This window comes from Nostoc sp. FACHB-133, assembly GCF_014698055.1.
Lineage (GTDB): Bacteria > Cyanobacteriota > Cyanobacteriia > Cyanobacteriales > Nostocaceae > Nostoc.
Genome location: NZ_JACJSH010000021.1, coordinates 57,672 through 112,978 on the forward strand (window position 1 = coordinate 57,672; position 55,307 = coordinate 112,978).

68 protein-coding genes, 2 tRNA genes and 1 pseudogene (2 of these 71 cut by a window edge) are annotated in these 55,307 nt (G+C 42.7%); 57 read left to right on the top strand and 14 right to left on the bottom strand.

The window, feature by feature from the left end; all coding sequences use genetic code 11:
* The 9 genes from hisF to H6G86_RS18340 form a co-directional block, all read left to right on the top strand.
* A protein-coding gene (gene hisF, locus H6G86_RS18300; RefSeq protein ID WP_114081963.1) for an imidazole glycerol phosphate synthase subunit HisF crosses the window boundary here: on the top strand, positions 1–58 show its 3' end. It extends 716 nt beyond the left edge of the window; only the last 58 of its 774 coding nucleotides appear in the window; the start codon falls outside the window, past its left edge; its stop codon occupies positions 56–58.
* 99 nt (positions 59–157) lie between these two features.
* A complete protein-coding gene (locus H6G86_RS18305) occupies positions 158–352 on the top strand; it encodes a hypothetical protein (protein WP_012410736.1) in 195 nt (64 codons plus the stop codon).
* Positions 353–445: 93 nt separating this feature from the next.
* Positions 446–518, top strand: a tRNA-Ala gene (locus H6G86_RS18310).
* Positions 519–895: 377 nt separating this feature from the next.
* Complete coding sequence (locus H6G86_RS18315) at positions 896–1,642, top strand: GDSL-type esterase/lipase family protein (RefSeq protein WP_190935509.1); 747 nt, start codon at positions 896–898, stop codon at positions 1,640–1,642.
* A 179-nt stretch (positions 1,643–1,821) separates the two neighbouring features.
* Complete coding sequence (locus tag H6G86_RS18320; RefSeq protein WP_190935510.1) at positions 1,822–2,256, top strand: hypothetical protein; 435 nt, start codon at positions 1,822–1,824, stop codon at positions 2,254–2,256.
* A gap of 410 nt (positions 2,257–2,666) precedes the next feature.
* Positions 2,667–3,956, top strand: a complete 1,290-nt coding sequence (locus tag H6G86_RS18325) for a cation:proton antiporter (protein WP_190935511.1) — start codon at positions 2,667–2,669, stop codon at positions 3,954–3,956.
* A 357-nt stretch (positions 3,957–4,313) separates the two neighbouring features.
* A complete protein-coding gene (locus H6G86_RS18330) occupies positions 4,314–6,524 on the top strand; it encodes a cation:proton antiporter (RefSeq protein ID WP_190935512.1) in 2,211 nt (736 codons plus the stop codon).
* A 4-nt stretch (positions 6,525–6,528) separates the two neighbouring features.
* Positions 6,529–7,011: a hypothetical protein gene (locus H6G86_RS18335; RefSeq protein WP_190935513.1), complete on the top strand. Its 483-nt coding sequence runs from the start codon at positions 6,529–6,531 to the stop codon at positions 7,009–7,011.
* 106 nt (positions 7,012–7,117) lie between these two features.
* A complete protein-coding gene (locus H6G86_RS18340) occupies positions 7,118–7,954 on the top strand; it encodes an AMIN domain-containing protein (protein ID WP_190935514.1) in 837 nt (278 codons plus the stop codon).
* Positions 7,955–8,050: 96 nt separating this feature from the next.
* On the opposite strand, the gene H6G86_RS18345 is transcribed toward H6G86_RS18340, so the two are convergent.
* Positions 8,051–9,970, bottom strand: coding sequence for a thiamine pyrophosphate-binding protein (locus H6G86_RS18345; RefSeq protein WP_190935515.1), 1,920 nt, complete (start codon positions 9,968–9,970; stop codon positions 8,051–8,053).
* A 294-nt stretch (positions 9,971–10,264) separates the two neighbouring features.
* On the opposite strand from H6G86_RS18345, the gene H6G86_RS18350 reads away from it, so the two are divergent.
* Positions 10,265–11,029, top strand: a complete 765-nt coding sequence (locus H6G86_RS18350; RefSeq protein WP_104906232.1) for a DeoR/GlpR family DNA-binding transcription regulator — start codon at positions 10,265–10,267, stop codon at positions 11,027–11,029.
* A 120-nt stretch (positions 11,030–11,149) separates the two neighbouring features.
* Here H6G86_RS18350 and H6G86_RS18355 read toward each other — a convergent pair whose 3' ends face one another.
* The 5 genes from H6G86_RS18355 to H6G86_RS18375 form a co-directional block, all read right to left on the bottom strand.
* A complete protein-coding gene (locus tag H6G86_RS18355) occupies positions 11,150–11,689 on the bottom strand; it encodes a DUF3172 domain-containing protein (protein ID WP_190935516.1) in 540 nt (179 codons plus the stop codon).
* A 518-nt stretch (positions 11,690–12,207) separates the two neighbouring features.
* Positions 12,208–12,717 carry a hypothetical protein gene (locus H6G86_RS18360; RefSeq protein WP_190935517.1) on the bottom strand — a complete coding sequence of 170 codons (510 nt, stop codon included), beginning with the start codon at positions 12,715–12,717 and terminating at the stop codon, positions 12,208–12,210.
* Between the two features lie 252 nt (positions 12,718–12,969).
* Positions 12,970–13,446 carry an NAD(P)H-quinone oxidoreductase subunit N gene (locus H6G86_RS18365; RefSeq protein ID WP_012410726.1) on the bottom strand — a complete coding sequence of 159 codons (477 nt, stop codon included), beginning with the start codon at positions 13,444–13,446 and terminating at the stop codon, positions 12,970–12,972.
* 538 nt (positions 13,447–13,984) lie between these two features.
* Positions 13,985–14,140, bottom strand: a complete 156-nt coding sequence (locus H6G86_RS18370; RefSeq protein ID WP_190935518.1) for a hypothetical protein — start codon at positions 14,138–14,140, stop codon at positions 13,985–13,987.
* 114 nt (positions 14,141–14,254) lie between these two features.
* Positions 14,255–14,455 (bottom strand): hypothetical protein, encoded by a 201-nt coding sequence (locus H6G86_RS18375; RefSeq protein WP_190935566.1) that lies wholly within the window; start codon positions 14,453–14,455, stop codon positions 14,255–14,257.
* Here H6G86_RS18375 and rplC point away from each other — a divergent pair.
* The 31 genes from rplC (at position 14,421) to prfA (ending at position 32,627) form a co-directional block, all read left to right on the top strand.
* A complete protein-coding gene (gene rplC / locus H6G86_RS18380; RefSeq protein ID WP_094342450.1) occupies positions 14,421–15,053 on the top strand; it encodes a 50S ribosomal protein L3 in 633 nt (210 codons plus the stop codon). The two genes, H6G86_RS18375 and rplC, sit on opposite strands and share 35 nt — an antisense overlap.
* A 103-nt stretch (positions 15,054–15,156) precedes the next feature.
* The gene (gene rplD / locus H6G86_RS18385; RefSeq protein ID WP_114081983.1) at positions 15,157–15,795 is read left to right on the top strand and encodes a 50S ribosomal protein L4; all 639 of its coding nucleotides are present in this window, start codon (positions 15,157–15,159) and stop codon (positions 15,793–15,795) included.
* A complete protein-coding gene (locus H6G86_RS18390; RefSeq protein ID WP_069070779.1) occupies positions 15,788–16,102 on the top strand; it encodes a 50S ribosomal protein L23 in 315 nt (104 codons plus the stop codon). Before rplD ends, H6G86_RS18390 begins: the two co-directional genes overlap by 8 nt.
* A gap of 140 nt (positions 16,103–16,242) precedes the next feature.
* Positions 16,243–17,106 carry a 50S ribosomal protein L2 gene (gene rplB / locus H6G86_RS18395; protein WP_012410722.1) on the top strand — a complete coding sequence of 288 codons (864 nt, stop codon included), beginning with the start codon at positions 16,243–16,245 and terminating at the stop codon, positions 17,104–17,106.
* Positions 17,107–17,248: 142 nt separating this feature from the next.
* Positions 17,249–17,527, top strand: a complete 279-nt coding sequence (gene rpsS / locus H6G86_RS18400; RefSeq protein WP_012410721.1) for a 30S ribosomal protein S19 — start codon at positions 17,249–17,251, stop codon at positions 17,525–17,527.
* Positions 17,528–17,607: 80 nt separating this feature from the next.
* The gene (rplV, locus tag H6G86_RS18405) at positions 17,608–17,964 is read left to right on the top strand and encodes a 50S ribosomal protein L22 (RefSeq protein ID WP_012410720.1); all 357 of its coding nucleotides are present in this window, start codon (positions 17,608–17,610) and stop codon (positions 17,962–17,964) included.
* A 53-nt stretch (positions 17,965–18,017) separates the two neighbouring features.
* Entirely contained in the window at positions 18,018–18,800 is a 783-nt protein-coding gene (rpsC, locus tag H6G86_RS18410) for a 30S ribosomal protein S3 (protein WP_012410719.1), read from the top strand.
* A gap of 87 nt (positions 18,801–18,887) precedes the next feature.
* Positions 18,888–19,313 carry a 50S ribosomal protein L16 gene (gene rplP, locus H6G86_RS18415; protein ID WP_012410718.1) on the top strand — a complete coding sequence of 142 codons (426 nt, stop codon included), beginning with the start codon at positions 18,888–18,890 and terminating at the stop codon, positions 19,311–19,313.
* A 3-nt stretch (positions 19,314–19,316) separates the two neighbouring features.
* A complete protein-coding gene (rpmC, locus tag H6G86_RS18420) occupies positions 19,317–19,544 on the top strand; it encodes a 50S ribosomal protein L29 (RefSeq protein WP_012410717.1) in 228 nt (75 codons plus the stop codon).
* A gap of 6 nt (positions 19,545–19,550) precedes the next feature.
* Entirely contained in the window at positions 19,551–19,799 is a 249-nt protein-coding gene (gene rpsQ, locus H6G86_RS18425; protein ID WP_190935519.1) for a 30S ribosomal protein S17, read from the top strand.
* A 46-nt stretch (positions 19,800–19,845) separates the two neighbouring features.
* A complete protein-coding gene (rplN, locus tag H6G86_RS18430; RefSeq protein ID WP_069070772.1) occupies positions 19,846–20,214 on the top strand; it encodes a 50S ribosomal protein L14 in 369 nt (122 codons plus the stop codon).
* Positions 20,214–20,567 carry a 50S ribosomal protein L24 gene (gene rplX / locus H6G86_RS18435; RefSeq protein WP_114081986.1) on the top strand — a complete coding sequence of 118 codons (354 nt, stop codon included), beginning with the start codon at positions 20,214–20,216 and terminating at the stop codon, positions 20,565–20,567. Before rplN ends, rplX begins: the two co-directional genes overlap by 1 nt.
* Positions 20,568–20,686: 119 nt before the next feature.
* A complete protein-coding gene (gene rplE, locus H6G86_RS18440) occupies positions 20,687–21,235 on the top strand; it encodes a 50S ribosomal protein L5 (RefSeq protein WP_012410713.1) in 549 nt (182 codons plus the stop codon).
* A 20-nt stretch (positions 21,236–21,255) separates the two neighbouring features.
* A complete protein-coding gene (rpsH, locus tag H6G86_RS18445; protein WP_012410712.1) occupies positions 21,256–21,657 on the top strand; it encodes a 30S ribosomal protein S8 in 402 nt (133 codons plus the stop codon).
* A 142-nt stretch (positions 21,658–21,799) separates the two neighbouring features.
* Positions 21,800–22,348, top strand: coding sequence for a 50S ribosomal protein L6 (gene rplF / locus H6G86_RS18450; RefSeq protein WP_163927942.1), 549 nt, complete (start codon positions 21,800–21,802; stop codon positions 22,346–22,348).
* 2 nt (positions 22,349–22,350) lie between these two features.
* The gene (gene rplR / locus H6G86_RS18455) at positions 22,351–22,713 is read left to right on the top strand and encodes a 50S ribosomal protein L18 (protein WP_012410710.1); all 363 of its coding nucleotides are present in this window, start codon (positions 22,351–22,353) and stop codon (positions 22,711–22,713) included.
* A gap of 93 nt (positions 22,714–22,806) precedes the next feature.
* Positions 22,807–23,334, top strand: coding sequence for a 30S ribosomal protein S5 (rpsE, locus tag H6G86_RS18460; protein ID WP_012410709.1), 528 nt, complete (start codon positions 22,807–22,809; stop codon positions 23,332–23,334).
* 103 nt (positions 23,335–23,437) lie between these two features.
* Positions 23,438–23,881 (top strand): 50S ribosomal protein L15, encoded by a 444-nt coding sequence (gene rplO, locus H6G86_RS18465; protein WP_012410708.1) that lies wholly within the window; start codon positions 23,438–23,440, stop codon positions 23,879–23,881.
* Positions 23,882–23,955: 74 nt separating this feature from the next.
* Entirely contained in the window at positions 23,956–25,269 is a 1,314-nt protein-coding gene (gene secY / locus H6G86_RS18470) for a preprotein translocase subunit SecY (protein WP_114081988.1), read from the top strand.
* Complete coding sequence (locus tag H6G86_RS18475) at positions 25,269–25,820, top strand: adenylate kinase (protein WP_190935520.1); 552 nt, start codon at positions 25,269–25,271, stop codon at positions 25,818–25,820. Before secY ends, H6G86_RS18475 begins: the two co-directional genes overlap by 1 nt.
* A 190-nt stretch (positions 25,821–26,010) precedes the next feature.
* The gene (gene infA, locus H6G86_RS18480; RefSeq protein ID WP_006276978.1) at positions 26,011–26,235 is read left to right on the top strand and encodes a translation initiation factor IF-1; all 225 of its coding nucleotides are present in this window, start codon (positions 26,011–26,013) and stop codon (positions 26,233–26,235) included.
* A gap of 123 nt (positions 26,236–26,358) precedes the next feature.
* Positions 26,359–26,472, top strand: a complete 114-nt coding sequence (gene rpmJ, locus H6G86_RS18485) for a 50S ribosomal protein L36 (protein WP_012410705.1) — start codon at positions 26,359–26,361, stop codon at positions 26,470–26,472.
* A gap of 116 nt (positions 26,473–26,588) precedes the next feature.
* The gene (gene rpsM, locus H6G86_RS18490) at positions 26,589–26,969 is read left to right on the top strand and encodes a 30S ribosomal protein S13 (protein ID WP_012410704.1); all 381 of its coding nucleotides are present in this window, start codon (positions 26,589–26,591) and stop codon (positions 26,967–26,969) included.
* A 54-nt stretch (positions 26,970–27,023) separates the two neighbouring features.
* Positions 27,024–27,419 (top strand): 30S ribosomal protein S11, encoded by a 396-nt coding sequence (gene rpsK / locus H6G86_RS18495; protein ID WP_012410703.1) that lies wholly within the window; start codon positions 27,024–27,026, stop codon positions 27,417–27,419.
* 327 nt (positions 27,420–27,746) lie between these two features.
* On the top strand, positions 27,747–28,694 hold the full coding sequence (locus H6G86_RS18500; protein ID WP_190935521.1) for a DNA-directed RNA polymerase subunit alpha: 948 nt from the start codon (positions 27,747–27,749) through the stop codon (positions 28,692–28,694).
* Positions 28,695–28,726: 32 nt separating this feature from the next.
* Positions 28,727–29,077 carry a 50S ribosomal protein L17 gene (rplQ, locus tag H6G86_RS18505; protein ID WP_118167591.1) on the top strand — a complete coding sequence of 117 codons (351 nt, stop codon included), beginning with the start codon at positions 28,727–28,729 and terminating at the stop codon, positions 29,075–29,077.
* 116 nt (positions 29,078–29,193) lie between these two features.
* The gene (gene truA, locus H6G86_RS18510; RefSeq protein ID WP_190935561.1) at positions 29,194–30,042 is read left to right on the top strand and encodes a tRNA pseudouridine(38-40) synthase TruA; all 849 of its coding nucleotides are present in this window, start codon (positions 29,194–29,196) and stop codon (positions 30,040–30,042) included.
* Between the two features lie 116 nt (positions 30,043–30,158).
* Positions 30,159–30,620, top strand: coding sequence for a 50S ribosomal protein L13 (gene rplM / locus H6G86_RS18515; RefSeq protein ID WP_114081992.1), 462 nt, complete (start codon positions 30,159–30,161; stop codon positions 30,618–30,620).
* The gene (gene rpsI, locus H6G86_RS18520; RefSeq protein WP_190935522.1) at positions 30,620–31,036 is read left to right on the top strand and encodes a 30S ribosomal protein S9; all 417 of its coding nucleotides are present in this window, start codon (positions 30,620–30,622) and stop codon (positions 31,034–31,036) included. Before rplM ends, rpsI begins: the two co-directional genes overlap by 1 nt.
* A 146-nt stretch (positions 31,037–31,182) precedes the next feature.
* The gene (rpmE, locus tag H6G86_RS18525) at positions 31,183–31,425 is read left to right on the top strand and encodes a 50S ribosomal protein L31 (RefSeq protein ID WP_190935523.1); all 243 of its coding nucleotides are present in this window, start codon (positions 31,183–31,185) and stop codon (positions 31,423–31,425) included.
* Between the two features lie 104 nt (positions 31,426–31,529).
* Positions 31,530–32,627: a peptide chain release factor 1 gene (prfA, locus tag H6G86_RS18530; RefSeq protein ID WP_163927947.1), complete on the top strand. Its 1,098-nt coding sequence runs from the start codon at positions 31,530–31,532 to the stop codon at positions 32,625–32,627.
* Between the two features lie 9 nt (positions 32,628–32,636).
* Here the strand turns inward: prfA and H6G86_RS18535 are convergent, their stop codons facing one another.
* Positions 32,637–33,083, bottom strand: coding sequence for a hypothetical protein (locus H6G86_RS18535; RefSeq protein WP_190935524.1), 447 nt, complete (start codon positions 33,081–33,083; stop codon positions 32,637–32,639).
* Positions 33,084–33,323: 240 nt separating this feature from the next.
* Between H6G86_RS18535 and H6G86_RS18540 the strand changes: the two genes are divergently transcribed.
* The 9 genes from H6G86_RS18540 to H6G86_RS18580 all read left to right on the top strand — a co-directional run bounded on the left by H6G86_RS18540 (position 33,324) and on the right by H6G86_RS18580 (position 41,242).
* Entirely contained in the window at positions 33,324–33,686 is a 363-nt protein-coding gene (locus tag H6G86_RS18540) for a helix-turn-helix domain-containing protein (protein WP_094328443.1), read from the top strand.
* Positions 33,687–33,769: 83 nt separating this feature from the next.
* Positions 33,770–34,228: a DUF29 domain-containing protein gene (locus H6G86_RS18545; protein WP_190935525.1), complete on the top strand. Its 459-nt coding sequence runs from the start codon at positions 33,770–33,772 to the stop codon at positions 34,226–34,228.
* Positions 34,229–34,344: 116 nt separating this feature from the next.
* The gene (locus tag H6G86_RS18550) at positions 34,345–34,809 is read left to right on the top strand and encodes a hypothetical protein (RefSeq protein WP_190935526.1); all 465 of its coding nucleotides are present in this window, start codon (positions 34,345–34,347) and stop codon (positions 34,807–34,809) included.
* 254 nt (positions 34,810–35,063) lie between these two features.
* On the top strand, positions 35,064–35,561 hold the full coding sequence (locus tag H6G86_RS18555; protein ID WP_190935527.1) for a hypothetical protein: 498 nt from the start codon (positions 35,064–35,066) through the stop codon (positions 35,559–35,561).
* A 34-nt stretch (positions 35,562–35,595) separates the two neighbouring features.
* On the top strand, positions 35,596–36,414 hold the full coding sequence (locus H6G86_RS18560) for an Rpn family recombination-promoting nuclease/putative transposase (RefSeq protein ID WP_190935528.1): 819 nt from the start codon (positions 35,596–35,598) through the stop codon (positions 36,412–36,414).
* 155 nt (positions 36,415–36,569) lie between these two features.
* Positions 36,570–38,255, top strand: a complete 1,686-nt coding sequence (locus H6G86_RS18565; RefSeq protein WP_190935529.1) for an ABC-F family ATP-binding cassette domain-containing protein — start codon at positions 36,570–36,572, stop codon at positions 38,253–38,255.
* 222 nt (positions 38,256–38,477) lie between these two features.
* Positions 38,478–40,076: a 2,3-bisphosphoglycerate-independent phosphoglycerate mutase gene (gene gpmI / locus H6G86_RS18570; protein WP_190935530.1), complete on the top strand. Its 1,599-nt coding sequence runs from the start codon at positions 38,478–38,480 to the stop codon at positions 40,074–40,076.
* A gap of 106 nt (positions 40,077–40,182) precedes the next feature.
* A complete protein-coding gene (secG, locus tag H6G86_RS18575; RefSeq protein ID WP_012410686.1) occupies positions 40,183–40,416 on the top strand; it encodes a preprotein translocase subunit SecG in 234 nt (77 codons plus the stop codon).
* A gap of 10 nt (positions 40,417–40,426) precedes the next feature.
* Positions 40,427–41,242: a peptidase gene (locus tag H6G86_RS18580; RefSeq protein ID WP_190935531.1), complete on the top strand. Its 816-nt coding sequence runs from the start codon at positions 40,427–40,429 to the stop codon at positions 41,240–41,242.
* Positions 41,243–41,518: 276 nt separating this feature from the next.
* On the opposite strand, the gene H6G86_RS18585 is transcribed toward H6G86_RS18580, so the two are convergent.
* From H6G86_RS18585 to dcm, 5 genes are all read right to left on the bottom strand, one after another.
* Positions 41,519–42,667: a glycosyltransferase family 4 protein gene (locus tag H6G86_RS18585; protein ID WP_190935532.1), complete on the bottom strand. Its 1,149-nt coding sequence runs from the start codon at positions 42,665–42,667 to the stop codon at positions 41,519–41,521.
* A 353-nt stretch (positions 42,668–43,020) separates the two neighbouring features.
* Positions 43,021–44,652 (bottom strand): MFS transporter, encoded by a 1,632-nt coding sequence (locus H6G86_RS18590; RefSeq protein ID WP_190935562.1) that lies wholly within the window; start codon positions 44,650–44,652, stop codon positions 43,021–43,023.
* The gene (gene recO, locus H6G86_RS18595) at positions 44,639–45,586 is read right to left on the bottom strand and encodes a DNA repair protein RecO (protein WP_190935533.1); all 948 of its coding nucleotides are present in this window, start codon (positions 45,584–45,586) and stop codon (positions 44,639–44,641) included. The genes H6G86_RS18590 and recO overlap by 14 nt, the downstream gene beginning before the upstream one ends.
* Before the next feature lie 252 nt (positions 45,587–45,838).
* A complete protein-coding gene (deoC, locus tag H6G86_RS18600; RefSeq protein WP_114085010.1) occupies positions 45,839–46,519 on the bottom strand; it encodes a deoxyribose-phosphate aldolase in 681 nt (226 codons plus the stop codon).
* 106 nt (positions 46,520–46,625) lie between these two features.
* Positions 46,626–47,867: a DNA cytosine methyltransferase gene (dcm, locus tag H6G86_RS18605; protein ID WP_190935534.1), complete on the bottom strand. Its 1,242-nt coding sequence runs from the start codon at positions 47,865–47,867 to the stop codon at positions 46,626–46,628.
* 286 nt (positions 47,868–48,153) lie between these two features.
* Here dcm and H6G86_RS18610 point away from each other — a divergent pair, with 286 nt between their 5' ends.
* Positions 48,154–49,425, top strand: coding sequence for a glycosyltransferase family 4 protein (locus H6G86_RS18610; protein ID WP_190935535.1), 1,272 nt, complete (start codon positions 48,154–48,156; stop codon positions 49,423–49,425).
* Positions 49,426–49,529: 104 nt separating this feature from the next.
* Here the strand turns inward: H6G86_RS18610 and H6G86_RS18615 are convergent.
* Positions 49,530–49,691 (bottom strand): annotated as a pseudogene (locus tag H6G86_RS18615) (carbohydrate porin); the annotation flags it as partial.
* Positions 49,692–49,759: 68 nt separating this feature from the next.
* Between H6G86_RS18615 and H6G86_RS18620 the strand changes: the two are divergent.
* The 6 genes from H6G86_RS18620 to H6G86_RS18645 all read left to right on the top strand — a co-directional run bounded on the left by H6G86_RS18620 (position 49,760) and on the right by H6G86_RS18645 (position 54,431).
* Complete coding sequence (locus H6G86_RS18620) at positions 49,760–50,413, top strand: HAMP domain-containing protein (RefSeq protein WP_242064857.1); 654 nt, start codon at positions 49,760–49,762, stop codon at positions 50,411–50,413.
* Between the two features lie 319 nt (positions 50,414–50,732).
* Positions 50,733–51,191 carry a ribosome silencing factor gene (gene rsfS / locus H6G86_RS18625; RefSeq protein WP_163935637.1) on the top strand — a complete coding sequence of 153 codons (459 nt, stop codon included), beginning with the start codon at positions 50,733–50,735 and terminating at the stop codon, positions 51,189–51,191.
* Entirely contained in the window at positions 51,188–51,688 is a 501-nt protein-coding gene (locus tag H6G86_RS18630; protein ID WP_190935536.1) for a CGLD27 family protein, read from the top strand. Before rsfS ends, H6G86_RS18630 begins: the two co-directional genes overlap by 4 nt.
* Before the next feature lie 103 nt (positions 51,689–51,791).
* On the top strand, positions 51,792–52,745 hold the full coding sequence (locus tag H6G86_RS18635; protein WP_190935537.1) for an asparaginase: 954 nt from the start codon (positions 51,792–51,794) through the stop codon (positions 52,743–52,745).
* Positions 52,746–52,791: 46 nt separating this feature from the next.
* Positions 52,792–52,868, top strand: a tRNA-Met gene (locus H6G86_RS18640).
* 105 nt (positions 52,869–52,973) lie between these two features.
* A complete protein-coding gene (locus H6G86_RS18645; RefSeq protein WP_190935538.1) occupies positions 52,974–54,431 on the top strand; it encodes a YcjF family protein in 1,458 nt (485 codons plus the stop codon).
* A gap of 121 nt (positions 54,432–54,552) precedes the next feature.
* Here the strand turns inward: H6G86_RS18645 and H6G86_RS18650 are convergent, their stop codons facing one another.
* Positions 54,553–55,307: the 3' portion of an anti-sigma factor antagonist gene (locus H6G86_RS18650; RefSeq protein WP_190935539.1), read on the bottom strand. It continues 295 nt past the right edge of the window; 755 of the gene's 1,050 nt are visible here — the last part of the coding sequence; the start codon falls outside the window, past its right edge; it ends in the stop codon at positions 54,553–54,555.

Genomic DNA, 55,307 nt, shown 5'->3' on the forward strand with positions numbered 1-55,307 from the left:
AGCAGAAATCAAAAATTATTTGCGCGATCGCAATGTGCCAGTAAGAACATTATCTTGACCCACAAATCACCCGTTAATGACATCTATCTGAGGTTAGACACACTTCTTAAAAAGGATGTTAATATTATTTTACAAGTATTAACAAATATTAAAAAATATGTTGCTTCCTATTTTACTTTTTGATGTAGCTTTGGTAGCGTGGTCGCTGCACTTAATGGAAAAAGCCTACGAGAGTAAAGAATTTTCTCTCATGTTGGCTGGTACATTGGTTGCCCTGGCTGCTGCTGCCATGTTAGTAGTTTACTTTTTGATGGGGCACTGTATGACCTACTTGTTGCAAGTGTCGTTGTGAGTATCTAGTGGTAGAGGAGATATTTAAAATTTAGTTTTCATAAAAAGCTTGACAAAGTACTAAAATTAAGTGATTATGTATAATGGATTTTAAGGGGTTATAGCGCAGTTGGTAGCGCACCTCAATGGCATTGAGGGGGTCAGCGGTTCGAATCCGCTTAGCTCCATTCTTAAGTCCCTAATCATCTTAGTAAATTAAGAGGGTTAGGGAAACTTTTTATGAGTTTTATTTGCTGTCTACCTAGCCAGTCTCAAAAGTTGGAATGATAGAGACTGTAATGGGTTTCTGAGGCGATTCGTTTTTGCTGTAATAACTCTAGCCAATTTTCTAACACTCTCTCAACTTCATATTATCAGTATCAATGATTTGTGCGATGCCTCGGACATTTCAACTTCTAAACTCGACACTTGGCTTTGAGACCCTCAACTACGGCAATATTAACCTTGCAACCATATCAACAAATAGATGGTTGCACACTAAAGATAGCCATCTATGGTATAGAAATGTATAGAATCTTGTAAAGATATAAAATATAGTTGTTAAATGCACACATTTCTAGCTTCTTCCTCAATGCAGCTGTCTGTACCACCAAATCACTTTCAGTCAATGAAGATTGTCGCACTGGGGGACAGCTTAATTTATGGATTCGGCGACCCGGAAAAAGGAGGCTGGATCGAGCAACTACGGCGATGGTGGATGTTGCCCGATAGTGCCGGTCATGTTCTTTACAATTTAGGGGTAAGAGGCGATCGCACGCAACAAGTAGCACAAAGGTTAGAAGTAGAATTTCGCCACCGAGGTGAACTGCGAAATCGTGTCCCCGACTTGATTATTTTATCCGTAGGTGTGAATGACTCAGCGCGGTTAGCGCGTCCCGATGGTCGCAGTTACACAGATTTTACATTGTTTGAAAAAGAAATTGCTTCTCTGCTAGATTTAGCACAGCAACTTTGTCCTGTGTTATTTGTGGGCATGGTGCCAGTAGATGAAGCCAAGATGCCATTTTTAGATTGTTTTTACTATAATCATGTCGATCAGTACCGCTACAAAGAAGCAACTCGAATTGCTTGCAGCAAACGCCAGATTCCCTATTTAGATGTTTTTGAGCAATGGATGGAACGCGGTGAAAATTGGCGGCTCAAACGTTTAAGTGAAGATGGTCTTCATCCTAATACACTCGGTTATCAAGCTTTGTTAGAAGATGTGATAAATTGGGATGCGATACATTCAGTCGGCTTTGCCAATGCAGCTTACCATTCTCAATTTAATTATCATCTTAAACAATCCTAATTAATATAGAGATATTGGTGCTTTGAAATTAGCCAAGATTGTCATATTTGCCATCTTTGCAAAAAGCACCACAATCTTACTAAATTTTCAATGAAGCGAGTCAAAATCTATCTATAAAAACTCTAATTTCTCTATATTATTCATTACTCCTAACTCCTAACTCAGCACTCAGCACTCCTATGACACCAACTTTATTTGGTCGTTGGCAAACTCGATTATTATTACTTGCAACTGTGGGTGTACTTGTATCTCTGCCTTTTGCAATGGGTTGGATTGGCCCTGGTGCTAACTCGGTTTATTTTTGGATACTTCTTTATGTAGCCATATTTGGCTTAGGTTGGGATGTGCTTTATAACTATCTCCAAAAATCTCGATGGGACAGGGATTGGCCCGCAGCTTATCAACTTTTAGCTGGTATATGGGAATTAGTATTTGTGTTCTGTGGAGTAAAACTATTTGGCTTTTTACCAATACCTTTACCGAAAGAAGAATTACCGTTAACAGTTTTTCTACTGCACTATAGCATCGTGTGGCTAGCAGTTTTTATTAGTTCACAAAGCCTAATGCGAATTATTTTCCTTCGTTGGCGTTTTCGGGGTGGTGAGTGCTTGTAAATTGCATCGGGTCTTGTAGAGAAGGAATAAGAGTTTTAGATAGTTATTGCATAAATGTTATTGTTATGCAAATATATCGGTTTGTAAAAATTAACTAATACAGCGTTTTTCAGGTAAATGAAGTACACAGATAGGGGCACAGCAGTACTGTGCCCTTAAAATCATCTGTACCTTATAAAGTTGCAATCTGCTGTATGTGGCGGTTTCAGTTTGGATGCAATATGTTGTATTGATACAAAGTTGTATCCGTTTTTACGAACAATAGGGCAGTTGCTATCAAATTAAAAGCAGCTATCTTAATATTTCTAAAATTAGCACTTGTGCTGATGTAGTCATCTATGAGAAAAACAGGACAAGCTTTGGAGTCTGAAAAGATTTTTCAATGCAGAGACGCATATTAAGGAAGTGCAATGTCAAATTTTGATCTGGTTATTCAGCTATTTTTGCAACTTACAGTTATTCTAGTCACTTGTCGCATCGTCACGATTTTAGGACGGCGCTATCTTGGTCAAACCGATGTTGTTTGCGAAATGATTGCAGGTGTAATGCTAGGGCCATCACTCTTGGGATTGATTGCACCGGATTTTCAGCAATGGCTTTTTCCTAAGCTTCCCATCATCACTGCTGTAGGACTCAAGATACCCAATCCATCGATGTCGATTCTATATGCTATCAGCCAGATTGGGTTGGTAATTTATATGTTTTTGATTGGTTTAGAGTTCAACACTAAACTCTTAAAACATCATATCAAAAGTGCAAGTCTGCTATCTGCTGCTGGAATTATCACTCCTTTTATTTTAGGAGCGATCGCATCTTTTTGGTTTTATCACAATGGCGATTTCTTTCAACCAAAGGTAACACCTTGGTCAGCCGCTTTGTATCTAGGTGCGTCGATGACAATCACAGCATTTCCCATGTTAGCTCGGATTCTTTACGAACGCGGTCTTGCACAAACCCGCTTTGGGACTTTAGCTTTAGGTGCAGCATCGGTAGATGATGGAGTTGCTTGGTGTTTGCTAGCGATCGTCCTTGCTAGCGTGAAAAATTCTTTGAACATTGCCATATTAGCAATTGGTGGTGGCATTTGCTACGTGCTATTTGCAATTTTTCTTGGTCAACCTCTACTGAGAGCGTTCACACGGATGACAAAACGCGATGCAGGTGTGAACAGACAAACTCTGACTTTGATGTTGATAATTTTGATGTTTTGTGCATGGTTTACCGATATTACAGGCATCTATGCAATATTCGGTGCTTTCGTGCTAGGAGCAGTAACACCACGCGGAGAATTCGCCCAACAAATTCGCCAATATACTGAGTTTTTAACTACTTCTTTTTTGCTACCGATATTTTTTGTCTTCTCTGGACTGAACACTCAAATTGCATTGGTAAACACGCCTACTTTGTGGGGAATTACGCTGTTAATTATTGCGATCGCAATTCTTGGTAAAGGTGTCGCTTGTATGTTGGCTGCAAGGTTAGCCGGGGAAAATTGGCGTGAATCTGCAACTATTGGCGCTCTCATGAATGCTCGTGGTTTGATGGAGTTAATCATCCTTAATATTGGTCTTGAACAAGGTATAATTACCCCGACTTTATTCACTATAATGGTTATTATGGCAGTCATTACTACACTCATGGCATCACCACTGATTGCGTTTTTATTGCATGGTACAAGCTATGATAAGTCTTCTGCTTAAGCAAAGATAAATATAAAATTAAGTACCAATTAACTGATATTAGTTACATAGGAGTTGGGTAAAATTATCCGCTTAGACTCTAAGCTATGACGGCTAATTTGTTTGTGCCCGCTTTTAACGAATACTACGAAACCAATCCCAATTATCTATTTTTTTGTATCGGCAATTCGGCAGTTATTCTAAATTTATCTCCTAAAATCATCAAAATTCATTTTTCAACTCTTCAAGTGCATCCTCTCAGTAATTGACATTACAACTAAGTGCAAATTAATCTTGGTTGTATCTCATGAACTTGACATTTTCAGACCATTTAAAGATTCATCTTAGAGAAACCAGATAGTTAATTGTGAGGAAACCATGCACATAGTTATTCTCGTTCTGGTTGAAGTACTGATTATTATTGGACTTTCACGGTTAGTAGGGCTAGCATTCCGTTCCATTAAACAACCTTTGGTAATTGGTGAGATTGTTGCCGGAATTATGCTCGGCCCATCTTTATTTGGTTTAGTTGCCCCCCATTTAGCAGTTACCTTGTTTCCACCAGAAACTATTCCTTTTTTAAATGTTTTGTCTCAGGTGGGACTAATATTTTTCATGTTTCTGATTGGGCTAGAACTAAATCCAAAATATCTTAGTGGGCAATTAGAAGTAGCTGTTTTAACTTCTCATGTCAGTATTTTAGTGCCATTTTCCTTGGGAACATTGCTAGCTGCGATTCTTTATCCCCTAGTTTCTAATGCAAGTGTATCCTTCACTGCCTTTGCCTTGTTTTTGGGGGCGGCAATGTCGATTACTGCCTTTCCAGTATTGGCGCGAATCATTACTGAAAACAATTTGCAAGGTACGCGTTTAGGAACCTTGGCGCTAACTTGTGCAGCCGTAGACGATGTAACAGCTTGGTGTCTCTTGGCAGTAGCGATCGCAGTTGCTCGAACTGGTGACTTTGCTGGTGCTATACCCACAATTATCGCCAGCATAGTTTACATCAGCTTGATGTTGACGGCGGGACGTTGGTTCCTGCAACGCCTTGCCAAACACTACCTTCGTGCGGGACGACTCAGCCAATTGCTGCTAGCTGGGATTTATATGGCTGTGGTTGCGTCGGCATTAATTACCGAACTAATTGGTATTCACTTAATTTTTGGGGCATTTTTACTGGGAGCAGCAATGCCCAAAAATGAAGATTTAGTGCGGGAATTGGCAATAAAAACCGAAGATTTTGTTTTGATATTCTTGCTGCCCATATTTTTTGCCTACAGTGGCTTAAAGACACAGATTGGTTTGCTCAACCGTCCAGAATTGTGGCTTTTGTGTGCGTTGGTTTTAGGAGTAGCGATCGCAGGCAAATATGTTGGTACTTATGTCGCAGCCCGTGTTAGTGGCATTAGTAAACGGGAAGCCTCGGCACTCGGTTGGTTAATGAATACTCGTGGTTTAACCGAACTGATAGTACTAAACATTGGTCTAGAGTTAGGGGTAATTTCCCCTTTAATATTTACCATGCTGGTAATTATGGCATTGGTAACTACATTCATGACCTCGCCACTACTGGAATGGACATATCCGAAGAAGCTAATCAGGTTAGATATGGTGGAACCGGAGTTGGAAGCAGAAACAGGTATAGATACCTCTGCTGGAGATGAAACTTACCCTCATCCTTTCCGAATTTTGGTACCAGTGGCTAATCCAAGTACGCAAAAAGGTTTAGTACAGTTGGCAGTAGCCTTGGCGCAGCCCGCAGTTGGTGTTGCTCTCAATTACCGATATCCTGCCGTTGTTAACCCCCTTAGCCTGATTGAATTTCAAGAAGACTATGCATTTGAAAGTACCCCAGTTGAAGCAGACCGATTAATCGCCCAGCGCCGCCACCAACTAGAAGAATTAATTAATACTCTCGAACCGCCAGAAACTCGTTCTTGTGTGCATCCTATCGTTCGCATCTCCAGCAACGTTGCCCGCGAAACAGCACAGATTGCCACATTAGAACAAGTTGATTTAATTCTCGTAGGCTGGCATCGGCCAGCTTTTAGTAGTAATCGTTTAGGTGGACGAGTCGGACAAATACTTACCACCGCCCCAGTAGATGTAGCAGTATTTGTAGACAAAGGCAAAGAGCGATTAGAAAGTCTACTTGTACCTTATTCTGCAAATATCCATGATGATTTAGCACTAATACTAGCTCTAAGACTGCTAATCAATCGTGAGACTTGTATGTTGCAAATATTACAGATAGCAGCAAATCACACTAGAGAAGAATTGAGTTACGAACTGCACACGATGATGGAGCAGTTACCCACCAGTGTACGCGATCGCATTGAAATTAAAATTGTCGAAGCCCCAGAACCAATCCAAGCTGTAATTCAAGCCTCAGAAGGTGTTGACTTAACTATTGCTGGCACCAGTCGCACTTGGGGTATCGAACGCCAAACCTTGGGAAGATATACAGATCAACTAGCTATCCAATGTCGTTCTTCCCTGTTGATTACCCGCCGCTACAGTCAAGTTACCGCTCATCTTGCCTCTATGCTGCCTGAAGTTAGTAGTCAAGAGCCAACATTCAGGAATTGAAACTATGAATCATTTCAAGTTCAAATCTTTGGCTTTTTACGGTGTAGCCATAAGTTCAGTACTACTGTTGTTTAAAACTGTAAGCATTTACGGGGAAAACAATCTTAAGGCTCCTCCGCCAGTGAACGGTAGGTATCGTCTAACCCTGTCAGAGAATTTGCCGAACTGTGAAAAATCGGATACTCTAACGTTAAACATTCAGCAGTCGGGTATTTACTTAAATGCCTCTGTATTACCGGCAAACGCTAACGCCGATACTGACGAAAAGCACTCTCTGGCAGGCATCTTCAGAAATCAACAGTTAAATTTATCTGGAAAAGTTGGTAGATCAATCCTTTGTAATATTCCTCGCCCTCAAAACGATCCTCTGAATTCAGTCACAATTCAAATGCAACTTGTGGATAAAGGTAATATGACAGGTCAATTAAGCGTAAATGGCATTCCACAAACCCTAAAATTTACTGCTGTGCCCGAAAAAGCTAATTGAACTGGGGGTGGGGTAGAGACGCGATTAATCGCGTCTAGGGATTTAAAGCGCGAAGTAAACAGCAATGTGAGCGCATTGTATGAGTTTTATGGAGCAGATAAAAAGAATGGATCAGGGACTAAAGACTAGGCAATTTTGCCAATGGCGCAAGCAGATATTTAACATCAGTCTATTGGGCTTTTGTGCAGCGATCGCCCTTGAAACTTGTACTACTGCTGCTACACCAGTAGCAAAGCTAGATAATTGGCGTTTTTCCCCAAAAACACAGCAACTCGAAATCAACCTTTCAGCAGGCACAATCCCCCGTTATTTCTACTTAGCCCAACCCTCTCGGCTTGTTGTAGATTTACCGAATACCAAGTTGGGCAAAGTTACTACGCAACAAAATTATCCTGGAGCAATCAAAAGCATTCGCGTTTCTCAACTGAATGCAAATGACACACGCATTGTCTTAGATTTAGCGCCAGGGACTACTTTTAATCCTAAACAGGTACAACTGCAACCAGTTTCCCGAAAAAACTCCACTCGCTGGGTATTACGTCCGGTTAGTTCTGGTAAAACTACCGCCGCAAAACCAGGAAACTCAGCATCTTCACCCAAGAAACAAACTCAAACACCATATAAGTCACAGCCGCCTAGTAACCTACCTGTAACTACTAATTTACAAGCACCCTTACTTACAGTTCCGCCTATATCAAATGACCTGCCCAGAACAATTACCAATAACTCAGGGCAGCCTTTTGTCACCGTACCTCCCCTAAATCCAAATACAGCCTCTCAACAACCTGCTTTGATTCTTCCCCCTCCTTCTTTCCCAAATCAACCCGGTAACTTAAATAACATTCCTCCTTCTGGTACATCGGAATTTCCAGTTCCAACAATCCCCAATGTTTCCAATCCCCAGGTAATCGAGTTTGGTCAACCTTTACCCAAAACTAAATAAAAATTGGGCATTGGGCATTGGGCATTGGGCATGGAAAATCGAACCAATGCCCCATCTACTATGCGCCATGCCCTAATAATATTGTGCTTCTAGCTATTACTGTCCTCTAACTAACTCCTTCACCTTGTTGATAATGCTCACTGGATCGATACCTTGATATGGGTACTGTTCCCACAAACCACCGCAACCTTCTTTATGAGTTCCAAGATGAGCATATTTGGGAGTCAAACCCCGCTCTAGTAGCCAAGAACCAAAACGGCTGCCTAAGCCTGTCCGCCGATTGAAGGCTTCTACTACAAGGACAAAAGGAGCATTACCAATTTTGGTAATCATTTCTTCATCAATGATATTTAAAGTTGGTTTGTTAATTAAACCAACGTCTAGCCCTTCTTGCTTCAGACGTTCTACAGCATCCAGAGAACGGTAAAGAGCATCGCCAAAACTGATGATATAACCTTGCGTTCCCTCTCGTACAATCTCATCTTTACCGGGAACAAATTTGTAGCCACTTCCAAATAAGTCATTGCCGTTGCTGTCCTGAATATTGGGGACTTTGGAACGGGTGGAGAAAATAAACCGCAGTCCAGGCTCAAAGAATATGGCTTCTACACAAGCTGTCATTTGATTAACATCTGCTGGGAAGTACAGCTGTGTTTCGTAGCCATCATCCAAGCCGTTGTCGGCAAACATATTATTCAAACCGAAATGGCAGGTATTATCTGCCATGTCATCTATACCCGCATGGGAAAAGTGGCACAGAACATTGGAATAGTTCAGTCGTGCCATCGTGATTTCTGAGATACACATTTCTAAGAAGGCGCTGAAAGTCGCAAAAATACCTTGCTTGCCCTTCTCCATCCCAAATCCAGCCGCAGCAGAAAAGTTACCCCGCTCCATGATCCCGGAGGGAATAAATATTTCCGGGTATGTATCGTGAATTTTCTTCAAACCGCAGGAGCCTTCTAAATCACTATCAATGACCTTAATTTTTTCTTTACGCTCCGCCTCACTCATGCGACTGAGGACACCCACCACGGCTTCACCAAACACATTGCGGTTAGCGCCCCATTTATCACTGGAACCCAGAAATGTATATGTTTGTTTGGGTTTCTCAATACTTTTTAGGTATTCGACAGCCGCAGTTTGTCCACGAGATTCTAGATACTTAAGTGCTAAATCTACAGGAATTACATCATGACCATGAGTGGAGCCTTCTAAACCTTCAATACCAGGACACATCGGGCGTTTATTGATAATAGCGATCGCTCCAGGAGTATTCACGGCTTCACAAAGGCGACGGTATAAATCGTCTAAGTCTTCGCCGTTTCCCTGAAGAACCTTCAAGCCGTGCCCTTCTAAGGTTTTGGCAACACTAAAACCAGGTAAATATTTAGAAGGATGTCCAGCGATCGTTACATCATTGTCATCAATAATCAGCTTGACGTTGAGATGTTGAGCAACAGCCAAGCGAGCAGCTTCAGCATCGTTGCCTTCTTGCTGCGATCCATCAGAACCGAGACAGAAAACAGCCTTGCCTGGATTTGCCATTGCTACACCATTGATGTAAGGCCAAACATGCCCCAGGCGGCCAGAACTAAATTTCACACCAGGAGTTAATCCTAATTCGGGGTGTCCTGGTAAATGGGAATGTGCTTGCCGATAATGTAAAAGTTGCTCGGCAGGTAAGTCACCATGCAACGTTGCCATTAAATATTGGGTGGCAACTCGATGTCCTGCTTCATCAAAGAAAATCGGTACAAATTGCTCCGATGCTCCCCGGAAAAAGGCATCGAGGATCATCACCTCTGGCACTGTATCATAAGGCCCCCCAGTATGACCGCCGACTCCGCTAGCAGCGCCAGTTGCTGTAAAAAAGACGATCGCATCCCGGCAGAGTTGAATATTCGCTTTTAGAGTCTCTCGCTGTTGGGCGGTAAGGCTGGAATTTGCTGGATTGAGCGCTAAAAATTGGTAAGCACCGAGATCGATCGGAAATTGGGTATTAATAGTAGTCATGGTTTATTGATTGAATAAAAAACAATTTGAACAGACGGGACGCGCGATCGCAATAAAAAAAATTGTTAAAACCCCCACTGGACAACAATTATCCAAGCTCAAGTTAACCACTGGGAACCATTGTGGAACCATATAGTTTCATCAAATGCCAAAATCAATACATTCAATTGTGCATGAATGTGCTTGAATTCAATTGAAGTTACGGATTACCGTACAAAAACTTGCATATCAATAAGTATAAACTCACAAACAAGCAATTTCAAGGTCAAAAACGCAATTTCAGGAAAATTAATTATGTTAACTGCTGAACGACGACAATTCATCTTAGAAATTCTGCGTCGTGATAAAAAGGTACTTTCGACAGAACTTAGCGCTGTTCTCAAGGTTTCTGAGGATACAATTCGGCGGGATTTGCGAGAACTGGCAGAAACGGGACTATTGCAACGCGTTCATGGGGGAGCGCTCCTTAAATCTCCAGCCACCGCCAGTTATGCTGATCGCCAAAAGCAAGCGCCAAAAGAAAAGGAAGCGATCGCTCGGACAGCAGCAAAATTAGTTTGTACAGGCCAAGTGGTGATTTTAGATGGAGGTACAACAACTCTCCAAGTAACCCGTCATTTGCCCCTAGATTTGCACGCAACAGTCATCACAAATAGTCCACCAATCGCCGTTGCTTTAGCAGAACATCCCCATATAGAAGTTGTGATGTTAGGTGGACAACTCTACAAAAAAGCTTTGGTGAACGTGGGTACTGTCACAATTGAGACATTACGGATGATTCGTGCAGATTTGTGCATGTTGGGGGTTTGCAGTTTGCACCCAGAAGTTGGGATTAGTGTACCTAACCTCGACGAAGCCCACGTCAAACGAGCCATGATTGCTGGCTCGGCCGAGGTAGTAGGATTAGTGACAGCAGAAAAACTAGACACGGCTGCTCCTTATCTCGTGGAGTCAATTCATGCCCTGACTTACCTAGTAACAGCACCTACAGTATCTAATAATATGTTGAGTGCCTATAAAGCTTTAGGTTTAACCATTATCCGTGATGAGTACGAGTGATCTGATTTTGAAGATGCGATCGCCAGGGACTAGGGAAGGGAATAGGGTACAGGTTAGAGGGTACAGATTATTCCCTGTTACCTATCACCTGTCACCTCTTCCCTAACCCCAATGCCTAAATCAAAATCTATCCGTTTCTTGAGGTGTTCCAACTGCTCCTGGTTGAGCCGTAAAGAAGTTTTGAGCAGCTTCATTCTGATATATACACCTAATATCAGGTTGGCCACTGTCCAAGTTACCTGTGAATCCGAAGGTATTCAGACGATTTTTGCAATCTCTTACCTGCTCGGATGTCACCAGCTTCCGGTTCTCTAAAAGCGCCCAGTTATTTTGTCGGATCACGCATCCAGGACGCATACTCGGCTGGGCAACATAGACATTAAAAGGGTTGAGAGTAACGAACAGTCTAGCGTCCATCACCATCGCGCTAGCTCCGTACTGCACACAAATTTCAGGGTTTGGTGCTTTGGTGTCAATAAATTCACGGGAAGCCACATTTGAAGGGGCTAACGTGGTTGTAGAACTAAAAGCAATGCCAATCCCAATTCCCAGAATCAACACCCCTCCCATAATTGCGATGGTGAAGAGGTTAAACATAGGGGATTGGAAAATAGAGGGTTTAGAAGTAGTAGCCGATCTACCAGTTGGTTTACGTCTCATTGTTGCTTAATCACCTTCACGTCGATTTTGCAGGGAGTTGTCTAAAGTTTTCTCTCTCTTTTCAGTATGCCTAGTCTTGACTGCAATTGGCTGCAATTTTCTGTGCGATATCTTTTTTAAACGAGCAAAATAGCAACTTATCTAGATAACTTACTGTGCATCAATAAATAAAGGTTGTTAATAAGCGGCTCTCTCTGTGAAAATATAGCTAAAGCCCTTACTACAAACTAATATTAGTTTTACGTTGCTGAAAATGCTTGAATTTGTTCTTTTAAACTTACATCATTTGTCCAGAATTTCAACTTTATCATTTGTTTATCTGAATAATTGGTGAGTATTTTGTCTATATTAGGTCGTTAAGAAATTGTTATTAGTTATGACTCTTTATGCTGATTATATTTTAATTAATTTTAAGTTTTATTAACTATAACATATTGTTGATTTTTGCTAGTGATTGCGATCGCACTTTCTCTGTGGCGTGGTTATAAATTTGCTCACCAGCAGGATTAAAACCTTAATTACAACGTCTGCTTTAACTGTTGAATTTTTTGTAAAACTTTTTCCCGATGTTGCGTCAACTTTATCCATCGGGGTAGGCGACTGGCAAGACTGCCATTGTGCCAGCCTAATATGTCATTAGGCAAACGTTCTCGCAACCTTGATTGAACATAGCTTTCCAAGAAGTTCAAATGTGCTTCATTATACGCCCATAGCACCTGACCGCAACAGGAGGTTTGTAACCATAAGGGCAAGCCAAAAAAATGGTCTAATATTCCATAGCTAGAATTTCTTTTAGCCTTGTAATTGTTTTGCCACAACAGCAATGCAGCTTTTCGCTGCCCATTCTTTGGCTGTTGTTTTGTATAGCTACAATGCTGACAGATAATTCTTTTGATTGAACTGGGACTCGATTGTTCAGAGTTTACAGTCAATATTTTGGCAGTGCGATTGCATTGTGGGCAGCAAACTAAAATTTCTTCCTCAAAATCAGAAAGCCTTTTGCCGTAGTCTCTAAATCTTACAACCATTTCAGATGACCACTTCTACCGTTTCTGCAACAATTTCCAGAAATTCTGTTGATTCACCCCGCGACAAAAGCTGACGTACCCTTCATCAGATGGGCGTTAAGGAAATTCGTCTAGATACAGCATTTATTTACCAGACTTCCCGTCGATTATTTGCATCTTGTGCTTTTCGACTCAGCATTATTGAAATGCTGATTGAATTAAGTCATTAGTCATTTGCTTATAACTCAATGACTAATGACTAATGACAAAGGACTAACTAGCTAAGAGAGTTTTTTCTAGAGAAGTCCAACGGAAGGCGCGATCGCCACCTCTCTCAATTACTACTTTCACTCGTGGTTCTAACTGAGGCAAATTCGTTAAATACTCAAGTTCCTCATTAGAAAGAATATGCCCTTCAATAATCCACAAAACCAGCCCCTTTGACTTTGGTGGTAGCTGTTCTAGATGAGAATCGAGAATTGGTGGCAAATAGTACACCTGACCTACTGCCGCACCGCTACCAGTGCTTTTTTTTCCAAGATGAGGAGGTCTGACTCCATGAATTCTTGTGAGATAGGCAGCTACGTCGCCTAGTCCCTTGGCAGTAATGTGGAGAGTGGTATAGCCAGCAGCGCGTAGTCGGCGCTGATATCTACCTTCATAACCCCCTTCCAGAGGTACATACACTCCAAGAGCGCCAAATTTTTCCAGATCGCGGATTAAACCGTTGCCAGTGGTAATTAGTGCCATAGATTTTCGTCGTATCCCACTTAGATATCTCTATTATTTACCCTGAACTGATAGATTAAAAGCATTTTCTTTGGGTCTTGGGCATTGGGAATTGGGAATTGGTGATTAATCAATAATTCTTCTTCCCCTGCCTCCCCTGCTCCCCCTGCTCCCCCTGCTCCTTCCCTACTCCCTAAAAATAACTCTATAAATTACTGGACAAACATAAATAAATAATTTATATTATTAGATTGTGACCAAACACGCAAATTAGATTAACTTTTTACTGTCATTCTGAGGTAGTGTTAGCATTAAGAGCTGATAATTTAATCCAAATTGGATAATATAACTCAGATTGATCATAGACTGGTAAACTAAGAAAGCTTTCAGGTCAACATTGGAGCTTATGGATGAACAATCAAAGCCAATCCTAAGCTTCAGAGTGAATTTGCTCCCGTGCCTCTGAAAAAGTAGGCGAAATCTTAAACAATAGTTTAAGGTATTTAAGGAAGTAAAACTGAGCAGCAATGTTGGTTTCATGGCATTACGTCAGTCTCAGTTAATGGATACTGGGTGGTAAAAACCGCTTAAGTCCAACTGCAACAGGGCAGTAGCCAATCTCCGGGAAACCGTCATTAGGGCGTACACAAATCGGAAAACCCGCCGACAGCGCTGCCTCCAGAAAGTGCCAGAGCAATTGCTTGGACGAAAGCATTGCTGCACACAGCTTAAAGCTGTAGCGCCTTGCATTGATTCCAGAAGTTACTCCTTCCCAAACGGAAGAGAATTGTAGCTGTTCTGGTGATCTATTGAGTGAAGCTAAACAGATTCACCAAGCAGTACGGACACGGTTTGTTGTGTCCCAAAGTTTTTGGACTGGTTTACTGAAACCATTCCAAATTTCGCAGGCTAACTCAGCCTCAACTGATGCGTACAAAGCGTGTCCTCTAGAGTCCAATTCCAAGGTCAGCAAGTAGAAAGGAGAACCAGTTACTGTGTCTGTAGGTATTCTCGGCACCAAGCTGGGCATGACCCAAATATTTGACGAAGCAGGAGTAGCTATTCCTGTGACTGTCATTCAAGCAGGGCCATGCACTGTTACACAAGTTAAAACGAAACAAACCGACGGTTACTTTGCCATCCAAGTTGGTTTTGGCGAAGTTAAACCAAAGGCACTAAACAGACCACTACTGGGTCATTTGGCTAAATCATCTGCCCCAGCATTGCGTCACCTAAATGAATATCACACCGATAGTTCTAGTGATTATGCTTTAGGTCAACAGATTAAAGCAGATATTTTTAGTGCGGGTCAAATTGTCGATGTAGTCGGCACAAGTATCGGTCGCGGTTTTGCAGGAAACCAGAAGCGCAACAACTTTGGTCGTGGGCCCATGTCACACGGTTCCAAAAACCACAGAGCGCCAGGTTCTATTGGTGCTGGTACAACACCAGGTCGTGTCTATCCAGGTAAGCGGATGGCAGGACGTTTAGGTGGTAAACGCATCACAATCCGTAAGCTGACCATAGTGCGAGTTGATGCAGAACGCAATTTATTGCTAATCAAGGGAGCAATTCCTGGTAAACCAGGCGCTCTAGTAAGTGTTGTACCTGCAAAAGTAGTGGGATAGTCAAAAGTCATTAGTCAACAGTCATTAGTCAAAAGTCATTGGCTAAAGACAAATGGCAAAAGACCAATGACAAATGACAAGAGACAAAGGACAAATAACAAAGATGGTTGAAAGCGTAGTTAAAAATTGGCAAGGAGAACAGGTCGGCGAGACGACCTTCGAGTTGCGCGTTGCCAAAGAAGAAACAGCGTCTCATATCGTACACCGCGCCTTAGTACGGCAATTGACTAATGCTCGTCAAGGAAATGCCAGTACAAAAACTCGTGCTGAAGTCAGAGGCGGTGGCCGTAAACCTTGGCGACAAAAAGGTACTGGTCGCGCTCGTGCAGGGTCTATTCGTTCACCATTGTGGCGTGGTGGTGGTGTGATCTTTGGGCCAAAGCCTAGAGACTTCGACCTGAAGTTGAACCGCAAAGAGCGACGTTTAGCACTGCGGACAGCATTTGTCGGTCGTATTGACGACTTGATTGTAGTAGAAGAATTTAGCACCGAGCTATCTCGCCCCAAAACTAAAGACTTAGTGGCAGCACTTGCCCGTTGGGGAGTAGTACCAGAAAGCAAGGCACTGTTAATTTTGTCTGAAATTGCGGATACAGATAATGTTTATTTATCAGCCCGCAACATTGAAAATTTAAAACTAATTGCAGCCGACCAGTTAAATGTTTTTGATTTACTGCACGCTGACAAAATTGTAGTTACGGCATCAGCCCTAGAAAAAATTCAGGAGGTCTACAGTGCCTAGCTTTGACCCCCGCGACCTTGCCGACTTAGTACGTCGCCCAATAGTCACCGAGAAGGCGACTATCTTGATGGAGCAAAATAAGTACACCTTTGAAGTAATTCCAAAGGCATCCAAGCCAGAAATCAAGGCTGCGATCGAAGACTTATTTCAGGTCAAGGTTGTAAAAGTCAACACCACCTTACCACCACGTAAAAAGCGGCGCGTTGGTAAATTTATCGGTTATAAGCCCCAATATAAGCGAGCCATTGTTACAGTCGCACCTGGGGATGAAGACAAGATTAGACAAGTTCTATTCCCAGAAGTCTAGGAATTTTAGATTTTAGATTTTAGATTGAGGAGTTTACTGAATAAATACCAAAGATGGTCGCAATTAGTTAAACACTCATTAAATCCAAAATTCAAAATCCGAAATTAAGTAAATCAAAAATCCAAAATCCAAAATAGATTATGGGTACTCGTTCTTATCGCCCTTATACCCCCAGCACTCGCCAAGTTACAGTTTCTGACTTTGCGGAAATCACAAAAACCGAGCCAGAAAAATCCCTAACGACCTCCAAGCATCGTGCCAAAGGTCGGAATAATACAGGGCGGATTACCAGTCGTCGTCGGGGTGGCGGACACAAACAACTTTACCGGATCATCGATTTTAAAAGGGATAAACATAATATTCCTGCCAAAGTCGCAGCAATTGAATACGATCCTAACCGCAATGCCCGAATTGCCCTTTTGTATTACCAAGATGGCGAAAAACGGTACATCCTTCATCCCAACGGATTGAAAGTTGGAACAATAATTATTTCTGGCCCCGAATCTCCCTTTGAAGATGGTAATGCTTTACCTCTATCGCGGATTCCCTTGGGTACTAGTGTTCACAACGTAGAAATGACTCCTGGTAAAGGTGGTCAAATTGTTCGTGCTGCTGGTGCTAGCGCTCAAGTTGTGGCAAAAGAAGGTGATTATGTAACTCTCAAGTTGCCTTCGGGAGAAGTCCGCTTAATTCGGCGTGATTGCTACGCCACCATTGGGCAAGTGGGCAACACCGATGCGAGAAACCTGAGTGCAGGTAAAGCCGGACGCAATCGCTGGAAAGGTCGCCGTCCGAAGGTTAGAGGTAGCGTCATGAACCCAGTGGATCACCCACATGGTGGTGGTGAAGGTAGGGCTCCTATCGGTAGATCGGGACCTGTTACACCTTGGGGTAAACCCACATTGGGCGCGAAGACACGCAATCGCAAGAAACTTAGCAGCAAATTCATTGTGCGTCGTCGCCGTAAGTCTTCTAAACGCGGTCGCGGTGGTCGTGAATCATAGAATTTTAGATTTTAGATTTTGGATTTTAGATTGGGGTCTACTTGTGAGCATTGAAAATTTGTGAAACCTGATTGGACACCTAATTATCCAAAATCCGAAATTCTAAATCCTAATTCCTAAATCCTAAATCCAAAATTGAACTATGGGTCGTTCTCTAAAAAAAGGTCCTTTCGTTGCGGATCATCTCTTAAAGAAAATTGAAAAGCTCAACGACAACAACAGAAAAGAAGTTATTAAAACTTGGTCAAGAGCTTCAACAATTTTGCCCCTAATGGTAGGTCATACCATAGCTGTTCACAACGGACGACAACACGTTCCAGTTTTTGTAAATGAACAGATGGTAGGACACAAGTTGGGTGAATTTGCCCCGACACGCACCTACAGGGGTCATGGAAAAAGCGACAAAAAAGCGGGTAGGTAGTCATTAGTTATTAGTCATTAGTCATTAGCTAAAGACAAGTGACAAATGACAAATGACAAATGACAAAATTGGAGAAAATTATGGCTACTAATACTACTGAAGTAAAAGCGATCGCTCGTTTTATCCGCATCTCGGCCTACAAAGTGCGTCGGGTACTCGATCAAATCCGGGGGCGATCGTACCGAGAAGCGCTAATCATCTTGGAATTCATGCCCTATCGCGCCACTGAACCCATATTGAAGGTTCTCAGAAGCGCTGCTGCTAATGCTGAACACAACGCTGGGTTAGATCGGACTCAACTAGTGATTACTCAGGCTTATGCCGATCAAGGGCCGCCGTTGAAGCGGTTCCAACCAAGAGCGCAAGGTCGAGCTTACCAAATTCGCAAACCGACGTGTCATATTACTGTGGCCGTTGGAGCCGCACCAGAAAAATAAGCACGCTTACACGAATAAATTACGTAAAGTAAGAAATCTTAGAGGAAGCATTCGTGGGACAGAAAATTCATCCAGTTGGTTTTCGCCTGGGTATTACACATGAACATCAATCCCGTTGGTTTGCTGTTCCTGACCGCTATCCAGAACTTTTACAAGAAGACTACAAACTCCGTCAATACATAGAACAAAAGCTGGGTAGACTTGCTCAAAACAACGCCGGAATTTCCGAAGTGCGGATTGAGCGCAAAGCTGACCAAATCGACTTAGAAGTACGCACAGCTAGACCCGGTGTAGTAGTAGGGCGTGGTGGGCAAGGTATAGAATCTTTGCGTACCGGACTCCAAGGACTGTTGGGTAGTAATCGCCAAATTCGCATTAACGTAGTTGAAGTTCAACGAGTTGATGCTGATGCCTACCTAATTGCTGAATACATTGCTCAACAATTGGAACGCCGGGTTTCCTTTCGGCGGGTAGTGCGGCAATCAATTCAGCGTGCCCAACGCGCTGGTGTTCAAGGTATTAAAATCCAAGTCAGTGGCCGCCTCAACGGTGCAGAAATTGCCCGGACAGAGTGGACTCGTGAAGGTAGAGTACCTTTACATACCTTACGGGCTGACATTGACTACTCTTATTGCACGGCAAAAACTGTTTACGGCATTTTGGGCATCAAAGTTTGGGTGTTTAAGGGAGAAATTATTCCTGGGCAGGAACCAGATCCACTACCACCAGCAAGCCGCGATCGCGAACGTGATCCCCGCGATCGCGATCGTGAGCCCCGTCGTCGTCAACAACAACGTCGTCGCCAGCAATTTGAAGACCGCTCAAATGAAGGATAAATCGTCATTAGTCATTAGTCATTAGTCATTAGGAAATGGCAGATGACAAATGACAAAGGACAAATGACAAATGACAAGTAACAAACCATGTTAAGCCCTAGAAGAACTAAATTCCGCAAACAACAGCGCGGACGGATGGAGGGACTAGCCACCCGTGGTAGCACCCTCAACTTCGGTGATTTTGCACTCCAAGCACAAGAACCTGCTTGGATTACCTCCCGGCAAATCGAGGCTTCTCGTCGGGCAATGACTCGTTATATTCGTCGGGGTGGACAAATCTGGATTCGGATTTTCCCTGATAAACCTGTAACCATGCGTCCTGCTGAAACCCGGATGGGTTCCGGTAAAGGTAATCCAGAGTTTTGGGTAGCGGTAGTTAAGCCAGGACGGATTTTGTTTGAAATCGGTGGGGTTTCTGAAGAAATCGCCCGTGAAGCTATGCGTTTGGCTTCATTTAAACTACCTATAAAAACCAAGTTTATTGTGCGCTCTCAACCACAGGAGCAGGAGTAGCTTATGCCTCTTCCCAAGATTTCAGAAGCTAGAGAATTAAGTGACGAAAAGCTCTCTGATGAAATTGTCGCGATCAAAAGACAACTATTTCAGTTGCGCTTACAAAAAGCGACAAGACAATTAGAAAAGCCTCACCAGTTCAGACAGGCTCGACATCGCCTAGCCCAATTGCTGACATTAGAAACAGAACGTAAACGGGCAGCAAGTCAATCGGCTAAAGAAGAAAAGTAGGAGATTATGGCAGTTAAAGAACGAGTTGGCTTGGTAGTGAGCGATAAAATGCAAAAAACTGTGGTAGTTGCCATAGAAAACCGCGCTCCTCACCCCAAGTACGGCAAGATTGTGGTTAACACCCAACGATATAAAGTTCACGACGAAGAAAATCAGTGTAAAGTAGGCGATCGCGTTCGCATTCAGGAAACTAGACCCCTGAGCAAAACCAAGCGCTGGAAAATCACAGAAGTCCTGAACATCAAACCTGCTTAAACCTCATCGTTGTTAGAAACTAACAACATCACAAGGGAGAATAATTGTGATTCAACCCCAGACTTACCTGAATGTCGCAGATAATAGCGGTGCCCGTAAACTAATGTGCATCCGCATCTTAGGTGGAGGCAACCGCCGTTATGGTTTTATCGGTGATAAAATTATCGCCGTTGTCAAAGATGCTACACCAAACATGGCTGTAAAAAAGTCTGATGTTGTGGAAGCAGTAATTGTCCGCACTCGTAAAGCTGTATCTCGTGACAGTGGTATGAGTATTCGCTTTGATGATAATGCTGCTGTAATTATCAACAAAGACGGTAATCCTAGAGGCACACGGGTTTTTGGCCCAGTTGCACGGGAACTGCGCGATAAAAACTTTACCAAAATTGTTTCTCTGGCTCCGGAGGTGCTTTAATGGCAACCAAACAGGGTACGCCCAAAGTATTCCACAAAATGCACGTCAAAACTGGTGACACCGTACAAGTGATTGCTGGTAAAGACAAAGGAAAAATTGGTGAAATTATCCAGGCACTTCCCCAACTGAGTAAAGTCATCGTCAAAGGTGTCAACATTAAAACTAAGCACGTCAAACCCCAGCAAGAAGGGGAATCAGGGCGGATTGTCACCCAGGAATTCCCAATTCATAGCTCTAACGTGATGCTTTATTCTACTAAGCAGAACGTTGCCAGTCGTGTTTGTTATACCTTTACCTCAGAAGGCAAGAAAGTCAGAAAACTTAAAAAAACTGGCGAGATTCTGGATAAATAGTCATTAGTCATTGGTCATTAGTCATTAGTTATAAAGACAAATAACAAAAGACAAAAGACAAATAACAAAGGACAATAAAAGTTCCCTGACCAAGCCCAGGGATATCAGGACAAAAAACTATGGCGACAACAAGACTCAAAAGCTTATATCAAGAGACAATCGTCCCCAAACTGATTAATCAGTTTCAATATACCAACGTTCATCAAGTACCGAAGTTGGTAAAAGTTACTATTAACCGAGGTTTGGGTGAAGCAGCTCAAAATGCAAAGTCGCTGGAAGCATCCATCAACGAAATTGCGCTTGTCACTGGTCAAAAACCAGTAGTAACGCGAGCGAAAAAGGCGATCGCTGGCTTTAAGATCCGTCAAGGGATGCCTGTGGGGATCATGGTGACACTCAGAGCCGAAAGGATGTATGCCTTTTTCGATCGGCTGGTTAGCCTATCACTGCCCAGAATTCGAGATTTTCGCGGCGTTAGCCCTAAAAGCTTTGACGGACGGGGTAACTATACTCTGGGTGTGAGAGAACAGCTAATTTTTCCAGAAGTCGAATACGACAGCGTTGATCAAGTACGTGGGATGGATATTTCCATCATCACCACAGCAAAAAACGACGAAGAGGGCCGCGCCTTACTTAAAGAATTAGGAATGCCCTTTCGCGATCAGTAAGTTCATCTATAGAGGGAACGATGGCGGCTAACGACACAATTGCAGATATGCTGACGCGCATCCGCAATGCCAACCTGGCGCGGCATCAAACTACACAAGTGCCAGCTACAAAAATGACCCGCAGCATTGCCAAAGTGCTACGGGAGGAAGGCTTTATTGCTGAAATCGAAGAAGCAGAAGAAGGGGTAAAACACAACCTAGTGATTTCCCTGAAATATAAGGGTAAGAATCGTCAGCCTCTAATCACCGCCTTAAAGCGAGTGAGTAAGCCAGGCTTGCGTGTTTACTCCAATAGAAAAGAATTACCAAGAGTACTAGGCGGCATTGGCATTGCCATTATTTCTACATCCAGTGGAATTATGACTGACCGCGAAGCGCGTCGTCAGAACTTGGGTGGCGAAGTGCTTTGTTACGTTTGGTAGTCATTGGTCATTAGTCATTTGTCATTAGTCATTGGTCATTGGTCATTAGTCATTTGTTATTAGTGAAAGACAAAGGACAAAAGACAAAGGACAAAGGACAAATAACAAAAGGCAAAGGGCAAATAACAAAGGACAAAAAGTAATGTCTCGTATTGGTAAACGTCCAATTACTATTCCCGCCAAAGTTCAAGTGGCGATCGATGGTACGAATATTGTGGTGAAAGGCCCGAAAGGAGAACTTTCTCGCACTCTCAGAGATAATGTCTCACTCTCTCAAGAGGGAGAAATATTACACGTAAATCGTCGGGATGAAACTCGGACATCGAAGCAACTGCACGGCTTGAGCCGAACTTTAGTTGCCAACATGGTTGAGGGAGTTTCCCAAGGTTTTCAACGCCGTTTGGAAATCCAAGGTGTTGGTTACAGGGCACAACTTCAAGGGCGTAACCTAGTTTTAAACATGGGTTACAGCCATCAAGTGCAAATTGAACCACCAGATGGAATTCAGTTTGCAGTCGAAGGTACCACTAACGTGATTGTCAGCGGCTACGACAAAGAGATCGTAGGCAACACAGCCGCAAAAATTCGCGCCGTTCGTCCACCAGAACCTTACAAAGGTAAAGGCATTCGCTATGCCGGTGAAGTGGTAAGACGTAAGGCTGGTAAGACTGGTAAGGGTGGTAAGAAGTAGAAATGAAACTTACTCGTAGAGAATCAAAAAACCGTCGTCATCGACGCGTTCGTGGCAAAGTTGTTGGCTCCCCAGAACGTCCGCGTTTAGCGGTATTCCGTTCTAATGAGCATATTTATGCCCAGGTAATTGATGATAGTCAGCATCAAACCATAGTGGCAGCATCGACTTTAGAACCAGAGTTGAAATCTAGTTTAGCGTCAGGTGCAAACCGCGACGCATCGGTGCAAGTTGGTAAGTTGATCGCAGTGCGATCGCTAGAAAAAGGCATTACCAAAGTAGTCTTTGATCGCGGTGGTAACTTATATCATGGTCGTGTCAAAGCCCTAGCTGATGCAGCACGCGAAGCTGGTTTAGATTTCTAAAGTCATTGGTCATTAGTCATTAGTCATTGGACAAATGACAAAAGACAAATGACAAATGACAAAAGACAAATGACGTTCACCAGAGCATAAATTATGGCAACAGAGCGTAAAAGTAGAACAAAGCGTGCCAAAAAAGAAGAAACTACTTGGCAAGAGCGGGTTATCCAAATCCGCCGCGTGAGCAAGGTCGTCAAAGGCGGTAAAAAACTCAGTTTCCGAGCGATCGTTGTTGTCGGTAACGAACGCGGTCAAGTTGGTGTCGGAGTAGGCAAAGCCTCAGATGTAATCGGCGCGGTCAAAAAAGGCGTAGCCGACGGCAAAAAACATCTCATTGATATCCCCATCACCAAATCTAACTCCATCCCCCATCCCATTGATGGTGTAGGTGGCGGTGCAAAAGTGATTATGCGTCCAGCCGCACCTGGTACTGGGGTAATTGCTGGTGGTGCTGTGCGGACTGTGTTGGAATTGGCAGGAGTTCGTAACGTCTTAGCCAAGCAACTTGGTTCCAACAATCCGCTCAATAATGCTAGAGCAGCAGTCAATGCCTTATCTACATTGCGGACTCTTTCTGAAGTCGCCGAAGATCGCGGTATTCCTATTCAAAATCTCTACATCTAACTAGTCATTTGTCCTTAGTCAGTAGTCCTTTGTGCTGAACAAATGACAACCTAGATAATGGCAAATGACAAATGAGAAACGAAAAATGACAACTTGGTAACTTATGAGACTCCATGATGTTAAGCCGCAAAAAGGCTCAAAGAAACGCAAGAAGCGTGTAGCCAGAGGTATTTCTGCTGGTCAGGGTGCCAGTGCTGGTCTAGGTATGCGGGGTCAAAAGTCTCGTTCTGGTAGCGGTACTCGACCCGGTTTTGAAGGTGGTCAACAGCCATTGTACCGCCGCTTACCGAAACTGAAGGGCTTTCCGATTGTTAATCAAAAGATTTACACTACGATTAATGTAGAGAAGCTAGCCTCCCTTCCCGCTAATACGGAAGTAACTTTAGCCTCCTTGAAAGCAGCAGGTATCCTGACTGCTGTCAAAGGGCCATTGAAAATTTTGGGTAACGGCGAATTGAGCACTCCGCTCAAGGTACAAGCGGCAGCTTTCACAGGTACAGCTCGTAGCAAAATTGAGGCAGCTGGTGGGAGTTGTGAAGTCTTATGAGTGAGCCGGAACAGCGCACTTAAATGTAAGCCAACTCGCTGTCAGCGCCTGGTTCACTATAAAGGTAGCACTCTATGATCAGTCGAGATAAAGCCCCAACGGCTCAAGAAACTTTTATGCAGATGGCACAAGCAGCCGGGCTTAGAGGTAGGCTGCTTGTAACTGTCGGTGTTTTAATTTTGGTTCGCCTGGGTATCTTCTTACCCGTACCAGGAATTGATAGACCTAGATTTGCCGAAGCTATATCGGGCAATAATTCCATATTCGGTTTATTGGATATATTCTCCGGGCGAGGACTTTCGACTTTGGGCGTTTTTGCTCTAGGGATTTTACCCTTTATTAATGCGTCCATTATCATCCAATTGCTCACCGCGGCGATTCCATCTTTAGAAAATTTACAGAAAAATGAAGGCGAAGCGGGTCGGCGGAAAATATCGCAAATTACCCGCTATGTCACTGTATGTTGGGCGATTCTTCAAAGCACAGCTTTTTCAGCATTATTCCTCCAGCAATTTGCCTTAAATCCAGGGCCAATCTTTGTAGCTGAAACTGCGATCGCTCTGACTGCTGGTTCTATGTTCGTCATGTGGGCATCAGAACTTATTACAGAGCGTGGAATTGGGAATGGGGCATCATTGTTGATTTTTGTCAACATTGTCGCCTCGTTACCAAAAGCTTTAGGCGATACTATCGATTTGGTGCAAGTCGGCGGTCGGGAAACAGTTGGTCGCGTCATCGTACTAATCTTAGTTTTCTTAGCAACCATTGTTGGTATCGTGGTTGTCCAAGAAGGAATGCGCCGCATCCCGATTATTTCGGCTCGTCGCCAAGTAGGTCGTAGAGTTTTGGCAGAGCAACGGAGCTTTTTACCCTTGCGGCTAAATCAAGGTGGCGTAATGCCAATTATCTTTGCCGCAGCTATCCTCAGTTTGCCATTGCTAATTGCAAATTTCGCCAAGAATGCTGAGTTGGCAAATATAATAAACACTTATTTGAGTCCAAGCGGTTCTGGCTCTTGGGTCTATGCCTTGGTTTACATGATTTCCATTATTTTCTTCAGCTACTTCTATTCTTCGTTGATTCTCAACCCGGTAGATGTAGCGCAGAATTTGAAGAAAATGGGTTCTAGTATTCCCGGCATTCGTCCCGGTAAAGCAACTAGTGAGTATATCGAGCGCGTTTCAAACCGACTCACCTTTTTGGGTGCTATCTTTTTGGGCTTGGTTGCTATTATTCCAACCGGTGTCGAAAGTGCTTTAGGAGTACCCACATTTAAGGGACTAGGTGCTACCTCTCTGTTAATTCTAGTGGGCGTAGCAATTGATACAGCAAGGCAAATTCAAACTTACGTAATCTCTCAGCGCTATGAAGGAATGGTGAAACAATAGTGACGCGACTAATCTTCTTGGGGCCACCTGGAGCTGGTAAGGGAACACAAGCTCAATCATTGGCGGAACACTTAAATATTCCCCATATTTCTACTGGGGAAATATTAAGACAAGCTATGAAAGAGCAAAGTCATTTGGGAATCAAAGCTCAAAACTATGTAAATAGCGGCGAGTTAGTCCCCGACCAGCTAGTGCAGGACTTGGTACAGGAGCGCCTCAACCAACCAGATGCAGAAAATGGTTGGATTCTTGATGGTTTTCCCCGTAAAGTGACGCAAGCAGCTTTTCTAGAAGAATTGCTGGAAACAATACATCAGAGTGGCGAAAGGGTAGTTAATCTAGATGCACCAGATGATGTTGTGGTAGAACGTTTGCTAGCTAGAGGGCGAAAAGATGATACCGAAGAGGTGATTCGTCGCCGGTTAGAAGTGTACCGCGCTGAAACTGCACCTTTAATTGATTATTATCGCGATCGCCAAAAACTTTTAACAGTCAATGGCAATCAGTCCCAAGAAGAAGTCACTATTGAACTGCAAAAGGTAATCGCTTGAGGATCAGGGAGTAGGGGAGGAGCTACAGTAATTCTTCCCCCAATTCCCAATGTCCCATGCCCTCCCAAGAAACAGATCAATTTTAGCTAAGATATATTAATAAACTGTTGATATATTTCTTAAAATGTGTTCTCTTGCAGATGAAGTGCTGCAACTGAACACGAAATTGTTGAGTTGAGGAAAAAACAAATTGTCTAAGCAAGATTTGATTGAAATGGAAGGCACGGTTACAGAGTCCTTGCCCAATGCGATGTTTCGCGTTGACTTGGACAATGGATTTAACGTGCTAGCTCACATTTCCGGCAAGATTCGCCGCAACTATATCAAGATTTTGCCCGGCGATCGCGTCAAGGTAGAGTTAACTCCTTACGACTTGACCAAAGGCAGAATTACCTATCGCTTGCGTAAGAAGTAACTATATGTAGATGTAGAGAATTTTACCATAAAATCATCCTTTTGACTGTTTGCTAGTCAAATTAGTGGATTGTTTTCCCTAAAAATGCTATAATTTAATATTTGGAGTCAAAAAATAAAAGGCATGAAAGTTAGAGCCTCAGTCAAGAAAATTTGTGAAAAGTGTAGCGTGATCAAGCGTCGTGGTCGCGTCATGGTGATCTGCGTGAACCCCAAGCACAAACAACGTCAAGGATAACGCTCTTACAAACAGAGTGAGTTGTAACACGCATATCATCATTAACAACGAAAAAACGCGATTAATCACGTTTTTCCAACCAACAGTAATTGCGAAAACAATAGGGAGAGTTCATTGTGGCACGGATTGCCGGAGTAGACCTTCCACGCGATAAGCGCGTTGAAATCGGTCTAACTTATATCTACGGAATTGGTTTATCACGCGCTCAAGAAATTATAGCGGCTACTGGTGTGAATCCAGACACCCGTGTTAAGGACTTAAGTGATGCCGATGTGACAGCCCTGCGAGGCGAAATAGAAAGCAACTATCAAGTTGAAGGCGACTTGCGGCGTTTGGAGTCTTTGAACATCAAGCGCTTGGTTGACATTGGTACTTACAGAGGTCGTCGTCATCGCATGGGCTTACCAGTCAGAGGACAAAGAACTCGCACCAATGCCAGAACCCGTCGAGGCAGAAGGCAGACAGTGGCTGGTAAGAAGAAGGCTCCAGGGAAATAAATTTGCAACGCTTGCTAATCAGAGCAAGTTTTACCTTAAATCAACTAAACAAGTATGGCGAGACAACCAACTAAAAAATCCGGGAGCAAGAAGCAGAAACGGAACGTACCAAGTGGGATGGCCTACATCCAGTCTACTTTCAACAATAGCATTGTCACCATTACCGATCAAAATGGAGATGTCATCTCCTGGGCTAGTGCTGGTTCTAGCGGTTTTAAGGGAGCAAAAAAGGGAACTCCCTTTGCAGCGCAAACTGCTGCTGAAAGTGCAGCCCGTAGAGCTATAGATCAAGGAATGCGCCAAATTGAGGTAATGGTAAGTGGGCCAGGAGCAGGTAGAGAAACCGCTATCCGGGCACTTCAAGGAGCAGGACTGGAAATTACACTCATTCGGGATATTACCCCCATTCCTCACAATGGTTGTCGTCCACCCAAGCGCCGTCGAGTTTAAACACCAAGACTTGGGCATTGAGGACGAGAAGCTACAACCAAAGAAAGTAAAGTTACTTACAATGACCGCTTGGGCGGATAACGTGCAAACTGTCATTGGGTGAAAACTTGGGCGACCAAAAGCAAATCAGATTTTCCTGTAGGGAAAGTTGTTAAACTTCGGGAACCCAAAATATTATTAGCGCCTGAAAGCTCAATAGGAGCGTCAAACTATACCGTAATTTCATACTAGTAGTTTGATAGACCTATAACCTACAGGACATAAAGTCAATTCGGGAGGCAATTGATTTGTCTGCTAGCAGCACCTTAGAAAAAGGGAGGCTCATCCGTGGCGCAGTTTCAGATTGAATGTGTAGAGTCGAATACTGAAGAAAGTCGGAACCATTACAGTAAATTTGTTCTGGAACCTCTAGAACGCGGTCAAGGAACAACGGTTGGCAACGCACTGCGGCGGGTTTTACTGTCTAACCTAGAAGGTACAGCAGTTACAGCAGTGCGGATTGCAGGCGTTTCACACGAGTTTGCCACAGTTCCGGGCGTGCGGGAAGATGTACTGGAAATCCTCATGAAAATGAAGGAAGTTATCCTCAAAAACTATTCCTCGCAGCCTCAAATTGGTAGATTACTCGTTAGCGGCCCAGCAACAATTACTGCGGCACATTTTGATTTACCTAGTGAAGTAGAAGTTATCGATCCGACACAGTACGTTGCCACCATCGCTGAGGGTGGAAAACTGGAAATGGAATTTCGGATCGAGAAAGGTAAAGGCTATCGCACCGTAGAGAGAGGACGTGAGGAAGCCACATCGTTGGATTTTCTCCAAATCGACTCAATATTTATGCCAGTGCGAAAAGTCAACTACAGTGTTGAAGAATCTCGTGGGGAAGGCTTGATTCCAAAAGACCGACTACTGTTGGAAGTTTGGACAAATGGCAGTATTTCTCCTCAAGAAGCACTATCTTCGGCTGCTGGGATCTTGGTAGATTTATTCAACCCGTTGAAAGATATCTCCCTGGAACCAACAGACACAGGTTCAGATATTCCAGACGATCCAACTGCCCAGATACCAATCGAAGAGTTGCAACTTTCTGTGCGGGCATATAACTGTCTCAAACGAGCACAAGTTAACTCTGTGGCAGATTTGTTGGATTATACCCAAGAAGACCTCTTAGAAATTAAGAACTTTGGTCAGAAGTCAGCAGAAGAAGTCGTGGAAGCTTTGCAGCGACGCTTGGGCATCACCCTGCCAATGGAAAGAGGCTCTAAACACCCTTAAGAAAAACCGTTCATAACTCATAGTGCATAATTATGCGTCACCGTTGTCGCGTCAAAAAACTCAGTAAACCAGCCGATCAACGCCGTGCTTTACTGCGATCGCTCGCCACCGAGCTGATCCGTCATGGTAAGATCACCACCACTTTAATTAGAGCGAAAGTTCTAAGAAGTGAAGTGGAAAAAATGATTACTCTAGCCAAAAATGGCTCCTTATCAGCACGTCGGGAAGCCCTTGGCTATATCTTCGACAAACAACTGGTTCATGCTCTATTTGAGCAAGCTCCTACTCGATACGGCGATCGCCAGGGCGGTTATACCCGCATCCTGCACACCGTGCCGCGTCGGGGTGATAATGCAAAAATGGCAATAATTGAATTGGTTTAAGTCATTGGTCATTGGTTATTAGTCATTGGTCATTAGTCATTGGTCATTAGTGAATAACAAAGGACAACTGACAAAGGACAAATGACAAAAAACAAATGACAAAGGACAAAATCTGTATGTTAGAAAGCCACCAGCCTACACAAACTCATCGAGTAGCCTTGGTAATCCAATACCTGGGCACTCATTTTCATGGCTGGCAACGGCAAAAAAAACAGCGGACAGTCCAAGAAGAGATCGAAATTGCGATCGCTACTATTCTTGGGTATCATGTAACACTACATGGTGCTGGGCGAACTGATTCTGGAGTTCATGCTGCTGCTCAAGTAGCCCATTTTGAAGCTACAGGTTTAATTCCCCCTCACAAGTGGGCAACAATCCTCAACAGCTATCTGCCGCCAGATATATTAATCAGGGCTTCAGCTAGTGTAGATAACCGTTGGCACGCCCGCTTTAGTGCAGCCTATCGGCGATATCGCTACACAATATACACTGAAGATCGACTTAACTTGTTTGTAAGACCCTTCAGTTGGCATTATTATTATGCACCCCTGGATGAATCCTTAATCCAAGCTGCCCTGAAACCTCTTTTGGGAAAGCATCACTTAGCTGCTTTTCATCGTGCAGGCTCAAAGCGATCGCATTCCTGGGTAGAGGTGCAAGCAGCAGAGTGTCGTCGCAGTGGGCCATTTATCCATATTGAAATACAGGCAGATGGATTTTTGTATGGCATGGTACGGCTGTTGGTAGGGATGTTGGTACAAGTAGGTTCTGGACAACGGACACTTTCTAGCTTCACCGAACTCTGGAAAGAACAACGCCGGGAAGAAGTGAAACACGCCGCCCCGCCTCAAGGCTTGTGCTTGTTGCGAGTCGGCTATCCCGATTTTCCCTTTCCAAAAGAGATTTGGTACGACACCTTGCCAAAGCTCGTCACTAGTCAAGAGTCATTAGTCATTGGTCAGTAGAGACGCGATTAATCGCGTCTGTACAATGGTCATTAGTGAATAACAAAGGACAACTGACAAAGGACAAAAGACAATTGACTAATGACAAATTAAAAATGACAAAGGACAAATGACAAATGACAACAGTTAAAACATACCTTCCTTCTCAAGCAACCCTTGAGCGTGAGTGGTACATAGTAGATGCCACCGATAAACGTCTCGGTCGCCTCGCTAGTGAAATCGCTCAGGTATTGAGAGGCAAAAAGAAACCCGAATATACACCTCATCTAGATACAGGTGACTTCGTAATCGTCATTAATGCCGAAAAAGTAGCAGTCACAGGCAAAAAGCGCACTCAAAAGCTTTACCGCCGCCATTCTGGTCGTCCCGGTGGGATGAAAACCGAAACTTTCGCTAAACTGCAAGACCGCATACCAGAGCGAATTTTAGAACAAGCTGTTAAAGGTATGCTACCTAAAAATAGCCTTGGTAAGCAGTTGTTCACCAAGCTGAAGGTTTACGCTGGGCCTACGCATCCCCACGATGCTCAAAAACCTAAAGAACTAAAAGTTAATACAATTCCTGGAGAAGAAAATTAATGGTAGTAGCAGATGCTAATAGCGGTCGCGCCGTATACTGGGGTACTGGCCGTCGTAAGAACGCAGTAGCAAGGGTACGCTTGGTTCCAGGAACCGGTCAACTGATTGTGAACGGTAAAGATGGAAACTTGTATTTCCAATTCAACCCCAACTACCTGGGAGTGATTAAAGCACCCCTGGAAACTCTGGGACTAGAAAATGAATATGACATTTTGGTGAAAGCAGAAGGCGGCGGCTTGACCGGACAAGCTGATTCTGTTCGTTTGGGAGTTGCTCGTGCTTTGTGCCAACTCGACCCAGACAACCGCCCACCTTTGAAAACCGAAGGTTACTTGACTCGCGATCCGAGAGCAAAAGAGCGGAAAAAATATGGTTTACATAAAGCCCGGAAAGCACCTCAGTACTCTAAGCGTTAGAAATTGGGCATTGATGAAGAAGGTGATAGGTTACAGGGGACAGGTGATAGTTTTCTGTTACCTCTAACCTGTTCCCTTCTCCCTTCTTCTAGCTGCAATTGAACGCTAAAAGTTATAATTTATATAGATTCATCACAAAAAGAACAATGGCTAAAGCTGATATTCACCCCAAGTGGTATCCAGATGCTAAAGTTTACTGCAACGGTCAAGTTGTTATGACCATTGGCTCTACCAAGCCAGAATTGCACGTAGATGTTTGGTCTGGAAATCACCCATTTTACACCGGCACTCAGAAGATTATTGACACTGAGGGTCGAGTAGAGCGCTTCCTCCGCAAGTACGGTATGAGTAGCACTCAAACATCTGGCGAGGAACAAGACAAAAAGTAGCGATTTGGCTCTGCTGTTAACGACGGCCCTGCATCAGCTGGGTCGATTTTCATTTATATGCTCGAGCCAATTTGTTATTTTTTTAAGGAGCGATCGCACTCGTCATGGCTGAATCATACTTACTGGACAAACTAAAATCCGTTGAACAAACTTTTAATGAATTAACACGTCGTCTTGGCGACCCCGATACCGCTAGCAATCCTGATGAATATCAAGAAATTGCTAAGTCTCGTTCTTCTTTGGAAGAGGTAGTTAATACTTATGAAATTTGGAAAACAGCCCAAGAAGACTTAATCGGAGCGCGTCAGGTTTACAAAGAATCTGCAAGTGACCCAGAGTTGCAAGAAATGGCATCACTGGAAGTAAAAGAACTTGAAGAAAAAATAGAACATTTAGAGTCTCGCTTGAAAGTCTTACTGCTACCACGCGACCCCAATGATGAAAAGAATATCATGTTGGAAATTCGTGCTGGTACTGGTGGCGATGAAGCAAGCATTTGGGCTGGTGATTTGATGCAGATGTACACCCGCTATGCCCAGACTCAAGGTTGGAAAGTTTCTCTAGTAAGCGAATCTCGCGGAGAAATGGGTGGCTGGAAAGAGGTCATTCTCGAAATTAAAGGTAATGATGTTTACAGCCAGCTAAAGTTTGAAGCTGGAGTGCATCGTGTGCAGCGCGTGCCGGCAACTGAGTCTGGAGGACGGGTTCATACTTCCACAGCTACCGTAGCGATTATGCCAGAGGTCGATGATGTGGAAATTCACATTGACCCGAAAGATATTGAAATGACTACAGCTCGTTCTGGTGGTGCTGGTGGACAAAACGTCAACAAGGTGGAAACAGCCGTTGACTTGATGCACAAACCAACGGGAATACGTATTTTCTGTACAGAAGAACGCAGTCAGTTGCAAAACAAAGAACGGGCTATGCAAATTCTGCGGGCGAAGTTGTATGACATTAAATTAAGCGAACAACAAGCAGCTGTTACTTCCATGCGGCGATCGCAGGTTGGTACTGGATCACGATCGGAAAAAATTCGCACCTATAATTATAAAGATAACCGCGCTACCGATCATCGGTTAGGTCAGAATTATTCTCTTACTCCTGTTTTGGATGGTGATTTAGAGACACTTATTCAGTCTTGTATATCTCTAGACCAGCAAGAACGTCTGGCGGAGTTAGCGACTTCTGCCGCTAACTAATTTTTGCTGTTAAATATTATGTAAAACCACTTGTTGTTCTGTTGTTTTTAACAGACACAGGTGGTTTTCTAATATCGTGCCGAGTGCATCTTCTATTTCACTGGGATAATGGTAATAGGCAAATTCGTACTTCATAACGTAATTTAGCTTCGCCCATTCCTTTAAGGTTTGACAGGTATAAATTAATTTCTCTACTTCCTTTTGCCAACGCGCAAAAATCCGGTAGCTAAAAAAGCTGCTACATATATTGCCTTTTAAATCCCAGTAAGAAATACACACTTGATGCTTCAGAAGGTGGATTTTTTTGATTTGCTTAACCTCGTAGCCTTTAACTTTTAAAGCTTTTTTGGTTTCTGCGTCAGAAATGTTCCACTGTTCTGGTTTAATTTTATTAGTGGCTATAAGGTTTTTACCTTTGCGGCGATATTGGTTAATTTTGCGTGGCTTGCGAAACATGATGCACCTTCGATATTATTTCTTCGCAGTAAAGTCTAACTACTAGCTGAAGTGCTGTAGCAAACTAAGTTTTTTGAGTTGGTTAAAGATAGATAGGTTAGTCTACTAGCTTGATGCCTGTAGTTGTCGATTTACAACCAGAGATATAGTTTAGTACTAAAACACAAGGCTGTCAATATAAAAGTAAACTTGTAATATTGAAAGTAAACTTGTAAATACAGTTGGCTAGCTATATAAGCAGTGAAGATCGAAAGCAAACAAAAACTGATTGAAATCATTAAACTAGCTCGCGGTTCAATGAGTCAGCGAGCATTTGGTAAGCTTTTGGGGGTATCTGCTACTGCTGTTCAGATGTGGGAAAAAGGTGTGAAGGTTCCAGATACAGAAAATTTGGCTCGAATCGCATCGAAAGCAGGCTACACAATGGAAGAGTTAATTAGCTGCATTGATGGCAAGCCAATTCCAGAAACCTCAGATTTGAGTCTGATTCTTAGACAAATCCAGCACATGCCTTTGGCTCAAGTGGCTCAGATCGTCCAAGCTGCGGCAGAGAGATTGGCGGCTGTAGCTGAAGCATCCGGGGATGAGGCGAAGGCTAGTTGAATATTAAAATAATTCGTAATTCGTAATTCGTAATTAAGTTTTTTTAACTAGCTTGTGATCTTTTGCTGTCAAGATTCAACTCTATGGACAAACCTTCTTTGTATGACCAAGATTTCTATGGCTGGACACAGCAGCAGGCTAAAGCGTTAGAGCAGAGGCTAGTTATGGAACTAGACTGGCAACACCTGCAAGAGGAAATTCAAGCTTTGGGGAGACAGGAGTATCGGGAACTCGTGAGTCCTCTGAGTGTATTACTCGGTCATCTCTTTAAGTGGGAGTATCAACCCGAACAACGCTCTCGCAGTTGGTTTTTAACAATTCGAGAACAGCGTCGCGCCATCCACAGACATTTGCGACAGAACCCCAGCTTAAAGTCTCGAATCAAAGAAGCTTTGTTAGATGGCTTTGAAGCGGGAGTCGATTTGGCGCTACAAGAAACTAACTTACCATTACGAACTTTTCCAGAGCATTGCCCGTATTTATTTGATGATGCGATCGCAGACAATTTTCTGTGCGATACTCGTCAAGACTGGGAAGGATAATTACTACCATTTTTATGACGCTCATTTGTTATTTGGAGACACCTTAAGTAGAACGAGGTCAAAAAAATTATATACTTATAAGTCTTACTTCAAGTTAGTTAGATATAGTTATATCTATGAAAGAAGTAATAGAAAATGTAAAACAAACTATAGCACAAAAACAAATACTTTGGGTTTATCCAATTGCACTGAAATTACAAAAATATCACTATAGTTTGGCAATTCAATGGGCAATAGAATGCATACAAATATATTCATCTGAGATTGAATCGGACAAACTCTCCCAGCTTAATAAATATATTCAGCAAGCTTTGTCAGAGCAAAATTTTTTAACTCCTTTACAGTGTAATGAAATTGGTCGAGAAATATGGTATTTGCCTGAAAGGGAAGATGTTCAAACTGCAATAGCTCGACTATGGTGGTCTATCGCAGCTTTTAAAGTTGGAGAAGAGCATGTTGGAATAATGGAAGCCATATCGACTGTCGAATTAGTATTACCTGATATATCCGATCATCGTCTATTAGATCGATACTTAGAAGCTGCTGTAATAATTTTTGAAGAATACGAATCACAAAACTAGGCGCGTGAGTAGTAAAATCGCATTGATTCACCTGGCATCGCTAATTTTGGTTGAGTTAAAGGTTCTGATATAAATACGTAATGGCTGCACAAACTAAGTCCGTCTGCGTGGACTCCAGCAAGTTGAAACCCATCTCTGTGGGTTTTGTCTGTATAGCTGCGATTTCTAATTGCCAGTAATAGGGTATTCTACTGGCAGTTAAGGAATAAATGGTTTTAAAATAGTGCAATCTTAAAATATTTAGGGGTGCAGCTATGTCGCTACGCAATGAGCCTTTAGATTGGCAACTTGAAATGAATAATCCTTATATACCAGTTTATCACCAAGGCAATTTGGTGGGATTTTTTAAACCAGATTATGCCAATGAAATTATTAAAATTTTAAATGAAGAAGAAGTTTTAAAGAAAGCCCTAAAAATGGCTTGCACTGATTTAATTAAAAAAATCGGCGGCGATACCAGGAAAGTCAATTTTTTAATGGAAAAATATGTAAAAACTAGTGAGCGTCCAAAGCATGGAACTAGAGCGATCGCAGTTTTACTTTATGATAGGCAAAAAGAACTCGACTTGAGTAATCAGGAGTTTGCTAAATTCTGTGACACCTTTAAATTATCTCCCACTGAACTGAATAATATTTATGCTGGAGAAGCATTTGATGATACTTTATTAGCGCCCTTATCACGTATATTAGGAATGGCAAAAGAGCAATTGCTAAAAGTGCGGGATGGTTCGGAAGAATCAAGCAATACATGAAGAGCAAATAAAAATCTTCAAGTGATATAAAATTGTGAAAACAGACATTATCTTTTATAGGCTGTTTCAAGAGTTTCCTGATATCTTCTTTGAACTTATTGGTAATCCTCCAGAATCAGCTAGCCTTTATCAATTTTCATCAGTTGAAATCAAACAAACAGCCTTCAGAATCGATGGTGTGTTTCTACCGACACCAGGAAGCGAGAACCCGATTTACTTTGTTGAAGTGCAATTTCAAGCTGATGGGGAAATTTATTCGCGGCTAATTGCAGAAATATGTTTATACCTCCGTCAGAATCAACCATCAAATGACTGGGGTGCTGTGGTTTTATACCCAAAGAGGAATGTAGATACAGGAGATATCAAACATTACCGTGAGTTTTTTACAAGTGGGCGCGTCAGGCGCATTTATTTGGATGAATTAGGTGAAGGTGCATCGCTTCCAATTGGCATTGCAACTGCTAAATTAGTAATTGCAACCGACGATATAGCAATCGCTAAAGCAAGGGAGTTGATAGACAGAACCAAGTCAGAGATAAACTCACCATCAAAACAGCAGCAATTATTACAATTTATAGAGACTATTTTGGCTTACAAATTTCCCACAATGAGTAGGGAGGAGATGGAGGAAATGTTTGGATTAAACGAGTTAAAGCAAACCAGATTTTATCAGGAAGCCTTTCAGGAAGGAGTTGAACAAGGTATTGAAGAAGGTGAGATTAGAGGTGAGCTTAAAGGGAAACTAAAAGCAGTACCAGCAATGTTGGCAGCAGGGTTGACTGTAGAACAAGTAGCAAAAGCGTTAGATTTGAGTGTCGAAGAAGTTAGACAAGTAACACAAAGCCAGCCTTGAGATAGATGTGGTAAATTTTATCCGTGGCTCAAGCCAAATTTGGTTTGCGGCTTCCAAACTTTCTCACGACGAATTTATAGTTAATTTTTGTTAATATTAGAGGCGGTGTTAGTACTTCGTCCTCAACCACCCACTCCCTACCTGAGAGAAACTTAATGCTGCGACTAGAACATATAAGTAAAATTTATCCCACAGGCGAAGTTCTCAAAGATATCAACTGGGAAGTTAAACCAGGCGATCGCATTGGCTTAGTCGGTGTCAACGGTGCTGGAAAATCTACCCAACTCAAAATCATCTCTGGGGAAATTGAACCCACCGCAGGCGAAATTATCCGTCCTAATAGCTTACACATAGCTTACCTCAACCAAGAGTTTGAAGTAGACCCCACCCGCACCGTTAGAGAAGAATTTTGGACTGTCTTCAAAGAAGCTAATGAAGTACAGTTGTCTCTGGCGCACATACCACAAGAGATGGAAACGGCTAACCCAGACGAACTGGATCGGCTGATCGACAAGTTGGATCGCTTGCAGCGCAAATTTGAAGCCTTGGATGGCTATAACTTAGATGCACGCATCGGAAAAATCTTACCAGAGATGGGGTTTGGGCTAGAAGATGGCGATCGCCTCGTCAGTGCCTTCAGTGGTGGTTGGCAAATGCGGATGAGTTTAGGTAAAATTCTGCTGCAAAAACCCGACTTGTTGCTGCTGGATGAACCGACTAACCACCTAGATTTAGAAACCATTGAGTGGTTGGAAAATTACCTCAGAGGGCTGATTACGCCTATGGTAATAGTCTCCCATGACCGGGAGTTCCTTGACCGCCTCTGCACCCAAATTGTGGAAACTGAACGTGGTGTTTCCAGTACTTACCTTGGTAACTACTCGGCATATTTGGAACAAAAAGCCGAAAGCCAATCAGCACAACTGAGTGCTTACGAACGTCAGCAAAAAGAATTAGAGAAACAGCAAACCTTTGTTGATAGATTCCGCGCCAGTGCTACCCGCAGTACCCAGGCAAAAAGCCGGGAAAAGCAACTCGACAAAATTGAGCGCATTGAAGCACCTATTGCTGGGGTAAGAACTCTCCACTTCCGTTTTCCGCCTGCACCCCGCAGTGGACGCGAGGTAGTGGATATTAAAGATTTAACTCATCTTTATGGTGATAAAATCTTATTTTTGGCAGCAAATCTGCTAATTGAAAGAGGCGATCGCATTGCTTTTCTTGGCCCCAACGGTGCTGGAAAATCTACACTTCTGCGCGTAATTATGGGTATGGAACCACCCACAGAAGGTAGCGTTCAATTAGGCGATCATAATGTTATCCCCGGTTACTTTGAACAAAATCAAGCTGAAGCTTTAGACTTGAAGAAAACTGTCATGGAAACTATCCATGATGAAGTTCCAGACTGGGATAATCAAGAAGTCCGCACGCTTTTGGGACGCTTCTTATTCACTGGTGATACTGTATTTAAGGCAGTTGGGGCATTAAGTGGAGGAGAAAAAGCTCGTTTGGCGTTGGCAAAAATGCTCTTACGTCCCGCGAACTTACTAATTCTAGATGAGCCGACAAACCACCTAGATATTCCAGCGAAAGAAATGCTGGAAGAAGCGCTGAAAAACTATGATGGTACGGCAATTGTAGTTTCTCACGATCGCTACTTTATTTCTCAAGTAGCTAACAAAATCGTCGAAATTCGTGATGGTGAATTCCGGGTTTACTTAGGAGATTATCATTACTATCTACAGAAAATTGCCGAAGAAAAAGAACAAGCAAAGTTAGCTACGATCGCTGCCGAAAAAGCTGCTAAAAAAGCTGCAAAAGCTTCTACCAAAAAGAAATAAGAGATTGAATACGGACTTAGTAGTAGTGCTAAAATGCTACTACTAAGTAATCACTTATTATTAGCGCTCAACAAAATTACAGAAAAATCGCTAAAGTTTAAAAAATATTTCAAAAAACGTGTAAGTCTTTCATAAAAGAAATTAATAAGCAAAAATTCACTTGCGACGTGGATTAGCAATGGTATCATTCGGGTATTACAAAAAGTAAAGGGCAATTTTACTATGACCAAAGCACCTGTTGCTCCTGTGGTGCTAGTCATTTTAGACGGATGGGGCTACTGCGAGGAAAAGCGAGGAAACGCTATTGTTGCTGCTAAAACTCCCATTGTGGACAGTTTATGGGCAGCTTACCCGCATACCCTCATCCGCACATCAGGAAAAGCCGTAGGGTTGCCAGAGGGTCAAATGGGCAACTCGGAAGTTGGTCATTTGAACATTGGTGCTGGGCGAGTGGTACCGCAAGAACTTGTACGCATCTCCGATGCAGTCGAAGACGGTTCTATTGCCTTAAACCCAGCACTTGTCAAAATTTGCCAGGAAGTTCGTTCTCGGAATAGCAAGCTACATCTAGTCGGGCTTTGTTCTGAGGGAGGGGTACATTCGCATATCACCCATCTATTCGGACTACTTGACTTAGCCAAAAACCAGCAAATTCCAGAAGTTTGTATCCACGCCATCACCGATGGTCGTGACACCGCCCCAACAGAAGGGGTAAAAGCAATCACACTGCTGCAAGATTATATAGACCGCACAGGAATTGGACGCATAGTCACCCTCAGCGGTCGCTACTACGCGATGGATCGTGATCACCGATGGGATCGGGTCAAACGCGCCTACGACGTGATGACCCAAGATGGTACAGGTGATAATCGCACGGCTGTGGAAATCTTGCAAGCATCTTACGCCGAAGGGGTAAAAGATGAATTTATCAACCCCATCCGAATTGCACCCGGCGCAATAGAACCAGGGGATGGGGTGATATTTTTCAACTTCCGCCCCGATCGCTCCAGACAACTGACTCAAGCTTTGGTCAGTCCCACTTTTAACGGTTTTGAAAGACAGCAAATCACACCGCTGTCTTTTGTCACGTTTACACAGTATGATTCAGATTTACCAGTGGCTGTAGCCTTTGAGCCGCAGAATCTCAGTAATATTCTGGGAGAAGTAATAGCTAATCATGGTCTGAATCAGTTCCGCACCGCCGAAACAGAAAAATACGCCCACGTCACCTATTTCTTTAATGGGGGTCTGGAGGAACCTTTTGCTGGAGAAGATCGGGAATTAGTAAGCAGCCCAATGGTAGCTACTTACGATCACGCCCCAGCGATGTCAGCAGTAGCAGTTACAGATGTTGCGATCGCTGCGATTCAAAAGGGTATATATTCCCTAGTTGTAATTAACTATGCTAACCCAGACATGGTAGGGCATACTGGTCAAATCGAAGCTACCATTACAGCAATTGAAACAGTTGATCGCTGTTTAGGTCGCTTGTTAGAGAGCGTTATCAAAGCCGGTGGGACAACAATTATTACTGCCGATCATGGCAACGCTGAGTATATGCTAGATGATGGGGGTAATCCCTGGACAGCCCACACCACTAACCCAGTCCCCTTTATATTGGTAGAAGGTGAGAAAGTCAAAATCCCTGGATATGGTACAAATGTCGAACTGCGAAGCGATGGTAAGCTATCCGACATTGCCCCCACAATTCTAGAGATTTTACAGCTGCCTCAACCACCAGAGATGACAGGGCGATCGCTGCTGAAAACAGCAGATTATGAACTGCAACGCACTCGCACCCCTGTGCAAGTAGGGCTGTAAAAGAGTCCTGAGTGCTGAGTCCTGAGTTAGGAGTTCGCTAAAAACTCCTAACTTTTGAATTCTGAATTCTGTTTTTTGAAAAATTGTTATAAATGAGATTCCTACCATGACAGCTACTAATATCGTGCAAGGCATTTGGGCATTTTCCGCCACTGGTTTGATTATCTTAGTTTTACTACATAGCCCTAAAGGTGATGGCATTGGAGCCATTGGTGGACAAGCCCAGCTATTTAGCAGTACCAAAAGTGCAGAAAACACCTTAAATCGAATTACTTGGGCATTGACAGTAATTTTCCTCGGTTTAACAGTGGTTTTAAGTGCTGGTTGGCTGCCTAAATAAGGATAGGTCAATGGGTAAAAAAACCCAACACCAAATACTTAACATCCTAATAAATTTAATCTCACAACGGTTAATTACAGCTCTTGCCTTATTTATTGGCACAGGGCTGTTTATCGTTTGTATTAATCTTCATTCGAGTTATGGGTTTACAATAATACCAAAATATGTGTATTCCGGCTCAGTAATCTCTCTCTCCACCTCACCCATCCCAAAACCCCATTCCTTACCGCCCACACTCGCAAAGTGGCAAGATAGCACTAACAGTGGTGACTACTTTTCACAAGTCACAACAACCCAAGTTGGTTATTTAGTCTGGTCACAATTTCCCATTCGAGTTTACGTAGAACCACCAAAATCCGTTAACGAAAAACAAGCTCAAGTATGGGTTAATGGTGTCTTGCAGGGTGTAAAGGAATGGAGCAATTATTTGCCTTTGACAATAGTAGAACAGCCAGAAATTGCTAATATTACCATTGTGCAAAAAGCGCCACCTCTACAAATTTCGCCTGGTAGTAATATACCCCGTGCGCGCTCGGCACAAACTACTTACGAGTTATACACCACCAACAAAGTTTTATCCCACCGCTTCACTATTTTGCTAAGTCCCAGTCAAACAGGTGAGTATCTCATTGCAGCTACCCGCCACGAATTTGGTCATGCACTGGGAATTTGGGGCCATAGTCCGCTACAAACTGATGCCCTATATTTTTCTCAAGTTCGTAACCCGTTGCCTATTTCTTCCAGAGATGTCAATACTCTAAAACGGATTTATGAACAGCCAACTAGTTTGGGCTGGTCTTTAGGGGATAATTCTAAGATTAATTGATCAATCTCACTTGCGTGGTAAGAGAATTCTTAGTCAGGTATCTGTATTCATAAGTCACAAATTATTCTATGACTCGAATATTAGTAAATGCTGCCTCAATACGGTTCAGTTAAGGGCTACTGACAAAAATTTTGGGTTTTTGAGACGCGATAAATCGCCGTCTCTACAAGTGTTTTGGTCTTATCTGAACTGTATTGAATGCTGCCTAACATACTTGCCCGATCGCATTGATTGCCATCTCATAATTTACAGTGCGATCGCACTTCTTCCCTTTCCCTAAGCTCTACGACTTAGCGGTAGAGGTCGTTGGGCTAAAACTTCTTTATAAAGTTCTTCCAGCAGAGTAATATTTTTACTGAGGGTATAGCGGTCTAATACACGCTGTCTGGCTTTTTGCCCAAGTAAAGTTGTTAACTCTGGATGGTCTTGCAATACTGGCAAGAGGGTTTTTAACTGCGATCGCGCAGTTTTAGTACTAATAACTACACCTGCGCCCTTTTCTAATACTTCTCCATCTGCACCCACATCTGTTGCTAAACAAGCCAACCCACATGACATTCCCTCTAACAGAGATAGAGACAAACCCTCTACTAATGAAGGTAGAACAAATACATCTGCGCCCCGCAAAATTTCGATCCGTCGGTCTTCATCAGCAACAAATCCCAACCAGATAATGCCGTATTCTGAACCATAAAACGGCTCTAAGGAAGACTTTAAAGGGCCATCGCCAACAATTAGCAACTTCGTACCAGGCCCCATTGCCGACTGCTTCCAAGCGCGGAGTAGGGCTTCGACATTTTTCTCTGGTGCTATTCGACCTTGGTAAACAAACAAGCGATCGGCTTTAAATTCTGCTTTGATTTGAGAAAATCCTGGAGAATACTTAACGGTATCAACACCATTGGGAATTACAGCAATATTTTCTTCCCTTACACCCATCCCTGCCAATAATTCTCGCTGAATTTGGGAAAATACAATCACGCGATCGTAGTTAACTAAAAAAGGTGCATAAAGCTGATAAGCCAAAAGTTGTGTTCCCGATATCAGCTTTGCCCCCTTGCCAGCAAACGGTGTGTGAAAAGTGGCAACTAGGGGTAATCTCAGTTCCTCACAGATTTCCGGTAGAAAAAAGTCTAGGGGAGATAATGTTAAGGAAGCATGGACTACATCTGGCTTTATTTCTCGCAGTGAATCGGTTAAAACTTTGGTTGCTTTAAAAGTAGGAATTGTATAAACCTGAGACTTGTAAATAAAAGGGAGCGAAACCTCTCGAAGATTTGGCCAATTATCAGGTTCAGACTCTTCCTGTGCGAAGTGAAGAAAGCTAACTTGATGTCCTCTATCTAGCAAAGAATTTGTAATTTCTCGACTGTAAGTGACATTGCCGCAAAAGGGTGATTTTTTTCCAATCCAGGCTATACGCATTCTTTATTTGGCTGTAAGAAAAGCGGGTTTGAGCTATTAATTGTGTGCCCTTTGTGATTTTTATTTTATCTAGCTATACTTGCTGGTTTTTATTTATTAAAAATTGCCACCACATTGTAGTTTAAAAAGCATATTTGAAAGCTGATTAAACTCGTGGATTGATGGCTTTATTTATCTTACGTATAAGTTGTTAATTACTGATACTTAAACAACTTATTCTGACTAATGTCAGATTGATATCCCACAAGTATATGATAAATTTTCACTGACCACAGTTTAGCATGAACACAAAAGCTTTAAGGAAATTAGTAATTACTTCAAGGTAATGAATAATAAGTCCTCTTAGCTGATAACTACTTACGTGAGTTATACCAGGTTAATATACCTCCTGAAAAGACGATCGCTGCTAATCCCAAAAAAACTGCCTGTAATCCCAAAAAGGTTTCTGCGACACCAGCTAAAGCTAACGGTAAGGAAAGGGCAATATTAATTACATTGTTTTGCAAGCCAAATACTTTACCACGCATTTCTGGAGGTGTTTCTGTTTGAATTGCGGTTTGCATGGGAATTCCGACTAGGGCTCCAAAGATACCTAATAGCGCCACCAGTAACAGGACTAGCCACAGTTGAGTTGTAAAGATTGATAGACCAATCAGGGATGCTGCCATACCCATACAACCACAAAGACTTAGTTGGGTATAGGAAAAGCGTTGACCAAATTGACCGAGAATTGTTGCTCCCGCAGCGATGCCAACACCACCAGCTGCTAGTAAAAAGCCGAACTGGGAAGCTTTCATATTGGGAATTATTTCTGCCATCCGAACAGCTAGAACAGTTAATGCTGCAAAGACAGAAAACAAGATAATTAACTGAAGCAAAGCATTACGGACGCGATGATTTGCTTTGAGGTAGGCAAAACCATCTCGCAAATCAGAGAATACGTGAGGGAATTCTGTATCAGGGTGATGGTGTTTTTCCTTAGTTGCTAGGAGGAATAAAATTAGTCCAGCGATCGCATAACTACCACCAACTAAAAGTTCTTTGCCCAAACTACCGCTACCACCAATTTGCGACCAAAGTCCATCTGCGATCGCTAATAATGGTTCCCCAACAGCAAACCCAACAATCACCGATGCCATCATCGTTGTCGTATAAAGCGAATTAGCTGAGAGTAAATGCTGTTCTTCTACCACTAAGGGAATTGCTGCCTGTTCCGCCGGTGCAAAAAACTGTGTCAGTGTGGAAACTAGAAAAGTCACACCCAGAATGATCAAAAAACCTACTGGCATGACTCCTATGGGTTTCCAGCCATGAGTCAACCACAGCAGGAAGGGAATTGACAAAACCAGGATGCCGCGCCAAATATTCGTTGCCACCAGCACAGCCTTTTTTGACCAGCGATCGACAAACACGCCAGCAACGGAACCAAACAATACGGCTGGAATCGTAAAAGCCATCATCAATACTGACACCCAACCACTAATACTCTGATTACTAGCCTGAAACTGAGTATTAATCAAAGCAATCATCAGCACCAAATAAACTTTATCTGCTAGTTGGGAGAAAACTTGACCGCCCCAAAGAGCCAGAAAATTAGGGTTTTTTAATACAGGCAAAAACCCCTGCTGTGTTACATTCCCGGAAACAGCTTCTCCACCTGAACCAGATCCATCTAATTTGGGTGATTCTGTTTCTGGGGTAGTAGCTACTGGCAAACTCTGCCCGTTGCTATTTGCCTCAGCAGTAGTTAATTTGTCCTCAGATTGTATTTCTGGAACATCAGTTTTTGGGATCTGGGCTGTCCAACTTTGATCGTTTTTAGAAACGTCTTTTGGGGACATTTCTTGGCTATTGATTTGACTAGGTGTACACTTTGAAACGGCACTCAAGTGATTCTTGACGTTAGGATCTGATATCCTATTCTGTTTTTTAACGAGGCTTGGTGACAAAGGCAGGATTTTTTTATCCAAATCAGATGGTTGCATCATGGTTGGCAGCAAAATAAGAATCGATCAAGGTAGCAGAGCGAATAGGGCGACCTAATTGATACTGAGCATACTGGCGCAAAATCTGCTCAACAGATAACCAGTTATGGTCTCTAGCACCATCAATTTGCATTATCTCTGGTTGTGACAGATGTTGAAGCAAAGCCAGTTCCATAGCACCCAGACGACTAGAAATCAAAGGTATTTCTTGCCGATGCACAACAACTGTTTGGGCATGGGGCATGGGTAATGGGGTACTTGTACTGAGCGCAGTCGTTGGCGCAGCCTCTCGTAGAGAAGTATGGGGAATGGGGTATTGGTTATTAATCTCCCCCTCTCCCTGTGTTCGTAAACGTTTCCAAGTTTCTAAGCAAATCGTTCCACCCGTAGGAACGCTAAATCCTATCTGCCAGTTGGGGTCTGTAAAGTCTGGCTTGAGGGAGCGCCCAGATAAGCAGCATACTTGCACTTGCGGCGTTACTCCTGCTAAGGCTAAAAGGTGAAACACCCCATGAGCCAGATGAGCCAAAACACCAGATGCATTTGTACTAGACAATGCTTCTAACCGATGGAGATGTTCATTGAACAACTCATAAAGTTCTTCTTGGGGTTGTTCGCTCAAAGCTTGAGAGAGGACTATTTCTGCTAAATATTGGCTAGCAGCCAATTTTCCCAAATCTTTAGCTAAACCAGGATAAGTTTTTAACGTCTGTGCTTGAGTAATTTTATCAAGCGATCGCCCTTTCGCGATCAATAGTTCATTCACAACAAACATACCACTCCTGCCGCCCAAGCTGGAGTTGTGCTTACGTGCCCCTGGAGCCACTGCTCGAATCAGACCGAATTCTGGTGTCAAAATGGTCACTATTTTATCTGATTCTCCCAGCACCTGAGTTTTAAGATTAATTCCGGTTGCTTTGTAGGTTCTACTCATTAGTCATTAGTCATTAGCCAATCAATTTTGGATTTTGGATTTTAGATTAACGCCATACCTAAAAGTAGGGACTTACAAAAGGAATGCAAGGATTTTAGATTTTTCCATAGTTGAAACTAGCTGCTCTGAAACCAGGTTTAAATTTTGAATCCTTCAATCCTTCAATCCAAAATCTAAAATTGGTCATTGGGTTAAGACAAAGGGCATAGATGTGCCCGCAGTTTTTCGCAGGTTAGGAAGATAAACAAATGACTATTCACCCTTCCCCAGATTATCGCGCTGGCGGATCAAATCGATACCGCGAGATGTGCCTAATCTAGTAGCACCCGCTACGATTAAGTCTAGAGCTTGATTAATAGTGCGGATACCACCCGCAGCTTTAATTCCCACCCTCTCTTTTGCCAATTCCTGCAAAAATCGCACATCTGCCACTGTTGCACCGCCATTCCAACCTGTACTAGTTTTTAAGAAAGCCGCCCCCGCCTCCATAGCTATTTCAGCAGCTATTTTTTTCTCCGCATCTGTCAACAGATTGGTTTCCAAAATTACCTTGACAGTTTGCCCAGTCTCTTCACAAATTTCGGCAATTTCCCGGTGGACTTCTTCAGTTTTACCAGCTTTCAACCAGCCCAAGTTCATGACCACATCCAATTCAGTGGCTCCATTATCCGCCGCTTCTTGAGCTTCATAGAGTTTCACTGCTGAAGTTGTCGCACCAGAGGGAAAGCCAATCACAGTACACACTTTGGGATTCTTGCCGTGGAGGAGTTCGACAGCTTGTTTGACATAGGTGGGGTACAAGCAAACTGCCGCAAAATTGAATCTATATGCTTCTTCACACCACTGCTGAACCTGCTCTGGAGTAGCCGTTGGGGTTAACAGGGCGTGATCAATAAATGGCGCAATATCAATATCTGGATAGTCTGCTGCCATCGTGTCTTCTGCCAGTAATTGATTATTAAACTTTATAAAAAATTAAAACATTTCTTATATATATATTAAACCATATTTATTACGAGTTTATCCTGAAAACAAGCTACTAACTTATTTTGGATGTTGGTTCTGTAGATGTTGCGGAATTAGTATAAGTGTTTAAGTTGACATTATTCTTGGTAAGGTTAGAAATATTAACAGCATTTTTTACACCAATTCCTAAGAAGTTAGTAATAGTTTTAGCTAACGCATTGGATGCCAAATATGGTACGCCATTACCAATAGTCTTAAACATATTTGTCAGCGAGATATTCTCTGGAAGTACAAAATTTGCAGGTAAAGATTGGATAGCTAAAGCTTCCGCCACAGATATTCGGCGGATTTTATAGGGATGCAAATGTACTTCATTATTTCCATAACAAGCTGTCGGAGAGTAACGCCATCTGTGAAGACGCTTGAAAGACTTTTTAGAATCATCTCCTTCATCAATAGCAGCAAATCTTGTGATACCTGCCCTTGGTTTAAAACAGTTTTCAGTATTAGGATGCTTCAAGACATTATTTTTTCTAAACCAGTATTCAACTGTTAATTCTTGAGGGATGCCATCAGGACAAAGCATGATGGAATTTTCTTGGAATGGATCGCACTTCTGCCAAGGGTAAGCAAAAACCTCTTTTTTAGGATATAAAATATGATTTTCCCAAGGAAAATCCTTCTCGTTAAGTAACTTTTTACTACCGACTTTTATTCCTATATCTTTGATAAAATTATTTCGGAAACCAATGAGAATAATTCTTTCTCTATCCTGGGGTACACCATATTCGATAGCATTAATTAACCGCTCTGTTAAGATGTAGCCTGCTTCTAGTAGTTGTTGCTTGAGCGATTCAAAAAATAAACGGTGCTTTGTTGTTCTCCACAACCCCTTAACGTTCTCAAATAAAAAGAAATCTGGAAGATTGCAGCAAATTAATTCAACATAAGAAGCGGAAAGCTTGCCATTATCTCCCAAACGTCCTCTATTTTTCCCGCCAATAGAAAAATCAGGACAGGGAGGGCCACCAATGAAGCCCACAATATTATGAGATTTGCGGCAGTCTTGTACTAACTCGCAAAGGTGTTGTGCTTGTAAACCTTCGTGAAGTTGGCCTACATCTCCTCTTTCTCCGTGATGATACCCGTATTCTGGCAATGGGAGATTGAGAATCTGCCGTGAATAGCGGTATGCTGCCATAAATGGTGAAAACATTTCATTGACGTAAACAATATTAAAACCGCTAGTTTCAAAACCTAAATCTAGGAATCCCGAACCAGCAAAAAAGGAGAAAATACAAGGGCGATTGCTCATTCAATAACTAAATATTGTGAAACAGTCTTAATTAATATCAGAATACTTAGGGTTTATACTTACGTACCAATCAAAAGTTAAAAATTTGAAGGCTGCTTAAATAGTAAAAAAATTCATAATTACTCTAAGTATTTAATATCTAAGTTTACTCAATCTTTAAGGAAAATCCCTGACAGAAAAAGAGTCTGAAGTCACAATTAAATATAAGAGTTTCCAAGCTCTAAAGAATGTTGAAGACAAATATTTGTCATTCAACAAAAAACCGGGGTACTTCAGACTAACTTTTATGCGAATTTTAATTTACTCTTACAACTACTATCCAGAGCCAATTGGTATTGCCCCACTGATGACTGAATTAGCAGAGGGACTAGTGAAGCGTGGGCATCAAGTACGCGTAGTCACCGCTATGCCCAACTACCCTGAGCGTCAAATTTACCAGGAATATCGGGGCAAGTGGTATCTCAATGAATACAAAAATGGCGTTCAGATCCAACGCAGCTACGTTTGGATTCGTCCCCAACCCAACCTATTAGATCGGGTGTTACTAGATGCTAGTTTCGTTGTCACTAGTTTTGTACCTGCCCTCTTTGGTTGGCGGCCAGACGTGATTCTCTCAACATCGCCATCTTTGCCAAGCTGTGTGCCAGTTGCTCTTTTAGGATGGTTACGTGCTTGTCCTGTGATCTTAAATTTACAAGATATATTACCAGAAGCAGCCATTCACGTTGGTCTACTGAAAAATAAATGGCTTATAAAGTTATTTACAGTATTGGAAAAATTTGCTTACCACACTGCCAGTAAAATTAGCGTAATTGCCGATGGTTTTGTGGACAATTTGCGATCCAAGGGCGTAAAAGCTGACAAAATTGTGCAAATTCCTAACTGGGTTGATATAAATTTTATCCGCCCTTTGCCTCAAGAAAATAACCCTTTCCGCGAAGCACATAACCTGAATGGTAAATTTGTAGCACTTTATTCTGGTAACATTGCCCTAACCCAAGGTTTAGAGAGCGTCGTCAAAGCTGCTTCTATGTTGCGCCATATCCCAGATATTGTTTTTGTGATCGTCGGAGAGGCAAAAGGTTTACAGCGATTGCAACAGGAATGTCTAGACTGCGGTGCAGATAATGTTTTGCTACTGCCGTTTCAACCCCGCAAAGATTTGCCACAAATGTTGGCAGCTGCCGATGTTGGCTTAGTGGTGCAAAAGAAAAATGTTGTATCCTTCAATATGCCATCAAAAATTCAAGTGCTACTTGCCAGTGGGGCGGCCTTAGTTGCCTCTGTACCTGAGAATGGTACAGCAGCAAGAGCAATCAGGCAAAGTGGCGGTGGAGTTATCGTTCCTCCAGAAGATCCCCAAGCTTTAGCAATGGCAATTTTAGACTTGTACCAAAACCCGGAAAAAGTCAACACTCTGGGTTATAAAAGTCGCAAATATGCCGTTGAAAACTATGCTTTTGAACAAGCTTTAAATCAGTATGAGTCATTGTGTTACTCATTGATCGCAGAGCGTGGAACAATTCAGTCCAACAGAGTTACGAAACAAGAAGTTTAATCTATAGCAATGGGGTTAGATTGCACAAAGTGCTAAATTCAAAACCCCTAAGATTTTGCTCCTGTTGGGCATAATTTTCGTAGCCTGTTTATGGTGGGCTGTACTTAGAAGCTAAACGTTGTCCGAACCGTACCAACATAAGTATTGTGATTACTATCATTATGTTCTGGACTTGTAATCACAAATAGTCCCGGAGTTATTGCCAGATTATCTGTGACTAGAAAATGGTAAAAGGCTTCGAGATGTAAAGACGTATCCTTATCTTTGAAGTCATCACCGAAACTATTGTGGGATATATGATTCTTTAATTGAATAAGAAGCTGTTCATTGCTTGTTGCAGACCCACAAAGGCTTTGATACTTACTTACAGCGCACAGAGGTTCTGTTTAACGATCGCAATCCTAGTAAATTATCACCAAACGAAATTAGGACAGCACAAACTCAACTGTTAAATTTCATGCATAGCTCATCAATTTTTATGATTGATGATTTTCTCGATGACATCACAAACCCTGTTGAAGTCATAGCCGAGGAGTATCAGCAAGCAAATTGGGAACTGCGAAGGGCAGAGAATTTACATCTAAATATTATCTTAGGCAGCCTGTTAGTCTTGATCGCGATCGCCACATTATTAGCAATTTTCACTAGTCAGGCTATTGTCCGTCCTATTCAAGCAGTCACCCATTTTGCTCAACAGGTGACAGAGGAATCTAATTTTGATTTACAAGCACCCGTAACAACTAATGATGAAGTTGGGATCTTAGCTAATTCGCTCAATCGTTTAATTTTGGAAGTTCAGCAACTTATCAGAGTCCAAAATGATGCTAACGAACAGCTAGAAGTATACAACCAGGTACTAGAAGAGAAAGTACGCGAACGAACACGGGAGTTAAATGAGAAAAATCTCAGCTTAAAGATGGCATTAGAGGAATTGCAACGTACTCAAGTTCAACTTGGAGAAACTGAGGAAAATGGCGAGAAAAGCTGAAAAATAAATCTTTTGACCCGGAAATAGCCTAGATGTCGCCCCAAATACTCAATTAATCCCCAGTGGGGCAACACTATATTTCACCAGAAATCCTTGCTAAAAAGCTATTGGTTAATTTATCGCTACACAATAGCCATACGCAACTGCTAATTGCTATTGTCAAAATTCTAAGCAGTGAATTATCAAACTAGACCCCATAGGCTCCCGTTTTTTTGTTAGTATTCAAAAAAACCTATTGACACATTTTCAGATCAATTGTTTGTGATTTGTAAGTAAATGTAAACAATTGTTCCAAAAGAAAAAAAGCACCTGAGGTTTAATGACTGATTATTTCCAAGGAAATTTCCCATTACAATCCGTCCCACTGACGAAGAGTGTGGTCAAGAGCCACGCCCATACTGAGGAGGAGAGCGGAAAATTAGCTGCAACGATAGCAGAAGCTGGATCAGACCGCAAAGCAGGTGAAATTATATTGCTAAAAGTAGCAGAGGTATCTTACCTAGCTGATTACTTTGTGATGATGACTGGCTATTCTAGGGTACAAGTCAGAGCGATCGCTCAAGCAATTGAAGGAAAAGTCGAAACTGAGTTGCAACGTCGTCCCATAAGGACAGAAGGAAAAGTTGAGGGGAGTTGGGTATTACAAGACTACGGTGATGTGATCGTTCACATTATGATGCCCAAAGAACGGGAGTTTTATAATTTAGAAGCGTTCTGGATTCATGCAGAACGTATTTCCCTTCCAGAATCTGATGAGGGTGAAGGTAAGCCAACATGATTAGGTCTTCGGTTTCTAATTGCCCAGTTCCTACAGACCAACAACCGCTCAATGAGTACGAAGAGTTAAAAACCTCCTGGTTGTTTCGTGATAGCACTTTAGATTTGCGCGAATATATCACGAAAATAGCTTGGATTTGGGGTTTATCTTGGCTGATCGCAGCACCTGTGGCAGCAGCAAGTTTTCCTCCCCACAAGTATATTGCACATTTTATCCTTTGTGGTGCAGCAGCAGCCAGTGTCGGGGTCGTACTGGCACTGGTAAGATTATACTTAGGCTGGTTCTACGTGTGCGATCGCCTTGGCAGTCCTACAGTATTTTATGAAGAGTCAGGCTGGTACGACGGCCAAACTTGGACAAAACCACAGGAAATCCTTAACCGCGATCGCTTAATTGTTGCATACGAAATCAAACCCATCTTGCGGCGATTGCAATTTACCTTCGCTAGCTTGGCGGGAATGTACGTTACTGGTACGATAGTTTGGCATTTGTTTTAAAGAGTCATTGGTCATTGGTAATTAGTCCTTAGCTAATGACTAGTGACTAATCACCAATGACCAATGACTAAATTAATTAAAAAAAGGTGATAAATATAAACCCATGACAATGGGAAAACGAACTCAAGCCACAGCACTGGAAGTCCGGTTGCTGCGGGAAGGTATTATTGAATCCAGGCATATAGTCCAGGCTGTAGTATGCGATGATCGGGGACGGGTTCTAACCGTTGCCGGCAATTCTGAAACTGCTGCATTTATCCGTTCAGCCCTCAAACCATTTCAGGCACTCGCAGTCACCACCACAGGTACACTGGAACGCTATGACCTCAGCGATCGCGACTTAGCAATTATGACAAGTTCCCATAAAGGAACAATAGATCAAGTCCGACAGGTATTTAACATCCTTTGGCGAGCTGATCTTGACCCGACTATACTCCAGTGTCCAACTCCTGAAGGTAAGCACAGTCCTCTGGAATACAATTGCTCTGGAAAACATGCGGGAATGTTAGCTGTTTGTCAGCAACGCCGTTGGCCCTTGAATAACTACTTGGATCGCAAGCACCCAATACAGCAATTGATTTTGGGCAAAGTAGCAGAGTTGCTGCGAATGCCAGCCGCAGAATTTATCTGCGCTCATGATGACTGTGGCGCACCAACTTATTTGATGCAACTTGGTCACATGGCATCTTTATATGCGCTGCTAGCCTCTAGTACCAATCTAGATATGGAGCGCATCGTCCGTGCTATGACTCATCACCCCGCGATGGTAGCAGGAGATGGAGAATTTGATACGGAACTAATGCGCTTAACTCCAGGAGAACTGGTAAGTAAAAGTGGTGCCGAAGGAGTACAGTGCATTGGTAGACTCGGTGAAGGCTTGGGATTAGCGATCAAAGTCATGGATGGGACAAAACGGGCAAAACATGCCGTTGCTATTCACTTACTTAAGCAAATGGGTTGGATTAGTCCTAGCGCCGCCGAAAGCCTCTGTGAAAAGTTTACCACCTTGGGAAAATACACCCGTTTAGAAGTAATTGGAGAATTATCGTTTTTGTAGTTGCCAAACTCTTGACTATAGGTTATTATAAATAAGTCGAGAGCAACGCGGGATAGAGCAGCCTGGTAGCTCGTCGGGCTCATAACCCGAAGGTCAGTGGTTCAAATCCACTTCCCGCCACCAAATAAAAGATAAAACAAAAACCCTACGATCAGTGAAGATTGCAGGGTTTTTGTTTTATTTTGATCTATTCTGGAAGAAATAGCCATCTAAAAGGCGCGGAGAATCATGGTTGTGAAGTTGCAGCGACCAATTTTAGTGGGAGGATTGGGACTGTCCTTTTCTCTGTGGATGTTGGACAGTTGGCACGATTCGATAGTGCAGGTGGGTGAGTTTGGTTTATTGAGTGCCTTAGCTGTAGGCGGTGGTTTGTGGTTATTCCAGCAAAATCGCCCGAAAGACAGTTTAAAGCAGCTAGATGATATGCTCGTAGATCGGGCGACTGTAGAAAGTGCGATCGCTAAAACTGAAACTGTAATTAACCAACTAGCACAAGAAGCAGAAAACCATCCAGCTTTAGAGACACTCAGAGAACAAGTTGCCCAATTGTTGCTGGAATTAGACAGGCAAAAAATTAAAGTAGCTGTGACTGGCGGTAAATCCGTGGGTAAAAGCACTTTAATTCAAGTGCTAGAGCAAAATCTAGAGACACAAAATGTCGTATCTCTACAAGAGACACCACCTTTATTTAGAGAAGTCGGTGAAAACTCAGATGCGGCTATTTTGGCAGAAGTAGCAAAATCAGATTTTGTTCTATTTCTGACAAACGGTGATTTGACAGACTCAGAATTCCAAACTTTACAGCAGCTAAAAGCAGCAAATCAGCCGACAATCCTGGTTTTCAACAAACAAGACCAGTATTTAGCCGATGAAAGCGCCAGCATCTTGCTGTCATTGAAACAGCGAATGCAGGGAAATGTAGTTGCAACAGCCGCCTCTCCCATAGCTATCAAAGTCCGAAAGCATGAGGCTGATGGTGTTGTGCAAGAGTGGATGGAACAACCAGCAGCAGATATCCAGCAGTTAACTCAGCATTTGGGTGAAGTTTTTGCACAGCAAAGACAGCGCTTGGTTTGGGTAACTACCATGAGGAAAGCCGGGTTGTTGAAAGCTGAGGCGAAAAACTGGCTAAATGCAACCAGACGCGATCGCGCTACCCCTATTATTGAACAATATCAATGGATAGCTGCTGCTGCTGCCTTTGCAAACCCAGTCCCAGCCCTTGACATCCTAGCAACTGCGGCAATTAATGCTCAAATGGTAATAGATTTGGGTAAAATCTATCAGCAGAAGTTTTCCCTAGAACAAGCACAAACTGTAGCTGGAACAATGGGAAGTTTGATGCTGAAGCTGGGTTTAGTTGAACTTTCTACAAAGGCTATTAGTACTGTTCTTAAAAGTAATGCCGTTACCTTTGTTGCTGGTGGCGTAGTGCAGGGAGTAAGTGCAGCTTATTTGACTAGAGTCGCAGGGTTAAGTCTAGTTGAGTATTTCCAACAGCAGGAAATAGCAATAGATTCTGGAACTGGTTTGAATTTGGAGAATTTGCGGCAAACCTTGCAAAAAGTATTTCAGCAAAATCAGCAGATTGGTTTTTTGCAGGGATTTGTTAAGCAAAGCGTGAAGCGTTTGTTGCCAGAAGTGCAGCAAGTTGAAGTTGTAGGTATTCAGAAGGTTGTAGGATAATTTCACTTACTTGGTGTTGTAGAAACCTAAAATTTACCCAAGCCCATAATGGGCTTGGGTGTATTTAAGAATTATTGCGAAAGTTGGGAGTTACCAAACAATTGTGAATAAGGGTAGTTAGCTAAACAGCGCCACTGTTTCTATTAAATAGAATAGTTATAGTTTTGAAAATTAGCTTTAAATCGTACACCAAACTCCAATTTTTTTGATACTGCAAATCTAGACGAATTACATCTTCAAAACTACGGACTGTAGACCGCCCATTGACTTGCCATTCGCCAGTCATGCCCGGTTTCACATCTAAACGTTGCCACTCTGGTACTTCATAACGTTCCACTTCATCGGGTGTCGGTGGTCGAGTACCTACTAAACTCATTTCTCCTTTGAGGACGTTCCAAAATTGAGGTAATTCATCAAGACTAGTTCGCCGTAAAAAGCGCCCTACCTTGGTAATTCTGGGATCATTTTCATTCTTAAAAAATGCACCTTGCACTTGGTTTTTTACTTGGGATTTCCTTGCTTCTGCATCCACACACATGGAACGGAATTTCCAAATCTCAAACCGCTTTCCCATCCAACCACAACGGGTTTGACTAAAGAAAATGGGGCCAGGATCGTTAATTTGAATAGCGATCGCAATCGGAATAAACAAAGCTCCTGTAATTAATAAACCGACCACAGACCCGACAATATCTAAGAACCGTTTCATCCAAGATGCTACAGAAGGGTGAGTAGTGGGTAACGGCTCTACTTTACGAGAAGTTGTCTTCCGATGATCAACTAAGTCTTCTGGTTCTATTAGCAACCCATCATCAACCGACTCTAAGGGAAAAACCTGATCCAATCCTGTGAGTTTTAAGACTGCCATGACTTGAG

What these genes read in the sequence shown, in the direction of transcription:
- rplB (WP_012410722.1), top strand. Translation starts at nt 16,243, where the DNA reads ATGGGTACTCGTTCTTATCGCCCTTATACCCCCAGCACTCGCCAAGTT.
- rplX (WP_114081986.1), top strand. Translation starts at nt 20,214, where the DNA reads ATGGCAACCAAACAGGGTACGCCCAAAGTATTCCACAAAATGCACGTC.
- rplE (WP_012410713.1), top strand. Translation starts at nt 20,687, where the DNA reads ATGGCGACAACAAGACTCAAAAGCTTATATCAAGAGACAATCGTCCCC.
- rpsE (WP_012410709.1), top strand. Translation starts at nt 22,807, where the DNA reads ATGGCAACAGAGCGTAAAAGTAGAACAAAGCGTGCCAAAAAAGAAGAA.
- H6G86_RS18550 (WP_190935526.1), top strand. Translation starts at nt 34,345, where the DNA reads ATGAAAGAAGTAATAGAAAATGTAAAACAAACTATAGCACAAAAACAA.
- rpmE (WP_190935523.1), top strand. Translation starts at nt 31,183, where the DNA reads ATGGCTAAAGCTGATATTCACCCCAAGTGGTATCCAGATGCTAAAGTT.
- rpmC (WP_012410717.1), top strand. Translation starts at nt 19,317, where the DNA reads ATGCCTCTTCCCAAGATTTCAGAAGCTAGAGAATTAAGTGACGAAAAG.
- truA (WP_190935561.1), top strand. Translation starts at nt 29,194, where the DNA reads ATGTTAGAAAGCCACCAGCCTACACAAACTCATCGAGTAGCCTTGGTA.
- rpsS (WP_012410721.1), top strand. Translation starts at nt 17,249, where the DNA reads ATGGGTCGTTCTCTAAAAAAAGGTCCTTTCGTTGCGGATCATCTCTTA.
- H6G86_RS18315 (WP_190935509.1), top strand. Translation starts at nt 896, where the DNA reads ATGCACACATTTCTAGCTTCTTCCTCAATGCAGCTGTCTGTACCACCA.
- H6G86_RS18370 (WP_190935518.1), bottom strand. Translation starts at nt 14,140, where the DNA reads ATGCTTTCGTCCAAGCAATTGCTCTGGCACTTTCTGGAGGCAGCGCTG.
- prfA (WP_163927947.1), top strand. Translation starts at nt 31,530, where the DNA reads ATGGCTGAATCATACTTACTGGACAAACTAAAATCCGTTGAACAAACT.
- H6G86_RS18635 (WP_190935537.1), top strand. Translation starts at nt 51,792, where the DNA reads ATGACAATGGGAAAACGAACTCAAGCCACAGCACTGGAAGTCCGGTTG.
- H6G86_RS18630 (WP_190935536.1), top strand. Translation starts at nt 51,188, where the DNA reads ATGATTAGGTCTTCGGTTTCTAATTGCCCAGTTCCTACAGACCAACAA.
- rplQ (WP_118167591.1), top strand. Translation starts at nt 28,727, where the DNA reads ATGCGTCACCGTTGTCGCGTCAAAAAACTCAGTAAACCAGCCGATCAA.
- rplV (WP_012410720.1), top strand. Translation starts at nt 17,608, where the DNA reads ATGGCTACTAATACTACTGAAGTAAAAGCGATCGCTCGTTTTATCCGC.
- rpmJ (WP_012410705.1), top strand. Translation starts at nt 26,359, where the DNA reads ATGAAAGTTAGAGCCTCAGTCAAGAAAATTTGTGAAAAGTGTAGCGTG.
- H6G86_RS18350 (WP_104906232.1), top strand. Translation starts at nt 10,265, where the DNA reads ATGTTAACTGCTGAACGACGACAATTCATCTTAGAAATTCTGCGTCGT.
- H6G86_RS18585 (WP_190935532.1), bottom strand. Translation starts at nt 42,667, where the DNA reads ATGCGTATAGCCTGGATTGGAAAAAAATCACCCTTTTGCGGCAATGTC.
- H6G86_RS18610 (WP_190935535.1), top strand. Translation starts at nt 48,154, where the DNA reads ATGCGAATTTTAATTTACTCTTACAACTACTATCCAGAGCCAATTGGT.
- H6G86_RS18340 (WP_190935514.1), top strand. Translation starts at nt 7,118, where the DNA reads ATGGATCAGGGACTAAAGACTAGGCAATTTTGCCAATGGCGCAAGCAG.
- recO (WP_190935533.1), bottom strand. Translation starts at nt 45,586, where the DNA reads ATGAGTAGAACCTACAAAGCAACCGGAATTAATCTTAAAACTCAGGTG.
- secG (WP_012410686.1), top strand. Translation starts at nt 40,183, where the DNA reads ATGACAGCTACTAATATCGTGCAAGGCATTTGGGCATTTTCCGCCACT.
- rplM (WP_114081992.1), top strand. Translation starts at nt 30,159, where the DNA reads ATGACAACAGTTAAAACATACCTTCCTTCTCAAGCAACCCTTGAGCGT.
- H6G86_RS18320 (WP_190935510.1), top strand. Translation starts at nt 1,822, where the DNA reads ATGACACCAACTTTATTTGGTCGTTGGCAAACTCGATTATTATTACTT.
- rplP (WP_012410718.1), top strand. Translation starts at nt 18,888, where the DNA reads ATGTTAAGCCCTAGAAGAACTAAATTCCGCAAACAACAGCGCGGACGG.
- rsfS (WP_163935637.1), top strand. Translation starts at nt 50,733, where the DNA reads ATGACTGATTATTTCCAAGGAAATTTCCCATTACAATCCGTCCCACTG.
- secY (WP_114081988.1), top strand. Translation starts at nt 23,956, where the DNA reads ATGATCAGTCGAGATAAAGCCCCAACGGCTCAAGAAACTTTTATGCAG.
- rpsK (WP_012410703.1), top strand. Translation starts at nt 27,024, where the DNA reads ATGGCGAGACAACCAACTAAAAAATCCGGGAGCAAGAAGCAGAAACGG.
- H6G86_RS18345 (WP_190935515.1), bottom strand. Translation starts at nt 9,970, where the DNA reads ATGACTACTATTAATACCCAATTTCCGATCGATCTCGGTGCTTACCAA.
- H6G86_RS18565 (WP_190935529.1), top strand. Translation starts at nt 36,570, where the DNA reads ATGCTGCGACTAGAACATATAAGTAAAATTTATCCCACAGGCGAAGTT.
- H6G86_RS18330 (WP_190935512.1), top strand. Translation starts at nt 4,314, where the DNA reads ATGCACATAGTTATTCTCGTTCTGGTTGAAGTACTGATTATTATTGGA.
- H6G86_RS18645 (WP_190935538.1), top strand. Translation starts at nt 52,974, where the DNA reads ATGGTTGTGAAGTTGCAGCGACCAATTTTAGTGGGAGGATTGGGACTG.
- H6G86_RS18375 (WP_190935566.1), bottom strand. Translation starts at nt 14,455, where the DNA reads ATGCCCAGCTTGGTGCCGAGAATACCTACAGACACAGTAACTGGTTCT.
- rpsH (WP_012410712.1), top strand. Translation starts at nt 21,256, where the DNA reads ATGGCGGCTAACGACACAATTGCAGATATGCTGACGCGCATCCGCAAT.
- rpsQ (WP_190935519.1), top strand. Translation starts at nt 19,551, where the DNA reads ATGGCAGTTAAAGAACGAGTTGGCTTGGTAGTGAGCGATAAAATGCAA.
- H6G86_RS18580 (WP_190935531.1), top strand. Translation starts at nt 40,427, where the DNA reads ATGGGTAAAAAAACCCAACACCAAATACTTAACATCCTAATAAATTTA.
- rplO (WP_012410708.1), top strand. Translation starts at nt 23,438, where the DNA reads ATGAGACTCCATGATGTTAAGCCGCAAAAAGGCTCAAAGAAACGCAAG.
- H6G86_RS18305 (WP_012410736.1), top strand. Translation starts at nt 158, where the DNA reads ATGTTGCTTCCTATTTTACTTTTTGATGTAGCTTTGGTAGCGTGGTCG.
- rplD (WP_114081983.1), top strand. Translation starts at nt 15,157, where the DNA reads ATGGTTGAAAGCGTAGTTAAAAATTGGCAAGGAGAACAGGTCGGCGAG.
- deoC (WP_114085010.1), bottom strand. Translation starts at nt 46,519, where the DNA reads ATGGCAGCAGACTATCCAGATATTGATATTGCGCCATTTATTGATCAC.
- rpsI (WP_190935522.1), top strand. Translation starts at nt 30,620, where the DNA reads ATGGTAGTAGCAGATGCTAATAGCGGTCGCGCCGTATACTGGGGTACT.
- H6G86_RS18360 (WP_190935517.1), bottom strand. Translation starts at nt 12,717, where the DNA reads ATGGTTGTAAGATTTAGAGACTACGGCAAAAGGCTTTCTGATTTTGAG.
- H6G86_RS18590 (WP_190935562.1), bottom strand. Translation starts at nt 44,652, where the DNA reads ATGCAACCATCTGATTTGGATAAAAAAATCCTGCCTTTGTCACCAAGC.
- rplR (WP_012410710.1), top strand. Translation starts at nt 22,351, where the DNA reads ATGAAACTTACTCGTAGAGAATCAAAAAACCGTCGTCATCGACGCGTT.
- H6G86_RS18335 (WP_190935513.1), top strand. Translation starts at nt 6,529, where the DNA reads ATGAATCATTTCAAGTTCAAATCTTTGGCTTTTTACGGTGTAGCCATA.
- H6G86_RS18355 (WP_190935516.1), bottom strand. Translation starts at nt 11,689, where the DNA reads ATGAGACGTAAACCAACTGGTAGATCGGCTACTACTTCTAAACCCTCT.
- H6G86_RS18545 (WP_190935525.1), top strand. Translation starts at nt 33,770, where the DNA reads ATGGACAAACCTTCTTTGTATGACCAAGATTTCTATGGCTGGACACAG.
- H6G86_RS18535 (WP_190935524.1), bottom strand. Translation starts at nt 33,083, where the DNA reads ATGTTTCGCAAGCCACGCAAAATTAACCAATATCGCCGCAAAGGTAAA.
- H6G86_RS18365 (WP_012410726.1), bottom strand. Translation starts at nt 13,446, where the DNA reads ATGGCACTAATTACCACTGGCAACGGTTTAATCCGCGATCTGGAAAAA.
- H6G86_RS18555 (WP_190935527.1), top strand. Translation starts at nt 35,064, where the DNA reads ATGTCGCTACGCAATGAGCCTTTAGATTGGCAACTTGAAATGAATAAT.
- gpmI (WP_190935530.1), top strand. Translation starts at nt 38,478, where the DNA reads ATGACCAAAGCACCTGTTGCTCCTGTGGTGCTAGTCATTTTAGACGGA.
- dcm (WP_190935534.1), bottom strand. Translation starts at nt 47,867, where the DNA reads ATGAGCAATCGCCCTTGTATTTTCTCCTTTTTTGCTGGTTCGGGATTC.
- H6G86_RS18325 (WP_190935511.1), top strand. Translation starts at nt 2,667, where the DNA reads ATGTCAAATTTTGATCTGGTTATTCAGCTATTTTTGCAACTTACAGTT.
- rplF (WP_163927942.1), top strand. Translation starts at nt 21,800, where the DNA reads ATGTCTCGTATTGGTAAACGTCCAATTACTATTCCCGCCAAAGTTCAA.